The sequence below is a fragment of the Flexivirga aerilata genome, assembly GCF_013002715.1.
Taxonomy (GTDB): domain Bacteria; phylum Actinomycetota; class Actinomycetes; order Actinomycetales; family Dermatophilaceae; genus Flexivirga; species Flexivirga aerilata.
In genome coordinates, this window is sequence record NZ_JABENB010000001.1 from 1 (window position 1) to 56298 (window position 56298).

Sequence of the window (56298 nt, forward strand, 5' to 3'; positions counted from 1 at the left end):
ACCCGTTCGCCACTAATCCAAACCAGCAAGCTGGTCCTTCATCGTTCGACTTGCATGTGTTAAGCACGCCGCCAGCGTTCGTCCTGAGCCAGGATCAAACTCTCCGCAAAAAAATACAAAAAAAATTCAAACCATGGCTAAAAAATCGATCAAGAGCAAAAATGCTACAAAAACGATCAAAACCAACAAACAATTGGCATCAATCACTCGACACGCTGTTGAGTTCTCAAAAAACGACCAGACAACCGCCGCCGACACCGAGGTGGTGACAGCAAGCAGAAGCTGTGGCTTCCTTCTTGGATCCGCTCGGCTCTTGGGCGTCAAGCCGGCCGTTGGCCAGCTCTCGCGCACTTGGCTCCGAGTGGAGGTATCAGCTTAGCAGACTCTGTCGACCAGAGTCAAACCCTGATCGATCAGTCTTCGGCGGGTGGTTCGTCCGGTCCCAGTCTGAGCTGGTTTCCGGCCGCTGCCACCCCGTCGGGCTGACATGTAGAACAGTAGACCACGTCCCGGCGAACTTCCAAATCGGGGCGCCCGCCGGGGCGTTTATGCAGGTCAGCGGCCTGCGGGGCCCTACTCCGCGAAGAGGGTCAGCAGGTCGGCGCGGGTCAGCACCCCGATCGGCTTGCCCTCCTGCACCACCATCAGGGCGTCGTTCTTGGTGAGCAGGTCCCGCGCTCCCTCGATGGGCTCACCGGCGCCGATCATCGGCAACGGTGCCTCCATGTGGCGCTCGACCGGGTCGGCCAGATGAGCGGCGCCGGCATACAGGGCGTCGAGCAGCTCGCGCTCGCTCACCGATCCGGCGACCTCGCCGGCCATCACCGGCGGCTCGGCCTTCACCACCGGCATCTGGGAGACGCCGTACTCCCGCAAGATGTCGATCGCGTCGCGGATCGTCTCGCTCGGGTGGGTGTGCACCAGCGCCGGCATGTTGCCGGTCTTGGCCTTGAGCACCTGGCCGACCGTGCGGTCCAGGGCGGCGTCCCGCAGGAACCCGTAGCTGCTCATCCAGCCGTCGTCGAAGATCTTCGACATGTAACCGCGCCCGGAGTCGGGCAACAGCACCACGACCGTGGCGTCTGCGGGCAGGGTCTTGGCGTGCCGCAGCGCGGCGACCACCGCCATACCGCAGGATCCACCGACGAGCAGGCCCTCCTCGCGGGCCAGGCGGCGGGTCATCTCGAAGGACTCGGCGTCGCTCACCGCGATGACCTCGTCCGGGACCTTCGGGTCGTAGGCGCGCGGCCACATGTCCTCGCCGACACCCTCGACCAGATAGGGGCGTCCGGTGCCACCGGAGTAGACCGAGCCCTCCGGGTCGGCGCCCACGATGCGCACCCGGCCTTCGGGACGGTCGGCGGAGATCTCGCGCAGGTAGCGGCCGGTCCCGGTGATCGTGCCGCCGGTGCCGATGCCCGCCACGAACGACGTGAGCTTGCCGTCGGTGTCCGCCCAGATCTCCGGGCCGGTGGAGTGGTAATGCGAGTTGGGGCCTTCGGGGTTGGAGTACTGGTCCGGCTTCCACCCACCCGGCGTCTCGGCCGCGATGCGGTCGGACACGCTGTAGTAGGAGTCGGGGTGCTCCGGCGGGACGGAGGTCGGCGTGACGACGACCTCCGCGCCATACGCCTTGAGGACGTTGCGCTTGTCCTCACTCACCTTGTCGGGGCAGACGAAGATGCACTTGTACCCCTTGCGCTGCGCGACCAGTGCGAGGCCGACGCCGGTGTTGCCCGAGGTCGGCTCGACGATGGTGCCGCCGGGCTGCAGGGCGCCGGACTGCTCGGCCGCCTCGATCATCCGCAGCGCGATGCGGTCCTTCACCGATCCGCCGGGGTTCAGATACTCGACCTTCGCGAGCACGGTCGCGTCGATGCCCTCGGTGACGCGGTTGAGCTTGACCAGTGGGGTGCCGCCGACCAGGTCGGCGATGTGCTCCGCGAATTTCATGTGAGCATCGTCTCAGATGTTGGGCACCGCGCGGCACCCACCCGGCCTTCCCCGCGCGCGGGAACGTCACAGCCCAGTGAGACGATCGACGTCTCGAAGGGCAATGTCGTCGACGGTTGCGGGGGTGCACACGATGGGTCGGGCCAGACGAGCGCGCAAGATCGCCGCGATCGCCGCGTATGGCGGGGGCATCGGCGCGGCCGGCCTCGGCGCGGGCTGGGGCGTGCTGCTCGGCGAGGCCAAGATCGCGCGCCGCATCGTGGGGCAGCCCTTCGACGGGGCCCCCGAGGACAGCGGGGTGTATGGCGCAGGCCCCGGCGACCCGATCGAGCTGCTGATGGTCGGCGACTCCACCGCCAAGGGCATGGGCGCCGACACCGCCTACCAGACCGTCGGCGCGATCATCGCGACCGCGGCCGCCGCGCTCGCCGGCCGCCCCGTGCGCCTCACCAATGTCGCCGTCGTCGGCGCGACGTCCCCCGACCTCGGTGGACAGGTCGAGCAGGCGCTGGAGCAGGTGCCCGAGCCGGACGCCGCCGTCATCATGATCGGCGCCAACGACGTCACCGGCCGGCTCTCGCGCTCCACCTCGGTGCGCCACCTCGCCGATGCCGTCGAGTCGTTGCGCGCAGCGGGCGCCGAGGTTGTCGTCGGCACCTGCCCCGACCTCGGTGTGATCGAGCCGGTGCCGCAACCGCTCCGGCTGATCGCGCGCCGCTGGTCGCGCGACCTCGCCGCCGCTCAGACGGTGGCCGTGATCGAGCACGGCGGCCGCACGGTGTCGCTCGGCGACCTGCTCGGCCACGAGTTCTCCGACAGCCCGTCGGTGATGTTCTCCAAGGACCGCTTCCACCCCTCCCCCGCTGGCTACGCGCGGGCCGCCTCGGCGCTGCTGCCGAGCGTGCTCGACGCCCTCGGCCAGCAGTCGGCCGACACCGGTCGTCAGCCCGACCGTCGCCGCGGCGAGGCGGTCGACCCGGTGTCCGTCGCGGCGAAGCGTGCGGTCCGCGACCCCGGCACCGAGGTGTCGGCCACCGACGTGCGCGGCGCGGAGCGCGGCCGGCGCGGGCGCTGGGCGGTGCTGTTGCGCCGCCACCGCACGCCGCTGCCCGACCCCGACGAGCCGGGCGACGAACCGAGCGGCGGTCCGGGCGAGGAGCCGGTTTCCGACGGCGCCGGCCCAGCGGTCCCGCACGGCCCGGGCGGCGGGGCCGCGTCGGATTCGCAGCAACCGCAAGCGGATTCGACTGACGCCATACACAGCTCGACGGGGGCGCAGTAAGGTCGCCACCATGACCGAGACCACGGACCCGGACTGCCTGTTCTGCAAGATCGTCGCGGGCGAGATCCCGTCGCAGCAGATCGACGAGAACGACGACACGTTCGTCTTCATGGACATCAACCCGGCGACGCGCGGGCACGCGCTGGTGATCCCGAAGCGGCATACGCAGGACCTGACCACGATCGACCCGGCTGACCTCGCGGCGTGCGCACAGATGGCGCAGCAGATCGCGAAGCGCGCCAAGTCACAGCTGCACGCCGACGGCGTCAACCTGCTCAACTGCTGCGGCGAGGTTGCGTGGCAGACGGTCTTCCATTTCCACATCCACGTGATCCCGCGCTACGTCGACGACAGCGTGCGCCTGCCGTGGATCCCGGCGCCCGGCGACGCAGACGAGATCGCGGCCGCCGCGGAGGCGCTGCGCGGCTGAGCCCGGTGGGTGGGCAGGTGAGCGCTTGCTTAGTTGCTCGCCTAGACTGCGGTGACTTGCCTACCTCAATGGAGTGGAGCGCTCATGCCTGAAGCAGTCATCGTTGCGACCGCACGCACGCCGATCGGGCGGGCCTTCAAGGGTTCGCTGAAGGACATCCGACCCGACGACCTCAGCCTGCAGGTGATCCAAGCCGCGCTCGCCAAGGTGCCCGGCCTGGACCCGGCGCTCGTGGAGGACCTCTACCTCGGGTGCGCCGAGCCGTGGGCCGAGCAGGGCAGCAACATGGCGCGCATCGTCGCCGTGATGGGCGGCTGGGACCACCTGCCCGGCTCCACCGTCAACCGCTTCTGCGCCAGCTCGGTGCAGACGACCCGCATGGCGGCGCACGCGATCAAGGCCGGCGAGGGTGACGTCTTCATCTCGGCCGGTGTGGAGTGCGTCTCCCGCTACGCCGACTTCTCCGGCGCCGGCGGCAGCAAGGCCGACTGGCAGAACCCGAAGTTCGACGAGGCCAAGGCGCGCACCGAGCAGACCGCCAAGGACAACACCACCTGGACCGACCCGCGTGAGAAGGGCCTGCTGCCCGACGCGTACATCGCGATGGGCCAGACCGCGGAGAACGTCGCCACCTCGCGCGGCATCACCCGCGAGCGCCAGGACGAGTGGGGCGTGTCCAGCCAGAACCGCGCCGAGAAGGCGATCGCCGAGGGCTTCTTCGAGCGCGAGATCGCGCCGGTGACGCTGCCCGACGGCACGGTCGTCAGCACCGACGACGGCCCGCGCGCCGGCGTCACCCTGGAGAAGGTCTCGACGCTGCAGCCGGTCTTCCGGGAGAACGGCACCGTCACCGCCGGCAACTGCTGCCCGCTCAACGACGGCGCGTCCGCGGTCGTCGTGATGAGCGACACCAAGGCCAAGGAGCTCGGGCTGACCCCCCTCGCCCGCGTCGTGTCGACCGGCGTGTCCGGCCTGTCTCCGGAGATCATGGGTCTCGGTCCGGTCGAGGCGTCGAAGCAGGCGCTGAAGCGGGCCGGCATGACGATCGGCGACATGGACCTCTACGAGATCAACGAGGCCTTCGCGGCGCAGGTGCTGCCGTCCGCCGACGACCTCGGCATGGACTTCGACAAGCTCAACGTGCACGGCGGCGCGATCGCGCTCGGCCACCCCTTCGGGTCGACCGGTGGCCGCATCACCGCGACGCTCCTCAACGGTCTGCAGAGCACCGACGGCACCTTCGGCCTCGAGACCATGTGCGTGGGCGGTGGCCAGGGTATGGCGATCATCTACGAGCGGCTGTCCTGACACCTGCTGCAGTGGCGCTTCCTCCCGAGATCGACGAGGAGTTGCGCCGGATCGCGCGGCGCTGGCACGAGTTGCCGGCGCCGCGCGCTGCTGCATTGGCGCCCGATCTGCGCGCGCTCGCGCAGTCGTTGGCCGACCGGGTGCGGGCGGCGGCCGGTCGTCCGCCGGTGCCGCTGCCGGAACTCGGTGAGGCGACGCTGCTCGATCAGCTGCGGGTGACCGTGTATGACGCCACCGCCGCGGGCCAGACCGCCGACCTGCCGGACCGGCTGCGTGCGCTGCGGCACGCGATCGGGTGAGGTGCGGCTGGGTCGGCGTGCACAGCCCGCGACCGTCGCGACTTGTGCACGCCCCGGCCACATCCGCGTGCACAGCCCGCAACCGTCGCGACTTGTGCACGCCCCCAGCCCGATTCGCGTGCACAGCCCGCAACCGTCGCGACTTGTGCACGCCCCCAGCCCGATTCGCGTGCACACCCCGCAACCGTCGCGACTTGTGCACGCCCCCAGCCCGATCCGCGTGCGCAGCCCGCAACCGTCGCGACTTGTGCACGCCCCAACCCGCGACGCCCGCGGCGTACCACGACGAAGGGCGGCGCCGACGAGTGTGTGCTCGTCGGCGCCGCCCTTCGTCGTACGAGGAGTCGGAGCAGCAGCCTCAGTTGCGCTGAATGCGGGCGAAGAGGCGCAGCAGCTCGATGTAGAGCCAGACGACCGACACCAGCAGACCGTGCGCCATCAGCCAGGAGTACTTCTCGGGCAGACCGGCGTTGACGCCGCGCTGGATCGAGTCGAAGTCGACGGCGATCGAGTATGACGCCAGGCCCACCGCGAACACGCTGATGATGATGCCGAGCGGGCCGCTGCCGCCGACGCCGAACGGGTTGTCGATGACGCCGGTGAGGACCAGCAGGAAGTTGACGATCGCGAAGAGAAAGTAGCCCATGATCATCAGGCCGAAGATCTTCCGCGAGCGCTCGGTGACCCGGATGAGCCCGAACTTCCAGCCGGCGAACATCCCGGCGAAGACGCAGAGGGTCGCGAGCACGGCCTCGCCGACGACGCCCGGGTAGGCGTTGTTGAAGAAGCCGCTGACGGCCCCGATGAAGAGGCCCTCGCACACGGCATACGCGATGATCAGCGGCACCGAGATGACGCGCTTGAACGAGATCACGAAGCCGAGGACGATGCCGGCGATCATGCCGCCCATCCACAGCGCCATGCCGGCGCCCGGGTTGGCGGCGCCGACGAACCAGCCGACGGCCGCGAAGACCAGCAGGATGCCGAAGAGGGCGAGTGACTTGGTGACGACGTCGTCGACGGTCATCCGGCCCGACTGGCGGGCCGTCGCGGACGGCGCCTCGTAGGCCTTCTCCAGATCGGGCTGGCCCATTGGCGCGCCCGGGTACCCGCCCATCTGCTGACCCGGGTAGCCCTGCTGTCCTGGGTAACCCTGCTGACCGGGGTAGCCCTGTGGCTGACCGGGGTAGCCCTGCTGCCCGCCGGGATAGCCGTATTGGGCGGCGCGCTGCTGGTCGGGCGTGCCGAACTGGCCGTACTGCGGCTGGTCAGCGGCGACTCGGCCTTTGTCCAGGTCGTCGTTGAACCGGTTGAACACCGGATTGGATGCCATCGTGGTCCTCCCTCTACATCGGCGCGCCGGCCGGTGGGATCTTGGTCACCAGTCTACGGTCCGAACGCTCTCACCTGCAGCAACGCGACATTGCAGGGTCCGGGTTCCCCCGAGTGCAGACGTTTCCGCCGGCTCAGATCCCCAGTTCAGACCGCGACGTCCTCCTCGAGCTCCTCCTCGACGCGTGCGCTCAACCGGCCGCGCTCGAGGCGCGCGGCTGCCGTCGTACGACGCCGCTCGACCAGGTGCGCGAGACCGATGCAGAGCACCCCGAGCACCAGCCAGCCGAGGAGTATGGCGAGGGGCCCCGCGACGCTGACGTCCGGGAAGTAGAGGACGCGTCGCAGCGACTCCACGAAGCCGGCGCCGATCCAGAAGTGGTGCAGCCAGCCGAAGAACGCCGGCTGCAGCGTCGTCGGGAAGACGCCGCCCGACGTGGTGAAGTTGAGCGCGACGAAGATCGCGGCGTAGGTGATCGTGCTGAAGCGGCCGAGAATCGGATGCAGCCCGACGCCGATCAGGAGCACGACCGCGGTGTAGAGCAGGGACAGGCCCCAGACCGCGGGGAGGTCACCGGGGAACATGCCGTAGAAGCCGCGGGGCGATCAGCAGCCCCACCGTCGAGATGACGACTGCGGCGCCGAGGGCGATGCCGACGCGGTCGCGCAGACGGCGGCTGGCACCTGCTGCCCCGATGGCGATGGAGCTCGCGTAGGAGCCGACGGTGAGCGCGACGAGGAAGAAGAAGCCGTTCTGACCGATCGGGTCGCTGGCGGGCACGCCGGTCACGTCACGGGTGACGAGAGGCACCCCTTGTTTGGTGGCAACTGGCGAAAACATCTGTGTCGCAGCACTTTTCGCGGCGTCAGAGGCGATGGTGCTGACCAGCAGGGTCGCCTGCTTCGGGCCGGGCACGTAGGCGGCGGTGAGCTCGAGATGCCGGAGCTGGTCGGTCGCGGCGGCGGTGCTCGGCAGCACCGTGACGTCGGCCTTGTCCCCCAGCGCCTGCTGCATCGCACTCGCGACCGGCTGGGCCTGCGCGGTCGACCCGACGACCGCGAGCGGCACGTCGTGCGGCGCGGGCTTGTGGAAGCCGCCCAGATAGGCGACCGCCATGATCAGTCCCATCAGGACCGGCAGTGCGACGTGACTGATAACCGTGCCGAGCGGGGCGCGCTCTTGCGTCATACGGGTGAAACTCCTCGCGACTTGAAGTTGTCTAGTGCAACTTCAAATTAGTATAGTCACCCTATGACCTCGGATGCCAACCCGGCCGCCGCCCGGGAGCGCGAGACGCGACGGGTGCTGGAGCAGCTGCGCGCGTTCACCCGGCGCCTCAACCGCAACTGGTCCAGCTACGTGCCGGAGCTGACGTTCAGCGACTTCATGGCGCTGCGCGCGGTCGCCGATCTCGACGTGCCGACGGTGCAGGACGTCGCGCGCGAACTGCGCATCGACAAGTCGTCGGCGAGCCGGCGGGTGGCGGCACTGGAGCGCGACGGGCACGTCGAGCGGCATCAGATCCCGGGTGAACGGCGCGCCCAGGAGCTCACGCTCACCGCGGTCGGCCGGCGCACCCTGGCGGCTGCCGAGCGCACCAACCTGGCGACCCTGGGCGAACGGATGGCGGACTGGACCGACGCAGACATCGCGCGGCTCGCGCAGTTGCTGGAGCGGTTGAACGGATCAGAGCCGACGGCGTGAACGCCCGAATGCGTCGAGCTCGAGTGCCCCCGACGGGACTCGAACCCGCACTCCAGCGATTTTAAGTCGCCTGCCTCTGCCAGTTGGGCTACGAGGGCGGGAGCCAGATTAGTCGGCGAGCCCCAGGGCGATGCCGTCGAGGATGTCGTGCTCGCTGGTGAGCACGGTGGTGAGGCCGGCCTGCTCCGCGACGCGCTGCACGATCGTGCCCCAGATCAGCGCTCCCGAGCCGATCACGTCGACCCGGCCGGGGTGCATGAAGCCGAGCTCGGCGCGCTGCGCGCGCGTCATCCGCAGGAGGTCGTCGCACGAGTCGACGACCTGGTGCACGGTCAGCGCAGTGCCGTCGATGCGCTCCGGGTCGTATGCCGGCAGCCGCAGCGCGTTGGCGGTGATCGTGGTGACCGAGCCGGCCAGCCCGATCAACGACCCGGCCTCCCCCAGCGGCACGACCTGCGCAGCACTGTCGATGAGAGCGTCGATATCCGTTGTCGCTGCAGCGATTTCGGCGTCGGTCGGCGGGTCCGAGCGCAGGTGCCGCTCGGTGAAGCGCACGCAACCCATGTCGACCGAGCGCGCCGCCGTCACCTGCTCGTCGCCGAGCACGAACTCGGTCGAGCCACCACCCAGGTCCACCACGAGGTATGGCGCAGGCGTCTGCTCACCGGCCACGCTCGTCGCCCCGCGGAAGCTCAGCTGCGCCTCCTCGTCCCCGGTGATCACCTCGGGGCGGATGCCGAAGGCGGAGAACGCGTCGGCGACACCGGCCGCGAACTCTGCGGCGTTGGACGCGTCGCGGGATGCCGAGGTCGCGACGAAACGCACCCGCTCGACGCCCAACTCCACGCACTGCGAGGCATATTCGCGGGCAACGGTGAGCGTGCGCTCCATCGCCTCGGGCGCGATGCGTCCGGTCACGTCGACGCCCTGACCGAGGCGGACGATCTCCATCCGGCGCACCACGTCCCGCACGGTGCGGCCATCGGTGTCGGCGACGAGGAGCCGGATCGAGTTGGTGCCGCAGTCGACCGCGGCGACCCTCGTCATACGTCCTGCTCGGGGGTGTCGGCGGCTTCGGCAGCGTCGGCGACGCCGCAGCAGCCGCGGTCCCACCACTGCGGCAGGGCGGCGAGCGCCTCGTCGCCGAGCGGGTTGACGCCCGGGCCGACCGCCAGCGAGTGGGCGACCAGCACGTGCAGGCACTTGACGCGGTCGGGCATGCCACCGGCCGAAATGCCTTCGATCTCAGGCACACTGCCGAGCTCGGCCCGTCGGCGCAGGTAGTCCTCGTGCGCCGCGCGGTAGGCCGCCGCCAGCTCGGGGTCGGTGCCGAGCCGCTCGGTCATCTCGCGCATCATGCCCTGTGCCTCCAGGGTGCTGATCGCACTGGTCAGCCGCGGGCAGGTGGCGTAGAAGGTGGTCGGGAACGGCGTGCCGTCGGGCAGCCGGGGCAGGGTGCGCACGACCGCGGGGCACCCGCACTCGCAGCGTGCGGCGATCTCGACGACCCCGCGCGGCAGCCGGCCGAGCTGCTGCTCGACGGCCGCCAGGTCGGCGGGATCGACGTCAGGACTTGCGTTTTCGGTCACGAGACGACGGTCAGTGCTTTCCGGAGGCGACGACGGACTGCCACATCTTGCCGTACCACGTGCTGTTCTTGTCCTGCTGGGCCTTCGCGTCCGCGATGGTCTTCGGGTCATTGGTGACGTAGACGGTCACCGTCTGCCCCGGCTTGGCGAAACCGAGTCGCGAACCCGCCTGCGCCTCAACGTATTTGGGGTCGTCCCACTGCTTCTTCTGCTTCTGCAGGTTGCCCAGGTCGGCCTGCTGCGCGGCGACCTTCTTATTGAGGTCGGCGATCTGACCGCGCTGGGACAGGTAGGACCGCAGCGTCGGGGTGATGACGACCGCGAGGAAGACCAGCAGCACCCCGATCACCGTGAGCCGGCGCATCGACCGCGGCGACCGGGTGGGGCGCGTCGCGCGCGTGCGCTGCGCCCCGCCGGTCGCCGTGCGAACAGCGGTCTGCCGCCCCTTCTTCGCCGCTCCGCCGGAGGTCGGGCGCGACGTCGTGCGAGCGCGGGTGGGTCGCGTGGATCGCGAATCCCGTGTCATGTCGGCCTCCTTCGGCTGTCGGGGTGGGGACTTCGTCAGGCCTTGAAGCGCGGGAAGGCGCCGGCCCCGGCATACACCGCCGCGTCGTCGAGCTCCTCCTCGATGCGCAGCAGCTGGTTGTACTTGGCGACCCGGTCCGACCGCGCCGGCGCACCGGTCTTGATCTGGCCGCAGTTGGTGGCGACCGCCAGGTCGGCGATCGTGGTGTCCTCGGTCTCACCGGAGCGGTGGCTCATCATGCAGCGGAAGCCGTTGCTCTGCGCCAGGCTGACCGCGTCGAGCGTCTCGCTCAGCGTGCCGATCTGGTTGACCTTCACCAGCAACGCGTTGGCGGTGCCGGACTCGATGCCGCGCTGCAGCCGCGTCGGGTTGGTGACGAAGAGGTCGTCGCCGACGATCTGCACCTTGTCGCCGAGCTGGTCGGTGAGCGTCTTCCAGCCCTCCCAGTCGTCCTCGTTGAGCGGGTCCTCGATCGACACCAGCGGGTATGACGCAACCAGGTCCGCGTAGTAGTCGGTCATCTCCTGCGCCGACTTCTTGCCGCCCTCGAAGGTGTAGGAGCCCTTGTCGTGGAACTCGCTCGCCGCGACGTCGAGCGCGAGCGCGATGTCCTTGCCCGGCGTGAAGCCGGCCGCCTTGATGGCGTCGATGATCAGGTCGAGCGCGGCCCGGTTGGACTCGAGGTCGGGCGCGAAGCCGCCCTCGTCGCCGAGGCCGGTCGACAGCCCCTTGTCGTGCAGCACCTTCTTCAGCGCGTGGTAGACCTCCGCGCCCCAGCGCAGTGCCTCGCGGAAGGAGCCGGCGCCGATCGGCGCGATCATGAACTCCTGGATGTCGACGTTGGAGTCGGCGTGGGCGCCGCCGTTGAGGATGTTCATCATCGGCACCGGCAGCAGGTGGGCGTTGGGCCCGCCGACGTAGCGGAACAACGGCAGGTCGGCCGAGTCGGCGGCCGCCTTGGCGACCGCGAGGCTCACGCCGAGGATCGCGTTGGCGCCGATCTTGCCCTTGTTGTCGGTGCCGTCGGCGTTGATCATCTCCTGGTCGACCAGGCGTTGCTCGCTGGCGTCGTAGCCGAGCACGCGCGGCGCGATCTCCTCGGCCACGGCGTCGACCGCGTCCTCGACACCCTTGCCGCCGTAGCGCTTCTTGTCGCCGTCGCGGCGCTCGACTGCCTCGAACTGGCCGGTGCTCGCACCGGACGGCACCGCCGCCCGGCCGATCGTGCCGTCGTCGAGGGCGACCTCCACCTCGACGGTCGGGTTGCCGCGCGAGTCGAGGATTTCGCGGGCGAGCAGGGCGTCGATCGTGGCCACGTGGTTTCTCCTGGCGGATCAGGTGGGGCGCGTTTGCACACGCTGTGCTTGCCTGCCGAGCCTATCCGCCGAGCCGCGCCGGATCCGGCACCGACCCGCGGACTGGACAGTAACAGGAGGGTCTCAGCCGGCTGCCAGGACGGGCGTCACGGCGAGTTCGGCGAGCTCGCCGGCATCGGCGTTGCCGCCGGTGCAGATCACCCCGATCCGCCCCGGCCGGGCCGAGTGCGCCAGTGCGCCGGCGAGTGCGGTCGCGCCGGCACCCTCGGCGAGGGTGTGCGCGGCGCTGCTCATCAGCCGCATCGCCGCCATGATGTCGCCGTCGTCGACGAGCAGGAAGTCGTCCAGCCGGTCGCACATCACCGACAGCGGCAGCTCGCAGCCGCGCGAGGTCGCGACTCCCGCGACCCGCGTCGCGCACGACGCCTCGAGCACCTCGCCCGCCCGCCAGGAGTTGTATGCCGCAGGCGCCGCCGCCGACTGCACCCCGATCACGGCACAGTCCGGGGCCAGCTCGTCGCGCACGAGGCAGGCGGCCGCGGCCCCTGAACCGCTGCCGACCGGCACGTAGATCGCGTCGAGTCCGGCATGCCGGCGGAGCAGCTCCAGGTAGACGGTGGCGTGGCCGTGCACGATCGCGGGCTCGTCACCCGGGCTGACGAAGCGCATCCCCCGCGACGCAGCCAGGTCCCTGGCGTGGTCGAGCGCCGCTCCCATCGTGTCGCCGTGCCGGACGACGTCGGCACCGAGCAGCCGCGTGGCGTGCTCCTTCTCCGCCGCGGCGGAGTGCGGCATCACGATGACCGCGGGTGCGCCGAGCAGCCGCGCGGCATACGCAACACTCTGGGCGTGGTTGCCGGTGCTGGCCGTCACCAGTCCCGCCGTGCGGTCGGCGCCGGTGAGGCTCGCGGCGAATGCCACTCCCCCGCGCACCTTGAAAGCGCCTGTGGGCTGGACGTTCTCGTGCTTGACGATGACCTCGGCTCCCACCTCCTGATTGAGAGCCGGGTAGGACCAGGCCGGCGTCGGCGGAAGCTCACCCGCGATCGCGTCGGCGGCCTGCAGGACTCCGGCGAAACTCAGGCTGGTCATGCGGACAGTGTGGCGGCCGCGCCATACATCGGTCCAATAGATGATTTCTCGCTAATCATTCGAACTTGTCGATATGTTGTCGCCATGCTCGAGCTGCGTCGCCTGCAAGCCCTGGTCGCCGTCGCGCACACCGGCTCGGTGTCCGCGGCGGCCGACGAGCTGCGCTACGGCCAGCCGACGATCTCCCACCACCTGCGCCGCCTGGAGGCCGAGACGCAGACGGTCCTGCTGCAGCGCGTGGGACGCGGTGTCCGGCTGACCGCCGAGGGCGAGGCGCTCGCGCATCGGGCCGAGGAGATCCTGGCGCTGGCTCAGCGGGCCGAGGACGAGCTGCAGCAGGCAGCCGGATTGCGAGCCGGCAGAGTGCGATTGGCGGCGTTCCCGTCCGCCACGGCGACGCTGGTGCCACCGATGCTGAGACTCCTCGGCGAGCGCGCGCCGGCAGTGGCGATCGAGTTGATCGAGGCGGAACCGCCGGACGCGGCCGCGATGCTGCGCGCAGGGGATGTCGACCTGGCGCTGACCTTCACCTACGCGGACGAGGACGCCGACCTCCTCAGTGCGATGACGGTCGCCGTCGACCACCTCTACCTTGTGGAGCCCGGCACCGAGCGGGAGCGTCGGCCCGACCGCGCCCTACGCGCCCACACCGGCACGCGGTGGGTGGCCGGTTGCGAGCGGTGCCGCGCGCAGCTCGTGGACCTTTGCGCCGCAGCGGGATTCGAGCCGGAAGTGACCTTCGCGACCGACGACTACGTCGCGGTGCAGGCCCTGGTCGCACAAGGCTCGCTGGTCAGCATCCTGCCCGGGCTGGCGCTGGCCGCGCACCGGCATCCGGGCGTCAGGGTGACCCGGCTGCCGGCAACCCGGCGGGTGCAGGTCGTCTCCTACGGCGCGCCGCCGAGGCCACGCGCCGTCGATGCCGTCGCGGCAGCACTGGAGGACACGGCGCGCATGCTGCCGACGCCGGTGGGTGTCTGAGCGGTCAGGTGAGCACCGACCTATGGGTCGACCGCTCAGGTCAGGAGCGACCGGTCGACGATCGAGCCGAAGTCGACCGCCTTCGGGATGACGCCATCCGCGTGCAGCTGGTCGGCCAATTGCTGCTCGCTGGCAACGTGCGCCGGCAGGACCGGGCCGAGGCTCGAACGCAGTTGCGGGATCGCGGCTTTCGCCACCGTCAACGGGATCTTCGACTCCGTCGACCAGGCTGCGGCATAGGCCTCGAGGTGTGCCGCTCCCCACGCGTAGGCGGCTTCCAGCCGGTGCAGGAAGTCACGGGCAGCCGCGACCTTCGCGCCGTCGGTGAGCGCCGCCTTGCTCAGCAGCGTGAAATTGAGCCCGAGCTCGTCGGGCGGCCCACCGGCGATCGCCCGGGCCCCGGCTTGCTCCGCCTGCGTCACGAACGGCTCCCACACGGCCCACGCGTCGACCTGACCACCGTTGAAGGCCGCTGCACCGTCAGCCGGTTGCAGGAAGATCAACTGCACCTGCGAGGGGCCGATCCCGTTGCGCTGCAACGCACGCAGCACCATGCCGTGTGCCGAGCTGCCGCGGGGCACGGCGATGCGCTTGCCACGCAACTGCCCGACCTGGCGTATCGACGACCCCTTCGGCACCAGGATGTGGGAGTCCGTGCGGTTGCGCAGCGCACGCGTCGCGACCACCCGGAAGTTGGTCTGCGAGGCCGCCCCGAAGATCGGCGGCGTGGAGCCGACGCCACCGATGTCGACACGGCCGGCTCCGAGCGCCTCCACGATCGGCGGCCCATAGCTGAACTGGTCGAATGTGACGGCATAGGGCAGGTTTCGCAACTGCCCCGATGCCTGCAGGAGCGAGCGCAGCCCGTCGGTCTGCACGGCGACGCGCAGCGTGGCGCCGCGGGCCGACCCTCCGGACGCGACCGTGATCTTGCTGCTCCCACCGTCGCGCGCGTCGGTGAAGCCGACGAGCGCGGCCGTCGCAGCGAGCGTCCCGGCGAGCGCGCCCCGACGGGTCCAGGCGGCCCTCCGATCACGTGCGGTCTTGTCGGGAACTGTTGCCGCACTGGCCTTTTCGTCGTCGAGCAGCGCCAGCAGCCGGGAGGCGAGCTGCTGCACGCCGACATCGGCGCGGACCCGCGGGCGGGGCAGATCGACGCGGAGGTCGTGCTCGATCCGGCCGTCGGCGAGCACGACGACGCGATCGGCGAGCAGGACTGCCTCCTCCACGTCGTGGGTCACCAGCACCACCGCCGGGTCGTGCCGGCGCCACAGCTGCAGCACGAGCTCCTGCGCCTCGGCCCGCGTCATCGCGTCGAGCGCACTGAACGGTTCGTCGAGCAACAGCAGGTCCGGCTCGCGAACCAGCGCTCGGGCCAAGGCAACTCGCTGTTGCTGCCCTCCTGAGAGTGCACGCGGCCACGCCGCGAGACGATCGCCCAGACCCACCTCGGCGAGCGCCGCCGCACCGACGTCGTGCGCGTCGTCAGACCGCAGGCCCAGAGCCACGTTGTCGAGCACGCTGCGCCACGGCAGCAGTCGCGCGTCCTGGAAGACGACGGCCGGGCGCTGCGCGGTGCGGATGGTGCCGCCGGTGGCGCCCCCGGCGAGACCTGCCAACAGGCGCAGCAGCGTCGACTTGCCCGAGCCGGAACGTCCTATGACAGCGACGAATTCGCCGGGTTCGACTCGCAGGTCGAGGTCGCGGAGGACTGTCTTGACGCCATACGAATGGCGGAGGTGCTTGATGTCGATCACGGGACTCATCGGGCCGCTCCTTCCGTCGCCACGTCGCGCCAGCGCAGCGCACGTCGCTCCAGCAGGCGCACCAGTCCGTCGGTGATCAGGCCGAGCAGTGCGTAGGTGACGAGGCCCACCACGATCGTGTCGGTCTGCAGGAAGTCGCGCGCGTTGTTGATCATGAAGCCGAGTCCGGAGGTGGCGCTGATCTGTTCGGCGACGATCAGTGCGAGCCAGGCGAAGGCCAATGCCTGGCGCAGGCCGACCAATGTGCCGGGTAATGCTCCGGGCAGCAGGATGTGTTGCAGTCGCTCACGATTGGTGAGGCGCAGCGAGTCGGCGACGTCATACAGCTGCGGATCGACCGACCGCAGGCCGGCGACCAGGTTGAGGTAGAGCGGGACGGCGACGCCGAGCGCGACGAGCAGCACTTTGGAGAACTCGCCGATCCCGAACCAGATGATGAACAACGGGACGACGCCGAGCAGCGGCACGGCGCGCAGCATCTGCATCGGCGGGTCCACGATCGCGTCGGCCGGGCGTGAGAGCCCGACGGCCAGGCCCGCGACGACCGCGATCGCGGCGCCGAGCAGGAAGCCGAGGCCGGCTCTGCTGACCGAGTGCAGGAGCGCCTGCGGAAGTGTGCCGTCCTGCACGAGCAGCGCGGCGCGATGCAGGATCGCGCTCGGCGGTGCCAGCGTTTGCGGCTTCAGCCAGCCCACCGCGCTGGCGAGCTGCCAGACAGCGACAAGGGCCAGTGGGGTGAGAAGCCGCCATTCCCAAGGCAATCCGTTGAAGTCGGCGCGCACGCCGCGCCGACTGGCGGCCCGGGCAGCGGGTGCGGTCGGCTCGGCCGGGGCTGCGGTGCGAGCGAGCTGGGTGGTCGTCATACGTGGGCACCTCGCAGGTCGGTGTGGCTCTCGAGCAGTCCGCGGCCCGCAAGGATCGGGCGCACGCCCTCACCGAGGTGGTAGGCCTCCTCGAGGTGGGGGTAGCCGGAGAGGATGAAGTGGTCGAGTCCGATGCGGTGGTAGTCGTCGATCCGGTCGGCAACCTCCTCGTAGCTGCCCACCAGCGCAGTGCCGGCACCGCCGCGGACCAGGCCCACACCGGCCCAGAGGTTGGGTGAGATCTCCAACTGGTCCGTGCGACCGCCGTGGAGGGCGGTCATCCGGCGCTGCCCCTCGGACTGCGCCTGCGACTGCGCCCGTTGGGCGGCGGCGATCTGCTCCGGCGGAAGGCCGTCGAGCAGCCGGTGCGCGACCGCCCACGCCTCGTCGGCGGTAGGCCGGGCAATGACGTGCAGCCTTATGCCGAAACGCAATTCGCGTTCCGCACGGGCAGCGGCCAGGCGGGCGCGATCGAGTTTCTCGACGACCTGCTCGGGCGGCTCGCCCCAGGTGAGGTAGACGTCGGCGTAGCGCCCGGCGACCTCCAGCGCGGACGCCGAGGAGCCGCCGAAGAAGATCTCCGGACGCGAGGGCGGCGCGGGCAGGTAGGCGTCCTCGACCCAGAGATGGTCGCCGCGGAAGGTGACCCGATCGCCGGTGAAGAGCCGGCGCAACACATGGAGGAACTCGCCGGTGCGGGCGTAGCGGTCGTCCTTGCCGAGCGGGTCGCCGAAGCGTCGCTGCTCGAGGTCCTCCCCACCGGTCACGACGTTGAGCAACAGCCGGCCACCGCTGATGCGCTGATAGGTGGCGGCCATCTGCGCGGCGAGCGTGGGACTGAGCAGCCCGGGCCGGAAGGCGACGAGATACTTCAGCCGCTGCGTCTGCGCGACGAGGGCCGCAGTGGTCACCCAGGCGTCCTCGCACTCGGTCGAGGTCGGGGTCAGCGCGGCTTCAAAGCCGAGTTGTTCGGCGGAGCGGGCGATCTGACCCAAGTAGTCGACCGTCGGCTCCCGCCTGCCTTGCCGGCCCGAGCGGGTGTCGTCCGCGGATCCGCTGAGCGGGCTCACCGCGTCGCCGAAGCTGAGGTCGGTGCGGGAGTCGCCGCTGGTCGGCAGGAACCAGTGCAGGTGGACCGTCATCGCGCATGTCCTTTCGAGAGTCGTCGACGACGGCGAAACTATCACTCAATATTTTGTTATCAATAACTTCTCATCATGCGAACGAGTGACTCCGATCACTCCACCGTGGCGCGTGCGGCGTCGAGTTGCGCCCGAGTGAAGACCGACCGCACCTCGATGCCCGCCGCGTCGAGCCGTGTCGCGTCGGCCGGCCTGCGATCGATGGCGCAGATCACGAGATCGACGAACGCTCCCCGCTCGCGCAGCGCTTCCGCCCCGTCGACGACTGCTCCGCCTGTCGTGACGACGTCTTCGACCAGCACGATCCGGCGCCCCTCGACGTCGGCACCCTCTGCGAGCTTGCAGGTGCCGTATTCCTTGGCCTTCTTGCGCACGAAAACCGTTGGAATCATTGTCAGTTGACTGAGCATCGTGGCGATCGGCACGCCGCCGAGTTCGAGCCCGCCGAGCAGCTCCGACTTCGCCGGCAGCAGCGGCACCATGCGCTCGGCCACGTGCCGCAGCAGCTCGGGATCTCCCTCGAAGAGGTATTTGTCGAAGTATTCGGTGAGGACCTGGCCGGAGCGAACGGTGAACTCGCCCTGCAGGCGGCACCGTTGGTCGATGGCGGTCGCCAGTGGATCGATGGCCGTCTGCGGGTCGATGGGCGCCTGCGGGTCGTCGGGCGTCGTCGGTGCGTCGTTGCTCATGAGATGCAGCGTGGCACGGCTCCGCCCCGTCCCCACCGAGAGGACCACTTATCGCCCAGAGGCACACATATCCGGGCGATTCCGAGCCCGAACAAGTGGTCCTGTCGACGATAAGTGGGCCTCTCGGCGAAAGGGGTCAGGCGCCGGAGTCTGGCGTCGGACTCGGGCACCGGCCCTGGCACGGACTCTGAAGCCGGCGGGGCCGGCGAGTGAGCGATCGCGCGCCGAGGTCGCGGCGCTCGCCATACGACATCGTGTGCAGCGTGGCCCGGCCCGCCCCTCTCCGCCGAGAGGGCCACTTATCGCCCACAGGCACAGAAAACCTGCGGATTTCGGGCCCGAATATGTGGTCCCCTCGATGACAAGTGGGCCTCTCGGCGAAAGGGGTCAGGCGTCGGAGTCTGGCACCGACCCTGGCCCGGACTCTGCAGCCGACGGAGGTGCCGAGTGGGCGATCGCGCGCAGCTCGGCGCGCAGGAGCGCGTCGGCGGACTCGCCCGACGCACGGGCCTCGTCCACCAGCGCAAGCAGGCGCGCGCCGAGGTCGCGGCGCTCGCCATACGACATGGGTATGCCGCGCCGACTCGCCCGCGACAACACCTTGTCCGCAATGAGCAGTGTCGACAGCGACGCCGGGATGCCGGCGAGCAGGTCGGTCTCCGCGCGGTCGGGCTTCTCGGTCGCCTTGATCTGCTCCCAGGAGCGCTCGACCTCCTCCGGCGTGGCGGCGTCGCCGTCGGCGAAGACGTGGGGATGGCGGCGGATCAGCTTGTCCACCAGGCCGGCCGCGACGTCGTCGATGTCGAATGCCGGGTCCTCGTCGGCCGCGATGCGGGCGTGGAAGAGCACCTGCAGCAGCACGTCGCCGAGCTCTTCGGCGAGGTGCTGCCGGTCGCCGGTCTCGATCGCCTCGACGGTCTCGTGCGCCTCTTCGAGCAGATATTTCGCCAGCGACGCGTGCGTCTGCTCCGCATCCCAGGGGCAGCCGCCGGGCGAGCGCAGCGCGTCCATCACCGCGACCGCGTCGAGCAGACGAGCGCCGGGCAGGTCCCACGACCCGACCAGCACCTCGATCTGCGGAGGGTCGTCCTGCCGGGTCAGCTCACCGGCGAGGGCGTCGGTCAGGCCCGGATCCGCGTCGGGCGAGCTGATCCACACGACCGACGAATTCGCAGCAGCGGCAACGAGTTCGCGAGCCGCCTGCGCGGCGGAGTCATAGGCGACGGCCGTGACGTCGATGCCGGAGGTGGCGACGGCGGCGGGCACCGGATCCGTCAGGTCCGCGGCATACACCCGGTCGGCGGCTCCCAACGCCGTCCACGCGTCGCGCGACAGCAACCCGGCCGGCACGCGCGGGGAGGTGACGAGGACGGTCAGCAGCGGACCCGCCGGCTCGGTCACTCGGCGGGACGACCGTTGGGGACCGGCGCCTGCTGCGACGGCTTCGGGCTGATCCACGGCTGCGGCGCGGCGCTGGCGCCCTTGCCCGGCACCCAGGTGCCGTAGCGCGGGTTGATCGTGACCTTCGCGTCCTTGAGCAGCTCCTGCGCGGTCGCCGCGGTCAGCGCACCGCTGTTCTGCAGCTCCGAGCCGAGCGTGCTGGCCCGCATGGCGTTGAGGGCGGTCGGGGTGAAGTCGACCTTGGGGTAGGTGGCCTTCACCTGGTCGTCGGAGACCACCACGCCGTTGGCCTTGCCGAGCTTGGTCAGCTGCGGCTCCAGCGCGAGCACGCCGGCGACGTCCGACGCGGTGATGGTGCCCGAGCCGATCGCCTTGGTGATCTGCTGTGCAGCCGTCTGCAGGTCGCTGGCGCTGGCGCTCTTGCCGTCATACTCCAGCGCGGTCGAGCCACGGTGCATCACTCCGTCACTGCCGCAGCCGGTGAGGCCGATGGTGGCGAGGACGACGGCGCCGGCGATGGCGGCGCGCGCCGGGCGGCCGGTGCGAAGGCTCGGCATGGACTGACCTTTCTCAAAACGACATGCTGATCGGGTCGACGAAGACCCCGCAGCATCATGCCAGCCCGGCCTGTGCCTGCTGCCGTCGGCTCGCGCCCGGCGGCCGCCCGTCAGGACGCGGCGCCGGCCGCCGCTGCGATGTCGTCGAGCAGCACCGCCTTGATCAGCTGGGACGCCCACTGCAGCACCTCGGTATTGCGCAGCGGCTGACCGCCGACGGGCGCGGTCTTGGGCTGCGGCACCAGGATCTGGTGGATCGCCGGCTTGATCATCGTGCCCTTGTAGAGGCGTTCGAGCCGCAGCTGCTGGCTCTCGCGCAGCTCGACCGGCCCGAAGCGGATCATCCGGCCCTGCACTGCGATGTCGCCAATGCCGGCCTGGCGTGCGATGACCCGCAGCCGGGCGACCTCGAAGAGATGCTGCACCGGCTCCGGCGGGGCGCCGTAACGGTCGCGCAGTTCGGCCTCGATCTCGCCCAGCCCGGCCTCGTCCTCGACGGTCGCCAGCTTCTTGTAGGCCTCCAGGCGCAACCGCTCCCCCGGCACGTAGTCGTGTGGCAGGTGCGCGTCGACCGGCAGTTCGATCTTGACCTCGGTCGGGGCCTTCGAGCCGCCGTCGCCACGGAAGTCGGCCACCGCCTCACCGACCATGCGGACGTAGAGGTCGAACCCGACCCCGGCGATGTGCCCGGACTGCTCGCCGCCGAGCAGGTTGCCGGCGCCGCGGATCTCGAGGTCCTTCATCGCCACCTGCATGCCGGCGCCGAGGTCGGTGTGACTGGCAATGGTCTGCAGCCGGTCGTGCGCGGTGTCGGTGAGCGGCTTCTCCGGCGGAAAGAGGAAGTAGGAGTAGGCGCGTTCGCGGCCGCGCCCGACGCGGCCACGCAGCTGGTGCAGCTGGGAAAGACCCAGCTGGTCGGCGCGCTCGACGATGAGGGTGTTGGCGTTGGAGATGTCCAGGCCGGTCTCGACGATCGTGGTGCACACCAGCACGTCGAACTCCCGCTCCCAGAAGTCGGTCACCACCTGCTCCAGCCGACCCTCGGACATCTTGCCGTGCGCCGTGGCGATGCGCGCCTCCGGCACGAGCTCGCGCAGCCGCGCGGCGGCCTTCTCGATCGAGCCGACCTTGTTGTGCACGTAGAACACCTGGCCCTCGCGCATGAGTTCGCGGCGTATGGCGGCGCCGATCTGCTTCTCGTCATAGGGGCCGACGAAGGTGAGCACCGGGTGGCGTTCCTCGGGGGGCGTTGCGAGAGTGGACATCTCACGGATGCCGGTCACGGCCATCTCGAGCGTGCGCGGGATCGGTGTCGCCGACATCGCGAGCACGTCGACGGCGGTGCGCATCTGCTTGAGCTGCTCCTTGTGCTCGACGCCGAAGCGCTGCTCCTCGTCGACGACCACCAGACCGAGGTCCTTGAATTTCACCTCGTTGGACAGCAGCCGGTGCGTGCCGATCACGAGATCGACTGCGCCGGAACGCAATCCGTCGATGATCTCGCGCGCCTCCCGGTCGCTCTGGAAGCGCGACAGCGCCCGCACGGTGACCGGGAAGCCGGCGTAACGCTCGGTGAAGGTCTGCTCGTGCTGCTTGACGAGCAGCGTCGTCGGCACCAGGACCGCGACCTGCTTGCCGTCCTGGATCGCCTTGAAGGCAGCGCGGATCGCGATCTCCGTCTTGCCGTAGCCGACGTCGCCGCAGATCAGCCGGTCCATCGGCACCGACTTCTCCATGTCGGCCTTGACCTCGTCGATGCTGCTCAACTGGTCGGGCGTCTCGACGTAGGCGAAGGCGTCCTCGAGCTCGCGCTGCCACGGGGTGTCGGGACCGAACGAATGCCCCTCGGTCGCCATGCGTGCCGAGTAGAGCTGGATCAGCTCCGCAGCGATCTGCCGCACGTGCCGGCGAGCCCTGGACTTTGTTGTCTGCCAGTCGGATCCGCCCATCTTGTTGAGGCTGGGCTGCTCGCCGCCGACGTATCGGGTCACCTGGTCGAGCTGATCGGTGGGCACGTAGAGCTGGTCGGCCGGCTGACCCTTCTTGGCCGGCGCGTAGTCGATCACCAGGTATTCGCGAGTGGCGCCGTGCACGTTGCGCTGCATCATCTTGGCGAAGCGCCCGACGCCGTGCTGCTCGTGCACCACGTAGTCGCCGGGGTGCAATTGCAGCGGGTCGACGACGTTGCGGCGACGGGACGGCATGCGGCGCATGTCCTTGGTGCTGCCGCCCTGGCCCGCCGATCCGGTCAGGTCACTCTCGGAGAGCAGCACGAAATTGCTTGCCGGCAAAGCAAATCCGCGACCGTAGGCGGCGGTGGCCAACTCGACGGAGCCCGGCGTCAGCTGGTCGATCCGGTGCGAGGCGACGTCGTGGTCGCGCAGCACCTCACCGATGCGGTGGCCGAGGCCGGGCCCTTCGGTGACGATCAGCACCCGCTGACCGTCCCTGGCCCAGTCACGGATGTCGCCGACGGCCTGCTCGGTGTTGCCGCGGTATGCCGGCACCTCCGCGGTGCCGAGGTTGACCCGCTCGCCCGGCAGCTCGTCCTCGGTGAACTCGGCCAGCTCGTCGTCGGTCGCGAACGACGAGAACGACCACCACGCAAGGCCCTTGGCGAGTGCGTGATCGCGAAGCTCGGCGAGCGACCAGTAGGAGGCGGTGCCGAGCACGGACTGCAGATCGACCGGCACCGCGTTGCCGGCGGCCGCGTTGGCCCAGCTGGCGTCGAGGAACTCGGCGCTGGTCGCGACCAGGTCGTGCGCGCGGGTGCGCACCCGCTCGGGGTCGGCGAGCGCGACGTGGGTGCCGTCGGGCAGCACGTCGAGCAGGGTCTCCATGCCACCGGCGGTGCCGCCGGCCAGCAGGATCGGCGCGAGCGATTCCATGCCTTCGACGGCGATGCCCTCGGCGACCTTGAGCAGCATGTCCTGCACGCCGGGCAGCTGGCCGGCGAGCGTCTCCGCGCGGGCCCGGACGTCGTCGGTGAGCAGCAGTTCACGGCAGGGCGGCGCCCAAAGTCCGTGCTCGGCGACTTCGAGACTGCGCTGGTCCGCGACCTTGAACCAGCGGATCTCCTCGACCGTGTCGCCCCAGAACTCGACCCGCACCGGGTGCTCCTCGGTCGGCGGGAAGACGTCGAGGATGCCGCCGCGCACCGCGAACTCGCCGCGCCGCTCGACCAGGTCGGTGCGGGTGTAGGCGGCCGCGGCGAGCGCCTCGACGACGTCGGGCAGGTCGGCGTCCTGACCGGCGCGCAGCGACACCGGCGCGAGGTCGCCGAGCCCCTTGGCAATCGGTTGCATGAGCGCGCGCACGCTCGCGACGACGACGTCGATCGGACCATAGGCCTCGTCGTCGGGGTCGGGGTGGGCGAGGCGCCGCAGCACCGCGAGCCGGCGACCGACGGTGTCGCTGCGTGGGCTGAGCCGCTCGTGCGGCAGCGTCTCCCAGCTGGGGAACTCCACCACCGTGTCGTCCGGCAGGAAGGACCGCAGACACTGCGCGAGGTCGCCGGCCTCCCGCCCGGTCGCGGTGACCAGCAGCACGGTGCGGCCGGGGCGGTCGTCGACGCCGCGCGCGAGCAGTGCGGTCAGCGGGGCACGCACTCCGGGTGCCCCGGCGATGTCGACGACATTGGCCGTGCCGACGTGCGACATCAGCCGCGCGACGGCGTCGTCGCGGGCGAGCAGGTCGAGCACGGGCTGCAGGCTCACGGGCACATCCTCTGAACGGGTCTGAAAGGGTCATGGTGGCAACGCAAACGGCCCCGACTCGCGCTGCGGTCGGGGTGACGTTGTCGATTCTAGGCGGCCGGTCCGACAGGCGTGGATCCCGTAAGCAACGGTGCGGCCGGCGTCACGGTCGCTGACGAGACGGGCGGCCCGTCATGAGAGCTCGTCACCGCGCGGCGCCGCGGGCGTGCACGACGTTCTGCGCGTCGGTCAGCCCGTGCTGCAGCAGCAGCTCGGTCGCCTCGATCGTGTCGGGGACCAGGAAGTCGAGCTCCTTGCGCTCGGTGGCGTTGAAGTCCTTCAGCACGTATGCCGCAGGGTCCATCCGGCCGGGCGGGCGGCCGATGCCGACGCGCACCCGCAGGTAGTCCTTGGAGCCGACCGACTTGCTGATCGAACGCAGCCCGTTGTGACCGCCTTCTCCCCCGCCGCGCTTGAGCCGTAGGGCGGCGAAGTCGATGTCGAGCTCGTCGTGGATCACGATCAGCCGCTCCAGCGGCACCTTGAAGAAGCGCATCAGCCCGGCGACGGCGCCGCCCGACTCGTTCATGTAGCTGCTCGGGATCGCGATCACCGCGGGCTCCCCGGCGAGCCGCACCTGCGCCGCGCTCGCGCCGGCCTTGTGCGCCCGCAGGCTCGCCCCGGCGTCCTCGGCGATGCGCTGCACGACCATCGCGCCGACGTTGTGCCGGTTGCCGGCGTACTTCGGGCCGGGGTTGCCGAGTCCGACGATCAGCCAGGGCGGGGTGTCACTCACGGGCAGCGAGTATGACGCATCGGCCACTCCGGGTCAGCGCGCGCCGGTGTCGATGACCGCCTCCGGCCGCAGGTCGAGCCGCCGCAGCAGCTGCGCGTTGAGCGCGACGACCACGGTCGACAGCGACATCAGGATCGCGCCGACCGACATGGGCAGCACGAATCCCCACGGCGCGAGCACCCCGGCCGCGAGCGGCACCGCGACCAGGTTGTAGCCCGCCGCCCACCAGAGGTTCTGCTTCATCTTCCGATAGCTCGCCCTGGACAGCTCGATCACCGACACCACCGAGCGCGGGTCGTCGCTGGCGAGGATCACCCCGGCGGACGCGATCGCCACATCGGTGCCGGCACCGATCGCGATGCCGACGTCGGCCGCGGCGAGCGCGGGTGCGTCGTTGACGCCGTCGCCGACCATCGCCACCTTGCGGCCCTCAGCACGCAGCTGCTCCACGGCCGCGGCCTTGTCCTGCGGCCGGACGCCGGCGAAGAACCGCTCGATGCCGAGCTCGCCCGCGACCGACGCCGCGACCGCCTCGGCGTCGCCGGTGATCATCACCACCTGCACGCCGCGATCGGCCAAAGCCCTTACCGCTTCCCGGGATTCGGGCCTGATCTCGTCGGCGAGGCGGAGGGCGCCGGCGACTTTGCCGTCGACCAGGACGTGCAGGATGATCGCGCCGTCGTTGCGCCATACATCGGCGATCGGAAGCTCGTCGGCGGGTGTCTCGTCGAGCAGACGCGGCCCGCCGACCTCGACGACGCGGCCGTCGACCACTGCGCGCACCCCGACCGCCGGCGAGGACGAGAAGTCGCTCGCTGCGAGCACCTGCTGCCCCCGCGCGGCCTGCACAATCGCCTTCGCGAGCGGGTGCTCGGAGTCGGACTCGGCGGCGGCCGCCAGCGCGAGCACCTGGTCATCGGTGAAACCCGGTGCCGGCTCGACGGCGGTCACCGCGGGCGCACCCTTGGTGAGCGTGCCGGTCTTGTCGAAGAGCACGGTGTCGACGGTGCGCATGCTCTCCAGCGCGAGCCGGTCCTTGATCAGCACCCCGGCCCTGGCGGCGCGTTCGGTCGAGATCGCCACGACCAGCGGGATCGCGAGGCCCAGGGCATGCGGGCAGGCGATCACCAGCACCGTGATCGTGCGCACCACACCCTCGTCCGGCTGACCTACCAGCGCCCAGACGATCGCGGTGATGACGGCGGCGCCGAGCGCATACCAGAAGAGCAGGGCGGCGGCGCGGTCGGCGAGACGCTGCGCCCGCGACGACGACGCCTGCGCGTCGGCGACCAGCTGCTGGATGCCGGCGAGCGCGGTGTCGTCGCCGATCGCCGTCACCTCGACCCGCAGCCCGGAGTCGGTGGCCACCGTCCCCGCCACCACCGGGTCGCCCGCGGACCGGCGCACCGGCCGCGACTCGCCGGTCAGCATCGACTCGTCGACACTCGCCGACCCCTGCACCACCCGGCCGTCCGCGGGCACCCGCCCACCCGGCCGTATGACGACAACGTCTCCCACGCGCAGCTGCGACGGCGCGACGGTCACCACCTGATCGCCCTCGACGCGCTCGGCCTCGTCGGGCAGCAACGCCGCCAAAGTGTCCAGCGCAGAGGTGGTTTGGGCGAGCGACCGCATCTCGATCCAATGCCCGAGCAGCATGATCACGATGAGCAGGGCGAGCTCCCACCAGAAGTCGAGCTCGTGGTGCAGCACGCCGAGGCTCGCGCCCCAGGAGGCGAAGAACGCCACGGAGATCGCCAGGCCGATCAGCAGCATCATCCCGGGTTGCCGCGCGCGGATCTCGCTCACCGCACCCGTCAGGAACGGCGAGCCGCCCCACACGTACATCGCCGAGCCGAGCACCGGCGACACCCAGTCGAGGCCGGCGGGCAGCGAGTAGCCGACCAGATCGGCGAACATCGCCGAGCAGCCCACGACCGGGATCGCGACGAGCAGCATGATCCAGAAGAGCCGCCGGAACTGCGCGACGTGGTCGCCGTGACCCGCGTGGCTACTGCTTCCCGCATGACCACCGTGTCCCGCGTGACCGCTCGCCTCGTCGCCGTGGGTGGGTGCGTCGGGTCGCATCGTGCCCGCGCCGTGCCCGTGATGCATCGTCATCGCCATACCTCCGTCTGCACTATATACCCCCCAGGGGTATAAACAAGAGAGCATTCCCCACGGGAGTCCGGACAGACGAAAGCGGCCCCGACCACCACAGGTCGGGGCCGCTCGATGCGGTGCGGTGAGGATCAGCCCTCGGACGACTCCTCGTCGCCGCCCTCGGACTCGCCGCCCTCCTCGGAGGACTCGCCCTCGGCGGCCTCCTCGTCGGACTCTTCCTTCTCGATGCCAGCCTCTTCCTCGGCGGCCTCGAGCTCGGCCTCGAGCTCCTCGGCCGAGACCTGCTGGGTCACGTTGACCACGAGCAGCTCCTCGTCGGAGATCAGCGTGACACCGTCGGGCAGCTCGACGTCCTTGGCCAGGATCTGGCTGCCGGCCTCGAGGCCCTCGACCGAGACGATGAACCACTCGGGGATCGACAGCACGTCGGCCTCGACCGACAGCGTCGGGTTCTCGACCACGACGTTGGTCTCGGCAGCGGCCTCGCCCTCGACGTGGACGCCGACATCGACGGTGACCTTCTCGCCGCGCTTGACGATGACCAGGTCGACGTGCTCGATGACCGGCTTGATCGGGTCGCGCTGCACGTCCTTGGCGAGAGCCAGCTCGTGCTTGCCGTCGAAGTCGAGGGTCAGGATCGCGTTGGCGTTCTTCAGCGCCAGCATGGTCTCGTGACCGGGCAGGGTCAGGTGGACCGGGTCGGTGCCGTGGCCGTAGAGGACCGCGGGGATCTTGTGGTCGCGGCGGATGCGACGGGCCGCGCCCTTGCCGAACTCCGTGCGGAGCGCGGCGTCGAGACGAATCTCGTTCTGTGCCATGAGGTTTCCTTGCGTCGTCGGGTGGAGCTTCGAGGTGCTGCCTCGACGCGGGACGTGGCGCGGATGTCGGTGAACGACGACGTGGGCGCGGCAGGCAAGCCCGCAGTGCTGCGGACGCCGTGCGGTGCACACCTTGTCGATCACGGACGGCCGTGCGCGCGTCCCTCGCCGAGGCTGGCGGCATAGATCGTATGACGGGAGCCGCGCCCGGCCCAAATCGCGCCGCTCTCAGGGGGTGAACATCGAGGTCACCGAGCCGTCCTCGAAGACCTCCCGGATCGCCTTGCCGAGCAGTGGCGCGATCGAGAGCGGCGTCAGCTTCTCGAAACCCTTGTCCGCGGTGATCGGCAGCGTGTCGGTGACGATCACCTCGCGGGCGACCGAGTCGCGCAGCCGGGTCGCGGCCGGATCGGAGAAGATCGCGTGGGTGGCCGCGATGACGACGCTCGAGGCGCCTTCGGCCATCAGCGCGTCGGCCGCGTGCACGATCGTGCCGCCGGAGTCGATCATGTCGTCGACCAGGATGCAGGTGCGTCCCTCGACGTGCCCGATGACCCGGTTGGCCACGCTCTGGTTGGACTGGGTGACGTCGCGGGTCTTGTGGATGAACGCCAGGGGCGCGCCGTCCAGGCGCTTCGACCAGGCCTCGGCGACCTTGATGCGGCCGGCGTCGGGCGAGACGACCGTGAGGTCCTCGTGGCCGTACTTGCGCGAGACGTAGTCGGTGAGGATCGGCATCGCCTGCAGGTGGTCCACCGGGCCGTCGAAGAAGCCCTGGATCTGGTCGGTGTGCAGGTCGACCGCCATCAGCCGGTCGGCGCCGGCGGTCTTGAACATGTCGGCCATGAGGCGCGCGCTGATCGGCTCGCGACCGCGGGACTTCTTGTCCTGCCGGGCGTAGCCGTAGAACGGGGTGACCACGGTGATCCGCTTGGCACTGGCGCGCTTCAGCGCGTCGACCATGATCAGGTGCTCCATGATCCACTTGTTGATCGGCGCGGTGTGGCTCTGGATGACGAACGCGTCGCACCCGCGCACCGACTCCTCGAAGCGCACGTACATCTCGGTGTTGGCGAAGTCGCGCAGCTCGGTCGGCACCAGCTGGGTGCCGAGGTCGGCGGCGACGGCCTCTGCGAGTTCGGGGTGTGCCCGCCCGGAGAAGACCATCAGGTTCTTCTCGGTGGTGCGCTTCATACCGGTGGTCATGCGGGTGAATCCCCTTGCTCGTCAGTGGTTTCCGGAGAGTCGGAGGACACCTGCGGGTCACCCGCGAGCGCCTCCTGCGCGGCTTCGTCGGTGCTGGTGCCGGCGCGGCGGCGGGCGACCCAGCCGTCGACGTTGTGCTGCTCGGCCCGGGTGATCCCGAGGCGGCCCGGCTCGATGTTCTCGTAGATGGCGGAGCCGGCGGCGACATACACGCCGTCGGCGATGTCGACCGGTGCGACCAGCACCGAGTTGCTGCCGATGAAGCTGGCCCGCCCGACAGTGGTGCGGTGCTTGGCCACCCCGTCGTAGTTGGCGAAGATCGTGCCCGCTCCGACGTTGGCGCCCGCGCCGATCGTGGCGTCCCCGGCATACGTCAGGTGCGGCACCTTCGCGCCGTCGCCGATCTGGGTGTTCTTGGTCTCCACGAAGCCGCCGATCTTCCCCGCCCGCCCGAGCTCGGTGCCCGGCCGCAGGTAGGAGTAGGGCCCCACGTCGGCCTCGGGCCCGATGTAGGCCAGGTTGGCGTGGGAGCGCACGACCTTCGCGCCGTCGGCGACCTCGGTGTCGGTGAGAGTGGTGTCGGGGCCGATCTCGCAGCCGGCACCGATCGTGGTGGCGCCGTGCAGCTGGCAGCCCGGCCGCACCACGGTGTCCTGGCCGACGGTGACGTCGACGTCGACCCAGGTCGTGTCGGGGTCGATCACGATGGCGCCCTGCTGCCGCATCAGGTCGTCGAGCAGCCGCCGGTTGAGCTCCTTGCCGAGCCGCGCCAGCTGCGCCTTGTCGTTGACGCCCTCGGTCTGCCAGAGGTCGTCGAGCACGTGCGCCCGCACGTGCAGGCCCTTGCCGACCGCCACGGCGACGACGTCGGTCAGGTATTTCTCGCCCGCCTGCTCGTGGACGTCGACCTGGGCGAGCGCGTCGCGCAGCACGTCGGCGTCGAAAGCGAAGATGCCGGAGTTGAATTCGCCGATCTTGCGCTCTTCCTCGGTGGCCTGCTTGTGCTCGACGATCGCCTGCACCTCGCCGATGTCGTTGCGCACGATCCGCCCATATCCGGTGGCGTCGTCGAGGATCCCGGTCATCACCGTCACCGCGGCGCCGTGCTCGGCGTGGTCGGCGGTGAGCTGGAGCAGCGTCTCGGCGGTCAGCAGCGGGGTGTCGCCGGTCGTCACCACGACGGTGCCGGACAGGTCGGGCGGCAGAGCCGCGAGGCCGCACTCGGCGGCGCGCCCGGTGCCGTAGACGTCGTCCTGCTCGGCGAGCACGACGGCCTCGTCGATCTCGCGGGCGGCCGCGCCGACGGCTTCCTTCTGGGCGCGCACGACGACTGCGACGTATGACGCGCCGGTGCCGACCGCGGCACTGACGGCGTGCCCGACCAGCGTGCGGCCCGCGATGCGGTGCAGCGCCTTGTTGAGGCTCGACTTCATCCGGGTGCCGTCGCCTGCGGACAGGACGATGACGGCTGCGGGTGTTGCGGTCACGGGGATCGGAGCTCCTGGATGTCGATTCAGCGGGCACGGGGAGATCGTCCGCGCCGTGGTTGCTGTCCGCCGAGCGATGTTACCTGCCTCCGGCCGGTGCGCTGTCCGGTGCGGCCGCAAGTGACCCAAAGTGGCCCAAAGGTCACTTTCCGTCGCAGTGCGGACGCCGCGCGCCCCACATTCGACCTTTCGGGTCACGTCCTACCGGTCGTCAGCGCCCGCCCGCCGGTAGAGCTCGCCGCGCCGGTCGGCGACCCGGTCGTTGCGGTCGCCGACCCGCTTGTCGCGGGCTTGCGCCAGGTCGACGGTGGCGACGAGCAGCTGCTCGGTGTCGCCCGGTCGGGCGATCGCGAGCGAATAGCCGTCGGGGCCGCCGATCACCGAGCCGCCCACCCAAGGCACGCCACGTTCGGTGCCGACGCGGTCGGCCGCGACGACGAAGACCCGGTTGAGCGCTCCGGCGACGAGGGCGTTGGCGGTCTCGATCGGCCGCTCGCCGGGAGGGCGCGCGCTCGCCGGCCAGTTGGTCGGCACACAGAGCACGTCGACGTCCGTCGCGGCGAGTCGCACCCACTCGGGAAACTCCAGGTCGTAACACACCGCCAGTCCGAGCCGCCCGAACGCGGTCTGCACGACCGGCGGCCGCTCGTCACCGGCGCCCGACCAGTCCGGCTCGTCCCCCCACAGGTGGGCTTTGCGGTATGCCGCCAGCACCCCGCTGCCGTCGACGACCGCCGCGGCGTTGAACACCACCTCTCCGGCTGCCTCGGGGAAGCCGTAGACGACGGTGAGCCCGGTCTCGCGGCACACGCCGGCGAGCAACTGCGCCGTCGGGCCGTCCACCGGCTCGGCCAGCTCACGCGCTTCCGCCGCGGACGCGAAAACGTAACCAGAAGTGGCGAGTTCGGGCAGCACCAGCAGGTCGGCGCCGGCCGCGGCAGCCTGCCGCACGGCAGCCACCAGCCGCTCCCGGTTGCCGGCGAGGTCGCCGATCCGAGGAGCGAGCTGATACGCGGCGATGGTCGTGCTCACGAGACCGCCCCGGACGTCTCGGTCGTCCCATCGGGGTGCGCGTCCTCCCGCAGGTCGAGCGTCGGCGCGGGCCGGCGGAAGCCCCGCGTGAGGAAGACCAGGTAGGCCAGTCCGGCCGCCAGCCAGCACAACCCGACGGTGAGCGCGGTGCCGGACAGGTTGGTCCACAGCCACACGGTCAGCGCGAAACCGACGAGGGGCACCACACCATAGCGGACCAGGTCGCCCGCTGAACGCAGCCCGCGGTCGATGAGGTAGTGCTTCACCACGGAGAGGTTGACCATCGAAAACGCAGCAAGGGCACCGAAACTCACCATCGCCGCCGCGGTCGGCAACGAGATGAAGAGCGCGACGAGCGAGACCACCCCGACCAGCAGCACGGCGTTGGACGGGGTCCCCCAGCGTCGGTGCAGTCGCCCGAGCCGCCGAGGCAGGGTGCCGTCGCGGCCCATCGCGTAGAGGATGCGGGCGACGCTCGCTTGAGCGGCCAGTGCCGATGCGACGCAGCCTGCGACATACGCACTGGTGAAGAAGGTCTCGAAGACGTGCCCACCCAGCCGGATCATCACGTCGTTTGCGGCCGCGTCCTGATCGGTGAATGACGTGAAGTCGGGGAAGACCAGCGCCGCGGCGTAGGACACCACGATGAAGAGGACTCCCCCGGCAAACGTCACCAGCATGATCGCGCGCGGGATCATCGTGCGGGCATCGCGCGTCTCCTCCGAAAGCGTTGAGATTGCGTCGAATCCGAGGAATGACAGGCACAGCACCGCAGATCCGCCGAGCACCAGCGACAGTTTCGCGTCGCCGCTGAAGAAGGGTGCGGTGACCGACGGAAGATCGTGCCCGGCGAACCAGCGCATGCAGAGCCCCAGGAAGACCACGATGAAGACGGCCTGGAAGGCCACCAGCACGAAGTTCATCCGGGCGACGAGCTTGATGCCCAGCACGTTGAGGGTGGTGACCAGCGCGATCGACACGAGCACGGCGAGCCACTCCGGGACACCGGAGAGCAGTGCGTGGGTGAAGATGCCGATGACCAGGTAGTTGAGCATCGGCAGGAAGACGTAGTCGAGCAGCAGCGACCAGCCGGTGACGAAGCCGACGCTGCCGCCGAAGGACTTCTGGGTGTAGGAGTAGGCCGATCCGGCGACCGGGTGCACCTGCACCATCCGGCCATAGCTGTATGCCGTGAAAAACATTGCGGCCAAAGTAAATACGTAGGCGCCGGGCAGATGGCCACCGGTCTGGACGGTGACCACGCCATACGTGGTGAAGACGGTGAGCGGCACCATGTAGGCCAGGCCGAAGAGCACGAGCTCGGGCAGGCCGAGGACGCGTTGCAGGCGGGTGGTCGGAGTCATTGGGCGCCTCTCACGAGCGGTCGTGCACGACCCGGCCGGACGCGACGGTCAGGGTGACCGTCGCGTCGGTCGGCAGTGCTCCGGGCCGGGTGATGTCGTGGTCGAGCAGGGCGAGGTCGGCCCGGGCGCCGACCGCGATGCGGCCGGCGTCGTCGTCGTGGTTGACGTATGCCGAGCCGGCGGTGAACGCAGTGATCGCGGTCTGCGGGTCGAGCGCCTGAGCCGGCAGGAACGGCTCGCTGCCCCGCCGCGCCGGATCGGTGCGCGTGATCGCAACTTCCAACTGCGCCAAGGGATCTGCGGTGGTGACCGACCAGTCGCTGCCCATCGCGAGCCGGGCACCGGAGGCGGCGAGGTCGGCGAAGGGGTATTGCCGGCCGGCGCGTTCGGGGCCGAGGAAGGGCATGGTCAGTTCGTCCATCTGCGGCTCGTGCTGCGCCCAGTAGGCCTGCAGGTTGGCGACCACGCCGAGCTTCGCGAAGCGAGGGAGGTCGTCGGGATGGATCAGCTGCAGATGAGCCACGGTATGCCGCAGGTCGCGATCGTGGGGCGCGGCGGCCTCGAGGGCGTCGAGCACGTCCCGCACCGCCCGGTCGCCGATCGCGTGCAGGTGCATCTGGAAGCGCTCGGCGGCCAGTCGCGGCACGGCCTCCAGCAGCAGCTCGCGGTCGACGTAGCTGAGTCCGGTGCCGTGCTGGGCCGCACATCCGCAGTAGGGGTCGAGCAGCGCTCCGGTGAAGTTCTCCAGCACGCCGTCCGCCATGATCTTGACCGTGCTCGGGTGAAACCCGTTGGCAGCGCCCGTCTCCCGCTGCTCGATCAGGTCGTCCAGCTGCTCCAGGCCACGGTGCCGGTCCCACCAGAGCGCGCCGACGACCCGGGCGGTGAGCTGCCCCATCATGCCGAGCTCCCGATAGGCGGCGAGCGAGTCGGGTGTCACCCAGGCGTCCTGCCAGCCGGTAATGCCGAGCGCGTGGAGGTGGGCCTGCGCGGCGAGCACGGCCTCCCGCCAGGCATCGGCGTCCGGGCGCGGGACCACCCGGGCGTCGAAGCCGTAGGCGGCGCCCTGGTGCAGCGCACCGGTCGGTGTGCCGTCCGGACCGCGTTCATACCGGCCGTCGGCCGGGTCGGGCGTCGCGGCGGTGATGCCGCCGAGCTCGAGCGCTCGCGAATTGGCCCAGGCGCCGTGCATGTCGCGGTTCATCAGGAACACCGGCCGGTCGGGCACGACGGCGTCGAGGTCCTCCTTGCTGGGAGCGCCGCCGGGAAAGTGCTCCATCGCCCAGCCGCCGCCGACGATCCACTCGCGGCCCGGGTGTGTGGCCGCGTAGTCGGCGACGCGCCGCAGGTAGGCCTGCCGGCTGTGGTCGTCGTTGAGCCAGACCCGGCCCAGGTTGAGACCGGCGAACGGCGCGTGGACGTCCTGAAAGCCCGGCAGCAGTAGGCCACCCGCTGCATCGACGACCCGGGTGCCCGGTCCGGCGGATGCCTCGGCGTCCGGGCCGAGCGCGGTGATGCGGTCGCCGGTGACGGCCACGGCGGACGCCTCACGGGCGGCATCGCCGAAGACTCGCGCGTTGCGGATCACCAGGTCGGGGACGGCTTGCGGCATGTGACCTCCTTCACAGCTGCTCCCATGGAAGCACGTGCCGAAACGATTCGGCAATAGGGATTCGTGATGTGGGACGCCTCTGGGTGGCGGCCGGACCCGTCGGGAGTGCGTAGCGGATCGGGCGTGCGGCGGCGCACTAGAGTGACCGCCATGGCCGCGCAACGGATCACGATCCGCGATGTCGCGCGCGCTGCGGGGGTGTCGACCACGACCGTCTCGGATGCCTTGTCGGGTCGCGGCCGGATGAACGAGGAGACGCGCGAGCGGGTGCGGGCGACCGCCGAGCAGCTCGGTTATGTGGCCAGCGCGGCGGCCCGCAACCTACGCCTCGGCCGCTCGGGCACGATCGGCGTCTACCTGCCCAATCAGACCGTCGGTTACGACTACTACACCTACCTGTCGCGCGGCGCCGCCCAGGAGGCGCTCGGGCACGGTTACGCGCTGACGATGATCCCGCCGTGGGACGACGCCGCGCAGTTGCGAGCGCTCCACCTGGACGCACTGATCGTCTCCGACCCGAGCACGAACGACCCGGTGATGCCGATCCTGCGCGGCCTGCCGGTGCCGATGGTGACGTGCGAACCCGACCTCGCCGACGGGGCCGACCCGGCGGCCGTCATACGGATCGATCATGCGCGGTCGGTGCGAAACCTGTTGCGGCACTTGCGATCCCAAGGAGCGCGCCGCATCGCCGCACTCACCCCGCCGACCGACACCGGTTTCGGTGTCGAGCTGCGCGAGTCGCTGGCCGTGCCCGACGTCGAGCTGTATGACGTGGGTTTCGCCTTCGTGCCGGACGAGCTCACCGAGTCGATGCACCAGGTGCTCGCCGACCGGCCGGACGCCATCCTGTGCACCCCGGACGGCGCCGCCGCCATGGCGATGGACCTGCTCCCCGGTCAGGTGCGCGTGCCGGAGGACATGCTCTTCGCGGCATACACCGACACCCCGGGCCTCGCGCTGGCCCGTCCGTCGGTCACCGCGGTCGACCTGCAACCAGCCCTCACCGGCGCCCTCGCCGTCCGCGCCGCGCTCCGCGCGCTGGGCCAGGACCTACCGCGAGGGCCCCGCCGGGTCGCCACCGAGTTGCGGGTGCGCGAGTCGAGCACGCGACGGCGCTGATCGCCGGGAGCGCGGGCGGCGGCATACACATCGCGGTGAATAGACCGCGATCTGCACCGCGGGAGGCCGCAGTCCGCTTCGGGTTACCAGAGCCTTTCGACCGTGTCAGCCAGGGCCTCCCCCTGAGCGCGGCCGGCTTCCGCCGCAGCCTTGCGGCGTGCGGGATCATATGGGTTGGGTCCGATGGCTTCGACGCTTCGCTCGTCCGGCGCGATCAGACATACCTCGGCCTGCTCCGCCAAGGCTTCGGCGTCCGCGGCCGCACCGGGAATCTGTCCGTAGCCGGCCGGCATCGGTGCTAGGACGACGATCCGGTCGTGACCGGCGGCCAGGCGTGCGTTGGCGGTGGACACCATGCCGCCGTCCACCCAGGAGCGACCCAAGAAGTGTTCGAGCGGCCAGACACCGGGGACCGCACCGCTGGCCGAAACGGCCTCGGCCAGTGAGACGCCCGCGTGCTCGTCGAAGAGCTGCAGCTCGCCCGTGTCGGCGTCGATCGCGGTGACCTGCAAGCCGGCCGGCCACTCGCTGGTGACCAGACGTGAGGCGACGACCTGCCGACGGACGGCTGGGGGCACGGGCTCGGGGTCTGCTTTCGAGATGCGCCCCATCGCCGCACCCACCTTGCGCGGGTCGTCGCCGCCCTCGGCGAGCGCCGCCCACCACGCATTCATGGTGGCCTCGGACGCCGCGACGGCCACCTCGTGCTCATCCGGGACCAGCTGGGCGGCAAAGAGCCGCTCCATGTCGTAGCCGCTGGCGACCGCGGCCCCGACGAACGAGCCCGCCGAGGTGCCGATCACCGAAGTGGCCTTGCCCCAGTCGATCCCCCGCGCGCTGAGCCCTGCCAGGACACCGACTTCCCACGCGATCCCGGTCACTCCGCCCCCGCCGAGGACGAGAGCGCGCGACAGGGGCTGGGTCGAATTCGCCATTTCATGACTCCTCGTGTGCTGCGCCAGGACACGCCATTGCGATGTCCCGAGAAATCACCCCGGCTCCCCGGGTAGGAATCGAACCTACGTCGCTAATCCTGATTCAAAGTCAGGCGGCCCCTACCAGCAGAGCAACCGGGGAACGTCCCGCACGGGACGCCGACAAGAGTAGGGCAGGTCCGGCGTGTGGGCACATCGACCATGGCGCAGATGGCAGAGTGAGCAGCTATGGCCAGCAAGAAGCGCACCCGACTGTCCGCCGCGGATCGCCGCGAACAGCTGATCTCGGTCGCCCAGGTGATGTTCGCCGAGCACGGCGTTCAGCCGACGACCGTCGAGGACATCGCGGCCGCGGCGGGAGTCACCAAACCGCTGATCTACGAACACTTCGGCGGCAAGGAGGGGCTGTATGCCGTCGTCGTCGACCGGGCGATGCGGCAACTGCTGGAGCAACTCGTCAATCCGCTCACCAGCGGCGGCAGCCCGCGCGAACTGCTGGAGCGCACCGCGGTCGCGCTGCTGACCTACATCGAGTCCAACCCCGCGGCGTTCCGGGTGCTGCTGCGGGACTCACCGTCGTGGCACGGCAGGGGTTCGGCGGCGAGCATCATGTCCGAGGTGGCCAAGCACGTCGAGGAGGTCGTGGTCGAGACGTTCGTGCGCAACGACCTCGACACCAAGGTCGTGCCGATCTACGCCCAGATGCTGATCGGGATGATCGGCTTCACCGGCGAGTGGTGGATCGAGTCCGGCTCCGACCTCAGCCGCGACACCGTGGCGGCACACATGGTCAACCTGGCCTGGCGCGGTCTCGACGGCCTCGAGGCGGAGCCGACGCTCAAGACCCTCTAGCTCAAGACCCTTTAACCGGCCTGCTGAAGCTCCAGCCGATTGCCGACCGGGTCGTCGGTGTGAAATCGCCGCACCCCCGGTATGGCGTCGTCCCAGCGCACCTCGCCGCCGGCGGAGCGGACGGCGTCGGCCACCGCCTCGACGTCGTCGACCAGCAGGCACGGGTGCGCCTTGCGCGCGGGCCGGAAGTCGGCCTCGACCCCGCAATGCAGTTCCTGGCCACCGCCCAGCGCAAACCAGCAGCCGCCCCGAGCGGCCAGCGCCGCCGGTTTTGGCAGCTCCCGCAGGCCGAGCACGCCGGAGTAGAACGCCCGCAGCCGATCCTCCGAGCCGGCCGGGCAGGCGATCTGCACGTGGTGTAGGCCGCGGACGGCGGTCCTGCCGGTCACGCCACTTGGCCCTTGCGACCGACCGCGAAGATGCGACGGAAGGGCATCGGCGTGCCGTAGCTGCGCCGGGGGTATGCCGCCGCGAGCCGCTCGTCGACCTCGGCGAGGAAGCGGCCCCGCTCCGCGCCGTCGAGCACGTCCAGCAACGGTCGCAGCGCGGTGCCCTTCACCCACTCGAGCACCGGATTGCCCTGTGTCCCTTGCGGATCCAGCACCTGGACGTAGGTCGTCTCCCAGACGTCGACGTGACCGCAATGAGCCGCGAGCACGTCGGCATACTCCTGCGGCGAGGCGACCGGCGCATCGCGCAGCGCACCGGTCAGCTCGCCCGCACGGTCGAGCTCGGTGGCGACCTCGCGGATCACCCGATGCGACGGCGCGTCGAAGTTGCCGGGCACCTGCATCGCGAACCACCCGCCGTCCGGCAGGGCCCGGAGCCACCGGTCGATGAGCGGCAGGTGACCGGGCACCCACTGCAGCGTCGCGTTGGTCACGATGACCTCCGCCGGCGCCGCCGCGTCCGGCTCCCACGCGGCGACGTCGGCGAGTTGCCAGTGCACACGGGCGTTTTCGTCGACAGCCCGGGCACGCTCGATCATCTCCGGCGACGAGTCGAGGCCGACGATCGCCGCGTCCGGCCAGCGGTCGGCGAGACTGAGCGTCAACGGGCCGTTGCCGCAGCCGAGATCAACCACCTGCGAGGGACTTTGGGCGTCGACCCTCCGGATGAGTTCGTGGAACGGGCGGTTGCGGTGATCGGCGAACCGTTCGTATTGCGCCGGGTCCCAGGTGGCCATCGGAGCTCCTCACGTCGGTGTGAATTATCTCGACATCAAGATATCTCTTACTATCTCGATGTCAAGAAACTTGATGGCTACACTTGGATGCCATGGCCCAGCAACGCGACGAAGTCGACCAGATCGTCGACGCCTGGCGACGTGAGCGTGCCGACCTGGATGTCGAGCCGCTGCAGGTGCTTTCGCGCGTCTCCCGGCTCGCCCGCCTGCTCGACCAGGCACGCGGCCGGGCCTTCGCCGACCACGGTCTCGAGGGCTGGGAGTTCGACGTGCTGTCGGCGCTGCGGCGCGTGGGACCGCCCTACGAACTGTCGCCGGGGGCTCTCGTGCAGCAGACCCTCGTCACCAGCGGCACGATGACCAACCGCGTCGACCGCCTGGAGGGGCGCAGCTTCGTCCAGCGCAGGCCCGCGCCCAACGACCGTCGCGGGGTGCTCGTGCGGCTCACCGCGACCGGGCGCGCGGTGGTCGACGACGCGATGGTCGAGTTGCTCGACCACGAGCGCGAGCTGCTGTCGCACCTGCCCGCGCGCGACCGGTCGTCGGTCGCGTCGGCACTGCGGACGTTGCTCGCAGCGGTCGAATCACCTTCTGCCGACTGACTTTTCGGCCTACTCGACCAGCTCGGCTGCCGCCATCCACTGCTCCTCGAGCGTCTCCCGCTGCTGGTGGATCTCCCGCAGCTGCGCGTCGAGCTCGGCCGCGCGACCATGATCGGAGGCCGCCTCGATCAGTGCGTCGTGCAACTTCGTCTCCTGGTCGGCGAGCTTCGCCAGTGACCGCTCGACCCGGGCCATCTCCTTGCGGGCCTCCCGCTGCTCCGCAGCCGTGTATGACGGGGCTCCCCCACCACCGGCACCCACACCGGGGGCCGCCGCCACCTTCGCCGCACCCGAGCGCGCTGCAGCAGTGGCGGTCGCGGATCGCCGCACCTGCTCACGCAATTCGAGATATTGCTCCACCCCACCGGGCAGGTCGCGCAACCGCCCGTCGCCGAGCAGCGCCACCTGCCGGTCGCACATCCGCTCCAGCAGGTAGCGGTCGTGCGACACCACCACGAGCGTGCCGGCCCACCCGTCGAGTACGTCCTCCAGCGAGGTCAGCGTCTCGATGTCGAGGTCGTTGGTCGGCTCGTCGAGCAACAGCACATTGGGTTCGCGCATCAGCAGCCGGAGCAGCTGCAGCCGCCGGCGCTCGCCACCGGACAGGTCCGAGACGCGGGTCTGCTGCCGCGGGCCGGAGAAGCCGAGCCGCTTGGCCAGCTGCGACGCCGACACCTCCTTGCCGCCGAGCATGATGAAACTGCGCACGTCGGTGATCGCGTCGATCACCCTCATGCCCGCGACCTTCTCGAGCTCGCGCACTTCCTGGGTGAGGAACGCCAGCTCGACCGTGCGGCCCTGCTTGCGCTTGCCGGCGCTGAGCGGCTGACTGCCCTCGATCGCGCGCAGCACCGTCGACTTGCCGGCGCCGTTGACACCGACGATGCCGGCGCGTTCGCCGGGCGCGAGTCGCCAGGTCTGCCGATCGAGAATCTCCTTGTCCCCCACCGTGATCGACGCGTCGATGAGGTCGATGACGTCCTTGCCGAGCCGCGTGGTGGCAAAGCGCACCAGCTCGACCTCGTCACGCGGCTCGGGCTCACCCTTGATGAGCTCGTTGGCCGCCTCGATGCGGAAACGGGGCTTGGACGTGCGGGCCGGTGCGCCGCGTCGCAGCCAGGCCAGCTCCTTGCGCAGGAGGTTCTGCCGGCGGTCCTCGGTCGCCGCGGCGATGCGGGAGCGTTCGTTCTTGGCGAGCACGTATGCCGCGTAGCCCCCGTCATACTGCTCGACGCGACCGTCGACGACCTCCCACGTCTGCAATGCGACGGCGTCGAGGAACCACCGGTCGTGGGTGATGGTGAGAAACGCGTTGTCCGGCCGGGAGCGCCGTTGCACCAGGTGATCGGCGAGCCACTGCACACCCTCGACGTCGAGGTGGTTGGTCGGCTCGTCGAGCAGGAGCAGGTCCGGGTCGTCGATCAGCAGTCGTGCCAAGGCGATGCGGCGACGCTCGCCACCGGACTTGGTGCCGACGACCGCGTCGGGTCCGCCGATCGAGGTGAAGCCGACGCCGCCGAGTAGGCCCGAGAGCACGTCCCGGATCCGCGGGTCGCCGGCCCACTCGTGCTCGGCGCGGTCGCCGAGCACCGCCTGGTGCACGGTCGACTCCGGGTCGAGCCGGTCGTCCTGGCTGAGCAGGCCGATGGTGAGGCCGCCGACGCGGGTGACGCGACCGCTGTCGACCTCCTGCAGCCCGGCGAGCACGCGCATCAGGGTGGACTTGCCGCCGCCGTTGCGGCCGACCACACCGATGCGGTCACCCGTGCCGATGCCGAGGGACACGTCGTCGAGCACCTGATTGGTGCCGAGGGCGAGCGAGATGCTTTCGGCGGCAAGCAGATTGGGCATCAGACCATTATCCAGGCGGCGGCTGTCACCGGCGACGCACGTCGTGCACGACGTGTGCGCCGTGCACCGGGCCGGACGCACCCACGACCTCGTCGGCGATGTTGCCGGCGGTCAGCGACACCATGAGGTTGAGCGCCTCGGACCGGTCACCGCAGAGGAATGCCACCGTGGGGCCGGAGCCGGAGACGATGGCGCCGAGCGCGCCCTCGTCGAGACCGGCGGCGATGGTGTCGCGCAACCGCGGCATCAGGGAGCAGGCGGCCGGCTGCAGGTCGTTGTGCAGGTTGTCGGCGAGCGCGTCGACGTCACCGGCCCGGAGCGCGGCCATCATGCCGGAGCTCGGCTCCGGCTCGGCGACCGGCTCCCGACCGCGCAGCCGGTCGCACTCGGCGTAGACCGCCGGCGTCGACAAGCCCTCGTGGTGCAGCGCGAAGACCCACTCGAAGGTGCCCTTGGCGAGCACCGGCACCAGCTGCTCGCCGCGGCCGGAGCCGATCGCGGTGCCGCCGTGCAGTGCGAAGGGCACGTCGCTGCCGAGCTCCGCGGCGAGCTCGTGCAGCTCGCGCGGGCTGAAGCCGGTGTCCCAGAGCGCGTCGACCGCGACCAGGGCGGCGGCCGCGTCGGCCGAACCCCCCGCCATACCTCCGGCGACCGGGATCGACTTGGCGATCTCGATCGCGACGTGTTCGTCGGTGCCGACGCGCTCGGCGATCAGCCGGGCCGCGCGCATCGCAAGGTTGTCGGGGCCCGCCGGCACCGCGTCCGCATAGGGACCGGTGGTCACGATCGACGACGTGGACGCCGGGCGCACCGTCACGTCGTCGACGAGGTCGACGGCGTGGAAAACCGTTGAGAGTGAATGGAACCCGTCGTCGCGCAGCGGACCGACGCGCAGCTCGAGATTGACCTTGGCCGGCACGCGCACGGTGACCGCGGTCTCGGTGGGGGCTCCCATGTCCGCCACCCTAATCGGCCCGGTGCGCGGCGATGGCGGCGAACTCTTCGATCGTCAGACGCTCACCGCGAAGGGACGGGTCGATGCCCGCGCTGCGCAGTGCCTCCTCCGCGGCAGCCGCCGATCCGGCCCACCCGGCGAGCGCCGCCCGCAGCGTCTTGCGGCGGGAAGCGAAGGCCGCGTCGACGCAGGCGAAGACCTCCGCGCGGGAGGCGGTCGTGACGGGAGGGGTATGCCGGACGAGCTCGACGAGGCCCGAGTCGACATTGGGTGCCGGCCAGAAGACGTTGCGGCCGACCCGGTCGGCAAGCCGCACGTCGGCAAACCACGCCGCCTTCGCGCTCGGGACGCCGTAGACCTTGCTGCCCGGTGCGGCGGCGAGCCGCTCGGCGACCTCGAGCTGCACCATCACCAGCACGCGTTCGATGCTCGGGAAGCGCTCGAGGAACGACAGCACGACCGGCACCGACACGTTGTAGGGCAGGTTGGCGACCAGCGCCGTCGGCTGCGGGTCGGGCAGCGCGGTCACCGTGAGGGCGTCCTGCTGCAGCACGGTGAGCCGGGCCGCGGCCTCCGGCGAGAGCTCGGCGACGGTCAGCGGCAACTGTGCCGCGAGTCTCGGGTCGACCTCGACCGCGGTGACGTGGCCTGCGGCATACAGGAGGGGAAGGGTGAGCGAGCCGAGGCCCGGCCCGACCTCGACGACGCTGTCCCCCGGCCCGACCTGCGCCAGGCGCACGATCTTGCGGACCGTGTTGGGGTCGATGACGAAGTTCTGCCCCCACTGCTTGGTGGGGCGCAGGTCGAGCCGGGTCGCGAGCTCGCGCACCCGCGGGGCGGTCAGCAGACCGGTGTCGGCGTCGTTCGTCACGACGCCGACCCTAGTGTCACCCCACGAAGATTGGCTCCTCCGCTCCGCTCCCCCGCCAATACTTCGCGGGGGCCCCGACAGTGTCACCCCACGAAATATGGCGCCTCAGGCAGCGCTCGCGCACTGCCACGGGCTGAGCCCGCGGGAGGCGAACACCGTGTTGGCGATGGTGATCTGCTGCTCGCGGGTGGCGAGGTCGGCGCGCGAGGCGAACTTGCCGCCGCCGGCACCGAGCCAGGTGCCGAGGTCGAACTGCAGGCCGCCGTAGTAGCCGTTGCCGGTGTTGATGTGCCAGTTGCCGGTGGACTCGCACATCGCGATGCGGTCCCACATGCCGGCGCGCGAGAGGTCGAGGCCGGCGTTCGAGGCCGAGGTCGGCTTCGGCGTGGTGCGCGGAGTCTGCACCGGCGCCTTTGTGGCCGGAGCAACGCGGTTCGGGGTGACCTTCTTCGGCGTCACCGTCTTGGGCGTCGCCTTCGGGGCGGCGGCGCGCGGCGTGAGCGTCGCGCGGGCGTGGTCACGGGACACGCCACCGGCGGTCGCGCGGGTGGTCGTCTTCGCCGCCGTCTTCTTCGGCGTGGCCGAGGTGGTCGATGGCTTGGGGGCGGCCGAGCTGCTGCTCGGCGCCGCGGTCGAGGAGGTCTGCGGCTTCAGCTGCATGGCGGCCTCGGCGCCGGACGTGCTCGAGCCACCACCGCAGGCGGTGAGGGCTCCGAGCGCGACGGCGGCACCGGTCGCAGCGAGCGCACTGGTCCTGGTGATGCGGTAAGTCAAGGGATCTCCGATGTCGTGCTGTCCCTCGAGCGGCAGGGACGCACGGCAGCACCGACTCACAACACGTCAAGGTGGGATCTGCCGTGGGCGCGACCGGCTGTGCCTGGTCCGCCGGGCCGGTGACGACATCGATCACGACGTCGACGTCGATTGGGTACGGCCCCATCCGAAAGCGACCACTCTCGGGCTGGACGTTATCCACGGTGAAGCACAAGCCCTACTTTGGTCAAATTTTGGTAACGATAGATGGATCACAGGGTGTCCTGACCGCGGTTACCGCAGGTGACCGCAGCGCTGCCGCGGGGTGCGCGCTACGACCAGGGCCCGTAAATGCGCTCGCTGTTGTCCGAGAGGGCGCGGCAGAGGGTGGGCACGTCGGTGGTGAGCACTCCCGCCATCGCACGCACCGTCAACGGCACGAGGTATGGCGCGTTGGTCGCGCCCCGGTGCGGCGAGGGGGTGAGGTAGGGCGCGTCGGTCTCGACCAGCACCCGGTCGAGCGGGGTGACCGCGAGCGCGTCGCGCAGGTTGCGGGCGTTCTTGAAGGTCACGGTGCCGGCGAACGACAGGTAGTAGCCCTTCTCGACGCAGCGGCGGGCGAGCTCGGCGTCGCCCGAGAAGCAGTGCATCACCGTGGCTCCCGGCGCACCCTCCTCGTCGAGGATGCGCATGACGTCGTCGTGGGCGTCGCGGTCGTGGATCTGCAGCGCCTTGCCGGTGCGCTTGGCGAGGTCGATGTGCCAACGGAACGAATCCTGTTGTGCCGCAACGCCTTCCGGTCCGGTGCGGAAATAGTCGAGGCCGGTCTCGCCGATGACCCGCACCCGCGGATGGGCTGCGAGCTGCTCGATCTGCGCCCATGCCTGCTCGAGGTCACCGCGCTCGGCGTGCCGGGGTGCCTCGTTGGGATGGATCGCGACGCCGCCGAGCATCTGCGGGTGCCGGTCGATCTGGTCGACGGTGAAGCGCGCACCCGCCAGGTCGCAGCCGATCTGGACGACCCGGTCCACCCCGACCGCGGCCGCGTCCGCGAGCGCGGCGGCGACGTCCGGCGGCATACCCCCGTCCCGCGCGATGTCGAGATGCGTGTGATTGTCGACGACCGGCAGCGGCAGCGGGTCCGGCGCGGGCGGGCGCTCACTCGCGCGGGCGTCCTGGTGGCCCTTGCTCACGGGCGCACCCCCGCGCACGACTCCCGGCAAAAGTCGACCCTCGGCATACGCCCACGCCGACGATCCGCACGGACACGGCGCGTTGCTATGCCGAGGGTCGACTTTCGCCGGCTCACGCGCCGTGCCCGAACGGGTCGGCCGGGTCGATCGCGTCGAGCTTGGCGAAGATCGGCGTCGGCTTGGCCACCGGCGCCCCCACAGTCACCGGGCGCGACTCCCAGCGCGGGGTGCCGGAGTATTCGCCGGTGATGATCGGATATCCGCGACTGTCGTCGTCCAGGTCGCGCACCTGCTCGATGCGCGGCATCGGCATGAATTGCCCTGTCGCACCGAAGGTTTGCGCCACCGCATTGGAGCTGTGCGGCAGGAACGGCGCGAGCATCGTGTTGAGGTCGCCGACCGCCTGGGCCAGCGTGTGCAGCACGGTGCCGAGCCGCTCGCGCTGGTCGTCGCCCTTGAGCCGGAACGGCTCGGTGTCGGTGACGTACTTGTTCGCCGCCCGCACCAGCCGCATCACCTCCGCGAGCGCGGCCTTCTGGCGCTGCGCCTCGAGCAGCGCGCCGACCGTGCCGAAGCCGTCCCGCACTGCGCTGAGCAACTCCTCGTCGACCGCCTCCAGCGCGGCCGGCGCCGGGATCTGCCCGAAGTTCTTGGCGATCATCGACGCGGTGCGGTTGACCAGGTTGCCCCACCCGGCGACGAGTTCGTTGTTGTTGCGGGTGACGAACTCCTCCCAGGTGAAGTCGCTGTCCTGGGTCTCCGGCCCGGCGGCACAGATGAAGTAGCGCAGCGCGTCGGCGCCATACGTCGCGATCATGTCCTTGACGTAGATGACGTTGCCGCGCGAGGTGGAGAACTGCGCGCCGGCCAGCCCGAGGAAACCGGACGCCACCACCTCGGTAGGCAGGTTGAGCTCGCCGAACGCGCCGGGCTCCCCGCCCTTGTCGCCCCGGCCCATGTAGCCGAGCAGCTCGGCCGGCCAGATCTGGGCGTGGAAGGTGACGTTGTCCTTGCCCTGGAAGTAATAGGACAGCGCAGTCGGGTCGTTCCACCAGTCGCGCCAGCGCTCGGGCTCGCCGAGGCGGCGGGCCCATTCGATGGCCGCCGACAGGTAGCCGATGACCGCGTCGAACCACACGTAGAACCGTTTGGTGTCCCACCCGTCCACGGGGATCGGGATGCCCCAGTCGATGTCGCGCGTCATCGCGCGCGGGTGCATGTCCTTGGCCAAACCCTTGGCGAAGTTGATGACGCTCGGCCGCCACGTGCCGGCGGCGTCGACCTGGTCCAGCCACTCCTGCAGCGCGCCGGCGAGCGCGGGCAGGTCGAGGAAGAAGTGCTGGGTCTCCACGAACTCCGGCACCTCGCCGTTGATCTTGGAGCGCGGGTTGATCAGGTCGGCCGGGTCGAGCTGGTTGCCGCAGTTGTCGCACTGGTCGCCGCGCGCCTCGGGGAAGCCGCAGATCGGGCAGGTGCCCTCGAGGAAACGGTCCGGCAGCGTGCGACCGGTCGACGGGCTGATCGCCGTCGTGGTCGTCTGCTCGATCATGTAGCCGTTGGCCCGGATCTGGGTGAAGAGGTCCTGCACCACCCGGTAGTGGTTGCGGGTCGTGGTGCGGGTGAACAGGTCGTAGGACAGGCCGAGGTCGGTGAGGTCCTGCACGATCACCGCGTTGTACTTGTCGACCGTCTCCTGCACGGTGGCGCCCTCCTGCTCGGCGAGCACCAGGATCGGGGTGCCGTGCTCGTCGGTGCCGCTGACCATCAGCACGTCGTGACCGGCCATCCGCATGTAGCGGCTGAAAACGTCTGCCGGGACCCCGAATCCGGCCACGTGGCCGATGTGGCGAGGCCCGTTGGTGTAGGGCCATGCGACTGCTGAGAGCACCTTCATGGTGCTTCATCCTAGGTGTGCTCGATCGGCGCGGTCGCGCCAGTTACCGCCGCTCCCGTCATACCGTATGGCGGGAGCGCCCGTGAGGAAGCGGGCCCGGAATCGATAAGGAGGTCGCGATGTTCGCTGTGCTCACCGGCGCAGGCCTGTCTGCCGCGGCCGGGCTCAACGCCTACATCCCGTTCCTCATCGTCGCGCTGGTCGCGCGATTCACCGACGTGATCAATCTGCCCGGCGGCTGGCAGTGGATCGAGTCGTGGTGGGCGATCGGCATCTGCAGCCTGCTGCTGATCAGCGAGGTGGTGCTCGACAAGATCCCCGCGGTCGACAGCGTCAACGACCTCGTGGGCACCGTCGTGCGCCCGGCGACCGGCGGCATCATCTCGGCGGCGACCCAGTCGGCGGGCGCGCTCGACCACTCCTCCTTTCTGCGCGACCACGAGTGGACAGCCGTCGTCGGCGGCATCGTGATCGCGGGCGTGGTGCACACGGGCAAAGCCACCGCGCGCCCCGCAATCAACCTGGGCACAGTGGGTTTCGGCGCACCGATCGTGTCGACCGTCGAGGACGCGTCGTCGGTCAGCCTCTCCCTCATCGCCATCTTCATCCCGGTGCTGGTGATCTTCGCGTTGATCGTGCTGGCCTGGGGCGGCTTCGTTTTCGTGCGCCGCATGCGGTCCTTCGCGCGGCGGAGGCGGTATGTCGAGAACACCTCCTGACCCGCGCAGACCCGGCCTGCTCAGCACGCCCGGACAGAAGATCGTCGCCGTGCTGGTCTTCGCGGTGGTGCTCTATGCCGGGCTCTACTGGTGGCAGAGCCGGCGCAACGCCGGTCCGGAGCGGCCGGCGGCGGCCGCGGGCACGGTGGTGCGCGAAGCGCCGGCGGACAGCGGTCGCAGCAATCTGACCGTGCGCTACACCGTCGACGGTAAACAGCTCGAGACCACCAAAGACGTTGCCACTGCTGCGTTTACCGCGCAGGGCAAGGTGGTGTGGGTCTGCTTCGCACCCTCCGACCCGACCAACGCCGCGCTGCGGCTGCCCGAGGACCAGCTCTGCGGTCAGCGCTGAGCGCCCACCACCCGATCGACCAGCGCCGGCTCGATCCCCAACTCCCCCAGCACTTCCCGGGTGTCGGCACCGGCCGGCCGCGGTGCGGTGTGCACAGCGGCAGGGGTGCGGTGCAGGCTGATCGGGTTGGCGATGCCGCGGTAGCCGTCGTGCTCGACGACCAGTCCGCGCTCGCGGACGTGGTCGTCGGTCAGCGCCTCGCCGACGTCGTTGACGGGTGAGGCGGGCACACCGACATCCAGCAGTTGCTTGGTCAGGCCGAGCCGGTCGAAGTCGCCCACCCGCTCGACCAGCAGCGCACGCAACTCGCGAACGTGCTTGACCCGCAACGGATTGGACGCGAAGCGCGGATCGTCGGCCAGCTCCGGGATGCCGAGCACGGCGAGCAGCTTGCGGAACTGCGTGTCGTTGCCCGCACTGATGAAGAGGTCACCGTCGGCGGCCGGGAAGGCGTCGTAGGGCGCGATGCTCGGATGCGCCGAGCCCGAGCGCACCGGCAGCGTCCCGTCGGCGAGATAGGCGGCCGAGTGCGGGTGCAACAGGTTGATCGCGGTGTCCAGCAGGCTGCAGTCGACCACCTGCCCGCGACCCGAGACGTCCCGCTCGCGCAGCGCCAGCAGCACGCCACTGAAGGCGAGCATGCCGGTGGCCATGTCGACGACGGGCACCCCGACTCGCAGCGCCGGCCCGGTCGCCTCGCCGTTGACGCTCATCAGCCCGCTGTAGGCCTGGGCGACGGCGTCATACCCAGGCTTGCCACCCATCGGGCCGTCGAGCCCGAATCCGGTGACGCGGCAGTGCACGAGGCGCGGGTATGACGCCAGCAGTTCCTCGTCGGGCAGGCCCCACTTCGCGAGCGTCCCGGCGCGGAAGTTTTCGATGAGCACGTCACTGTCGGCGAGGAGACGGCGCAGCACCGCCCGCCCGTCGTCGCTGCGCAGGTCGAGCACGATGTTGCGCTTGTTGCGGTTGAGCGCGGCGTAGTAGGAGCTGGTGTGCTCATCGACGAAAGGCGGTCCCCACGTGCGGGTTTCGTCCCCCGCCGGTGGCTCGACCTTGATCACGTCGGCGCCGTGGTCGGCCAGCATCTGGGAGCAGAGCGGCCCGGCGAGGACCCGCGACAGGTCGAGCACCCGCAGCCCGGTGAGTGCCTGATCCGTCATTCGTCCCGCCTTCCGCCGATCACGCTCGATGACACCACGCCAGCTCAGTAGGACTTGGGCAGTCCCAGCACGTGCTGGGCGATGTAGTTCATCGCCATCTCCTGGCTGACCGGAGCCAGGCGCAGGATGCGTGCCTCGCGAAAATATCGCTCCACGTGATACTCCCGCGCATAGCCCATGCCGCCGTGCGCCTGGATCGCCTGATCCGCGGCGGCGAAGCCGGCGTCAGCGCACAGCCACTTGGCCATGTTGGCCTCACGCCCACAGGGCAGACCCTGGTCGTAGCGCCAGGCCGCCTGCCGTGCCATCAGCTCGGCGGCATCCAGCCGGGTCGCGGCCTCCGCGAGCGGAAAGGCCACACCCTGGTTCTGCCCGATCGGCCGGTCGAAGACGACCCGCTCCTTCGCATAACGCGTCGCGCGTTCGAGCGCGGCCCGGCCGAGCCCCAGCGCCTCGTGCGCGAGCAGGATGCGCTCGGGGTTGAGCCCGTCGAGCAGGTAGCGAAAACCCTCGCCCTCGTTGCCGATTCGCGCCGACTCCGGCACCTCGAGGTCGTCGAACACCACCTCGTAGGACGCCACGGCGTTGCGGCCCATCTTGGGGATCGGCGTGAGCTGCACGCGCGGGGACTCGAGGTCGACGAGGAAGAGGGTCATGCCCGCCGTCCGGTGCGCGTCGTCGCGGGGTGTGGTGCGGGTGATCAGCACCATCTTCTGGGAGTCACCGGCCTTGGTGATCCACACCTTGCGACCGCGGATGCGGTAGCCGTCGGCGGTGCGACGCGCGAACGTCGAGATGCTGGTCGTGTCGGTGCCTGCGTCGGGCTCGGTCACACCGAAGCACACGTGCAGCGACCCGTCCGCCGCCCGCGGCAGCACCTCCTGCCGCAACTGCTCGCTGCCGTGCTTCACGATCGTGTTGAGCCCGAAGATCGTCAGGTGCATCGTGGAGCAGCCGTTCATCCCCGCGCCGGACGCCGAGACCTCCTGCAGCAGCAGCGCGGCCTCGAGGATCCCGAGACCGCCCCCGCCATACGCCGTCGGTATGGCGATGCCTAGCCACCCGCCCTCGGCGAAGGATCGGTAGAAATCCCAAGGGAATTCGCCCTTGGCGTCGCGCTCTGCCCAGTAGTCGTCCGGGAAACTGCGTGCGAGATCGCGGGCGCCCTGCTGCAGCGCGAGCTGATCGTCGGTGAGTGCGAAGTCCATCAGCGACCAGCTTGCCCGAGCAGTGAGCGCCACGCGTCGGCGAAACGCTCAGGGGTTGGTGCCGTGCCGGCCATCCGGAGGAGGATGTAACCGGGCAGCGTGCTGTGCACCACGCGGGCCAGATCTGCGGTGTCGGCGTCCGGGTCCAGACGACCGTCGGCCTGCATTCTGCTGACGATGACTTCCCATTCCTCGATCACGGTCTGCAGCCGGCCGCTGATCAACCGGCGGGACGCCTCACTCTTGGCAGCGTCGCCCCAGCTGAGCAGGACCATCACGCTGAGGTCACCGTCAGGGCTCTGCGCCAGTCGCTCGATCTCCTCGGTGAGGGTCTGCATCAGCTCCGGGATGTCCGGCAGCTCGTCAGCCACCGCAAAGCCATGGAGCATCCCGACGATCTCGTCCAGCTGCGAATCCACAATCGCCGCAACCAGATCCGCCTTGCCTGCGAAGTATCCGTAGACCGCTCCTGCGGACAAGCCCGACTCGCGGATCACCTGCGCCATCGTCATCCCGTCCAGGCCGGAGCGTATGGCGCAGCGCGTCGCGGCCCGGACGATCTGGTCTCGGCGTTCGGCACGACGCTCTTCGGAAATGCGAGGCACGCGGCAACGATACAGAACATCCATTCTGTTTGACAGGAGACGTGAACCCGAGGACGCTGGCAGCGTAACCAGAATGAACATTCGTTTTGGAGGTAGACATGACCAGCATCCCGCCGCACCACGCGGCCAACCCGGACGCCCGTCGCGGTGTGGGCCTCGTGCTCGCGCTGGCCATCGGCCTCAGCGCCCTCCTCGCCCTCTTCGCCTGGCCGGCAGTGCACAGCGCGCCCCGCGATCTCCCGATCGTGCTCAGTGGTCCGCCAGCCGCGACCACCGGCGTGAAAACCGCTCTCGAACAACAGCATCCGGGCGCATTCGACGTCATCGTCGTCACCGATGAGGCGGCCGCCATCCAGCGGATCACCGACCACGACGCCTACGGTGCCTTCGTTGTCACCGCCCACAACGTCGAAGTGCTCACCGCGTCGGCCCGCTCGGCGACGGTCGCGCAACTCCTCGGCCAGACGGGAGCGACCATCGCCGGCGCGCACCGGCTACCGACGACGACCCGGGACGTCGTACCCGCTCCGGCGGACGACCCACGCGGCGTCGGCATCGGCGTGTCGATGCTGCCGATCGCGATGGGTGCGGTCATCTGCGCCGCGGCCTCGACCTTCCTGATCCGCACGCGGCGCGACCGCACATTGGTGGCCGCCGGTTTCGCGATCGTCGGCGGCTTCGCGATGACCGCACTGCTGCAGTTCTGGCTCGGCACGCTCGACGGCAACTACGTCGCCAATGCCTGCGTCGTCGCCTTCGGCGTCGGCGCGGTATCCATGACGATCCTCGGCCTGGAGAGCCTCATCGGGCCGGCGGGCATCGGTGTCGGTGTGCTCCTGATGATGCTCACCGGCAACGCGCTGTCGGGAGCGACGACCGCTCCGGAAATGCTGCCCACCGGCTGGGGCACCGCCGGCCAGCTGCTGCCGGTCGGCGCCGCCAACACGGCGCTGCGCTCCACCGCGTTCTTCGACGGGCACGGCGCGGTCCGGCCGCTGATCGTGGTCGGGTGCTGGCTGCTGATCGGGCTGGCGTTGCAGTTCGCGGCATACCTGCGGCGCCGTGCGACCGACGACACCGCAGCACCGGTCGACGCGGAGGCGACCGGCGGCGCACCCCACCACCTCAGCCAGCACCCCGGCCACCAACCGTCCGCCGTCTGATCGAGCGGCACACACCGGCATCGAGAGGCACACGAAACACGGGCGGATTCGTGTGCCCCTCGGTGCGGTGCTGTGCCTGTCGGTGAGCGCATCGAGCAGGCGCGGGAGGTGATCCGCTCCACGCTGGAGCAGCGGCTGGCCGACGGGCTGGCCGAGCGCGGCGCGCCCGACGTCGAGCCCGAGGTGCTGTCGCAGGTGCTGTTGGTCGCCGGCGAGCAGTTCGCCCGGCTGGTGATCACCGACCCCGACCGCTACCCGCCCGAGCGGCTGATCGCCAATCTGCGCGGTGTGCTCGCCGCGGTGCGCGCGCCGGCGAGCGTCAGCACGTCGGCGTAACCACCTGTGCGCTGGGCAGTTTCACGAGCGTGACGATGCCGCGGCGCCATACCTGCGCGCCTGCGGCGACGAGACGTTCGCGGGCGCAGACGGGCACCTGATAGGTCCAGCGCTCCTTGTCGGTGAACATCACGTAGTCGACGCGCGGCCGCTGGTCGGGGCGCAAGGAGTAGACGTCGTAGCGCGGCACGAGATAGGGACCGACGTCCATCTGGGTGGCGACCTTCGCGCCCTTCGGCAGGCGCTCCCCCGCGAGCGCGCGGATGTCCCGCACGACCGGTGCCGTGCGGAAGGTCGACGCGGGGGTGACCGCGCGCTGCTGCAGCTCGGCGACACCGAGGACGAGGCTCGCGACGGTGGCGATCGAGACCACCACACCGCTGCGAGAACGCAGTCGCGGCAGGCCTTTTCGGCATACATCGACGAAGGCGAGCAGGCCGATCGGCCACAGCACCAGGTCGTAGTGGAAGTCCAGTGCCCAGTAGTGGATGTTGGAGGACGCGGCCCGCCAGAGCAGCGTCGGTATGGCGAGCACGGTCAGCTTCGAGCGCACCCCGATGCCGAGCGCGGTCACGACGTACATCAGCACCGGCAGCAGACGCTGCGGACTGAGGCTGTGGTCCTCCGGCACCGGCAGCTTGTTGCTGGAGCCGATGCCGAAGTAGGCGAGGTAGCCGGTGCCGCTGCCGGGCGCGAACGCGCCGAGCACCAGCATCGCGACGATCACCCCCGCGACGCCGAGTCCGGCCAGGACCAGCGGTCGCCGCCACCCGTCGCCGCGGTGCATCCACCACCAGCAGGCGCCGGCCGCGAAGACCGTCAGCCCCATGTCCTCCTTGGTCAGCAGCAGCCACACCGAGGCCGCCACCGCCCAGCCGAAGCGGTGCTGCAACAGCGCAATGCACAACACTGCCAACGCAATTGCCGCATAGGCGACCTCGTGCACGTCGAACATCGCCGTGGTGAGCACCGCCCGCGACAGCAGCCCGACGACCGCCACGAGCAGCGCCACCCGCAGCCCCGCCACCCGCCGGGTGTAGGCGACGATCACACCGAGCGCGGCCGCGAGCAGCACCGCCTGGGTGATGAGCAGGGTCGGTGGCGTCGGCCAGAAATGCCAGAGCGCGCCCCAGGAGGCGAGCAGCGGGCTGAAGTGGTCGCCGAGCAGCGACAGGCCGCGGATGTGCGACTCCGGCCACTGGCCGCGCGACCACGCGTCGGCGCCCTGGGCGAAGATGCCGAGGTCGTAGTTGGCGCTGTTGCCGGCCCGCCACCGGCCGATCGCGAGCAGTGTGTAGAAAACCGCAGCGACGGCCGCGACGCCGACGCCCAGGCCGACCGCCGAGCGGCGCGACGGCGATGATGAGGAACGAATCATCGCTGACGCGCCGCGAGCGCTGCGTCATACAGCTGCTTCTTGGAAAGGCCTGTCTCCGCAGCGATTTCGGCACAGACGGTCTTGAGCCGCTCCCCCGCAGCCACCCGCTGCTGTATGGCGGGAAGCACTTCCTCCACCGTGCTGCTGACCGCCGGTGCGCCCGCGACCACGACGGTGATCTCACCGCGCGCACCCTCGACCGCCCAGTCCGCCAACTCCGCGAGACCGCCCCGGCGGACCTCCTCGTAGGTCTTGGTCAGCTCCCGGCAGACGGCCGCGGCCCGGTCGGACCCGAACGCCTCGGCCATCGCGCTGAGCGTCTCGGCCAGCCGGTGCGGCGCCTCGAAGAAGACCATGGTGCGCTTCTCGTCGGCCAGGCCACCCAGCCGCCGCGCCCGCTCGCCGGTTTTGCGCGGCAGGAAGCCCTCGAAGCAGAACCGGTCGACCGGGAGCCCGGACACCGCGAGCGCCATCAGCACCGCGGACGGTCCGGGCACGCAGGTGACCCGCAGCCCGGCCGCGACGGCGGCGGTCACCAGGCGGTAGCCCGGGTCGGACACCGACGGCATACCGGCGTCGGTGACCAGCACGACCCGGTCGCCGCTGCGCAGGCGGTCGAGAAGCTCGGGGGTGCGGGACTGCTCGTTGTGTTCGTGATAGCTGGTGATGCTGCCGCGCGGGGTGACCTCGAGGTCGTCCAGCAGCCGGCGCAGCCGGCGGGTGTCCTCGGCGGCGATCACGTCGGCGCCGGCCAGCTCGGTGGCCAGGCGCGGCGCGGCATCCTGCGGGTCGCCGATCGGCGTCGCCGCCAGCACGAGCACTCCCATCGCCACGCCCGGCAGTCTCGCACGCCGAGCGGGCGCACTGCTTACCCGCGTCGGACCGCGCGCCGCCAGATCCTTCGGCTAACCTCGCGGGGGTTCGGCAGGCACGCGAAAAGGGGACGCACGTGACGGTCACGCTGGCTCGGGAGACCGACGACAGCACCGGCGGCGACCCCCTGGCCGAGCGCCGGGCGGTGCTGCGCGACCGGCTGCTCGGGCCGCCCCGCTCCGCGAACGCCAAGCTGTGGGCCTTCCTCGGCCCGGCGATCGTGACCGTCATCGGCGGCATCCTGCGCTTCTGGAATGTCGGCCGCCCGCACCAGCTGATCTTCGACGAGACCTATTACGTCAAAGAGGGCTGGTCGCTGATCCAATACGGCTACGAGCGCAAACAGGACAAGTCGACCGGCATCTCCAACAACCCCGACGGGTTGTTCACGATGGGCAACCCCCACGTCTTCGGCACCGAGCCGGACTTCGTGGTGCACCCGCCGATCGGCAAATGGTTCATCGGCTGGGGCGAGCAACTCTTCGGCATCAACTCCTCCTTCGGCTGGCGCTTCGCGGTCGCGGTCTTCGGCACGCTCGCGATCTACCTGGTCGGCCGGGCGGCATGGCATCTCTTCCGCTCCCCGGTGCTGGCCACGCTCGCCGCGGTGCTGCTGTGCTTCGAGGGCGCCGAGTTCGTCATGTCCCGCACGTCGATCCTCGACGTGATGGTGATGTTCTGGGCGCTCGCGGCCTTCGTCGCGCTGCTCGCCGACCGCACCCGCACCCGCCGCATCCTCGCCGACAAGGTCGCCGCGATGCAGGTCGCCGGCACCTGGGAGAAGCATTCGGTCGCCGGGCCGTGGCTCGGCTGGCGGCCCTGGCGCTGGGTGGCCGGCCTCTGCATCGGCCTCGACATCGCCACCAAGTGGTCCGGCCTCTACTTCCTCGCGGCCTTCGGGCTGATGAGCGTCCTGTGGGACCTCGGCGCGCGGCGAGCGGTCGGTGTCCGGCACCACTGGTCGGCGACGTTCGTCAAGGACGGGCTGCCGGCCTGCGTGAGCGTGATCGTGGTGTCGCTCACGACATACCTGGTCAGCTGGTGGGGGTGGATCGCGAGCAGCGACGCCTACGACCGGCAGTGGGCGCGCAACAACCCGGCGACCGCGGACTCCGGCTTCGCCCCGGACAGTTCGCTGTTCGCCTGGATGCCGGACTGGCTGCGGTCGCTGTGGCAGTACAACAAGCAGATGCTGCAGTCTGCCTCGGACATCACCTCGGAGCACCCCTACCAGTCCAACCCGTGGTCGTGGATGCTGCAGACCCGGCCGACGTCGTTCTTCTACGAGAGCCCGAAGCGCGGCGTCGGCGGCTGCGACGCCGACTCGTGCAGCAAGGCGATCACCTCGCTCGGCACGGTCAGCATCTGGTGGCTCGGCACGGTCGCGCTCGCGGTGCTGCTGTTCTTCTGGCTGCTGCGCCGTGACTGGCGCGCCGGCGCGATCCTCGCCGGCGTCGCGGCCGGGTGGCTGCCCTGGTTCCTCTACCAGCAGCGCACGATCTTCACCTTCTACTCGGTGGCGTTCGCCCCCTATGTCGTGCTCGCGTGCGTCTTCGTGCTCGGCCTCTGTCTCGGCCGGCCCGGGGCGCCCCCGCAACGCGTCATGATCGGCAAGGCCGTGGTCGGCGGGTTCACCATCCTGACGGTCGCGCTGTTCGTCTTCTTCTGGCCGATCTGGACCGCGCAGGTCATCCCGTTCGACCACTGGCAGTGGCGGATGTGGCTCAACTCCTGGATCTGACCCGGCACGGCCCACCCTGACGGTCGCATTCACGTCTGACGGTCCAATTCGACCGTCAAACGTCAATCCCGCCGTCAGAGTCCGCTGCGGGGCCGCCTCAGAGCCACCTCAGAGCCCCCTTGAGCGGCGTTTGCCCGGCTGGATGCAACCTTCCACCCGCTCGGGCGTCCTAGTGAGCGAT

The 56298-nt window shown here is 70.2% G+C and carries 52 protein-coding genes, 2 tRNA genes and 1 rRNA gene; 14 read left to right on the plus strand and 41 right to left on the minus strand.

Going from position 1 to position 56298, the window contains the following annotated elements:
* Window positions 1-110: ribosomal RNA gene (locus HJ588_RS00005) — 16S ribosomal RNA — on the minus strand; the annotation flags it as partial.
* Window positions 111-573: 463 nt separating this feature from the next.
* Window positions 574-1953, minus strand: a complete 1380-nt coding sequence (locus tag HJ588_RS00010) for a cystathionine beta-synthase (protein WP_171150742.1) — start codon at window positions 1951-1953, stop codon at window positions 574-576.
* A gap of 133 nt (window positions 1954-2086) precedes the next feature.
* On the opposite strand from HJ588_RS00010, the gene HJ588_RS00015 reads away from it, so the two are divergent.
* The 4 genes from HJ588_RS00015 to HJ588_RS00030 all read left to right on the plus strand — a co-directional run bounded on the left by HJ588_RS00015 (window position 2087) and on the right by HJ588_RS00030 (window position 5272).
* The gene (locus tag HJ588_RS00015; protein WP_171150744.1) at window positions 2087-3235 is read left to right on the plus strand and encodes an SGNH/GDSL hydrolase family protein; all 1149 of its coding nucleotides are present in this window, start codon (window positions 2087-2089) and stop codon (window positions 3233-3235) included.
* A 10-nt stretch (window positions 3236-3245) separates the two neighbouring features.
* Entirely contained in the window at window positions 3246-3665 is a 420-nt protein-coding gene (locus tag HJ588_RS00020; RefSeq protein ID WP_171150746.1) for an HIT family protein, read from the plus strand.
* 84 nt (window positions 3666-3749) lie between these two features.
* The gene (locus tag HJ588_RS00025; protein ID WP_171150748.1) at window positions 3750-4973 is read left to right on the plus strand and encodes an acetyl-CoA C-acetyltransferase; all 1224 of its coding nucleotides are present in this window, start codon (window positions 3750-3752) and stop codon (window positions 4971-4973) included.
* Between the two features lie 11 nt (window positions 4974-4984).
* Window positions 4985-5272, plus strand: coding sequence for a hypothetical protein (locus HJ588_RS00030; protein WP_171150750.1), 288 nt, complete (start codon window positions 4985-4987; stop codon window positions 5270-5272).
* A gap of 358 nt (window positions 5273-5630) precedes the next feature.
* Here HJ588_RS00030 and HJ588_RS00035 read toward each other — a convergent pair whose 3' ends face one another.
* The 3 genes from HJ588_RS00035 to HJ588_RS00045 all read right to left on the minus strand — a co-directional run bounded on the left by HJ588_RS00035 (window position 5631) and on the right by HJ588_RS00045 (window position 7793).
* A complete protein-coding gene (locus tag HJ588_RS00035; protein ID WP_171150751.1) occupies window positions 5631-6605 on the minus strand; it encodes a Bax inhibitor-1/YccA family protein in 975 nt (324 codons plus the stop codon).
* Between the two features lie 146 nt (window positions 6606-6751).
* Window positions 6752-7189: an ABC-2 transporter permease gene (locus HJ588_RS00040; RefSeq protein WP_171150753.1), complete on the minus strand. Its 438-nt coding sequence runs from the start codon at window positions 7187-7189 to the stop codon at window positions 6752-6754.
* Complete coding sequence (locus tag HJ588_RS00045; RefSeq protein ID WP_171150755.1) at window positions 7176-7793, minus strand: hypothetical protein; 618 nt, start codon at window positions 7791-7793, stop codon at window positions 7176-7178. The genes HJ588_RS00040 and HJ588_RS00045 overlap by 14 nt, the downstream gene beginning before the upstream one ends.
* A 63-nt stretch (window positions 7794-7856) precedes the next feature.
* On the opposite strand from HJ588_RS00045, the gene HJ588_RS00050 reads away from it, so the two are divergent.
* Window positions 7857-8309, plus strand: coding sequence for a MarR family winged helix-turn-helix transcriptional regulator (locus tag HJ588_RS00050; protein ID WP_171150757.1), 453 nt, complete (start codon window positions 7857-7859; stop codon window positions 8307-8309).
* 24 nt (window positions 8310-8333) lie between these two features.
* Here the strand turns inward: HJ588_RS00050 and HJ588_RS00055 are convergent.
* The 6 genes from HJ588_RS00055 to HJ588_RS00080 all read right to left on the minus strand — a co-directional run bounded on the left by HJ588_RS00055 (window position 8334) and on the right by HJ588_RS00080 (window position 12832).
* Window positions 8334-8407: transfer RNA gene (locus HJ588_RS00055), tRNA-Leu, on the minus strand.
* Between the two features lie 10 nt (window positions 8408-8417).
* A complete protein-coding gene (locus HJ588_RS00060) occupies window positions 8418-9356 on the minus strand; it encodes a Ppx/GppA phosphatase family protein (protein ID WP_171150759.1) in 939 nt (312 codons plus the stop codon).
* Window positions 9353-9898 (minus strand): DUF501 domain-containing protein, encoded by a 546-nt coding sequence (locus HJ588_RS00065; RefSeq protein ID WP_343036527.1) that lies wholly within the window; start codon window positions 9896-9898, stop codon window positions 9353-9355. Before HJ588_RS00065 ends, HJ588_RS00060 begins: the two co-directional genes overlap by 4 nt.
* 10 nt (window positions 9899-9908) lie before the next feature.
* Complete coding sequence (locus HJ588_RS00070) at window positions 9909-10424, minus strand: FtsB family cell division protein (protein ID WP_171150763.1); 516 nt, start codon at window positions 10422-10424, stop codon at window positions 9909-9911.
* Window positions 10425-10459: 35 nt separating this feature from the next.
* Complete coding sequence (gene eno, locus HJ588_RS00075; RefSeq protein WP_171150766.1) at window positions 10460-11740, minus strand: phosphopyruvate hydratase; 1281 nt, start codon at window positions 11738-11740, stop codon at window positions 10460-10462.
* 123 nt (window positions 11741-11863) lie between these two features.
* Window positions 11864-12832, minus strand: a complete 969-nt coding sequence (locus tag HJ588_RS00080; RefSeq protein ID WP_171150768.1) for a threonine ammonia-lyase — start codon at window positions 12830-12832, stop codon at window positions 11864-11866.
* An 84-nt stretch (window positions 12833-12916) separates the two neighbouring features.
* Between HJ588_RS00080 and HJ588_RS00085 the strand changes: the two genes are divergently transcribed.
* Complete coding sequence (locus HJ588_RS00085) at window positions 12917-13813, plus strand: LysR family transcriptional regulator (RefSeq protein WP_171150770.1); 897 nt, start codon at window positions 12917-12919, stop codon at window positions 13811-13813.
* A 35-nt stretch (window positions 13814-13848) separates the two neighbouring features.
* Here HJ588_RS00085 and HJ588_RS00090 read toward each other — a convergent pair whose 3' ends face one another.
* The 15 genes from HJ588_RS00090 to HJ588_RS00160 all read right to left on the minus strand — a co-directional run bounded on the left by HJ588_RS00090 (window position 13849) and on the right by HJ588_RS00160 (window position 34365).
* Window positions 13849-15579 (minus strand): aliphatic sulfonate ABC transporter substrate-binding protein, encoded by a 1731-nt coding sequence (locus HJ588_RS00090; RefSeq protein WP_171150773.1) that lies wholly within the window; start codon window positions 15577-15579, stop codon window positions 13849-13851.
* Window positions 15576-16442, minus strand: coding sequence for an ABC transporter permease (locus HJ588_RS00095; RefSeq protein WP_171150774.1), 867 nt, complete (start codon window positions 16440-16442; stop codon window positions 15576-15578). Before HJ588_RS00095 ends, HJ588_RS00090 begins: the two co-directional genes overlap by 4 nt.
* A complete protein-coding gene (locus tag HJ588_RS00100) occupies window positions 16439-17584 on the minus strand; it encodes an LLM class flavin-dependent oxidoreductase (RefSeq protein WP_171150776.1) in 1146 nt (381 codons plus the stop codon). Before HJ588_RS00100 ends, HJ588_RS00095 begins: the two co-directional genes overlap by 4 nt.
* Window positions 17585-17679: 95 nt before the next feature.
* Complete coding sequence (gene pyrE, locus HJ588_RS00105) at window positions 17680-18273, minus strand: orotate phosphoribosyltransferase (RefSeq protein ID WP_171150779.1); 594 nt, start codon at window positions 18271-18273, stop codon at window positions 17680-17682.
* Between the two features lie 387 nt (window positions 18274-18660).
* Complete coding sequence (locus HJ588_RS00110; protein WP_171150781.1) at window positions 18661-19674, minus strand: MazG family protein; 1014 nt, start codon at window positions 19672-19674, stop codon at window positions 18661-18663.
* On the minus strand, window positions 19671-20231 hold the full coding sequence (locus HJ588_RS00115) for a hypothetical protein (protein WP_171150783.1): 561 nt from the start codon (window positions 20229-20231) through the stop codon (window positions 19671-19673). The genes HJ588_RS00110 and HJ588_RS00115 overlap by 4 nt, the downstream gene beginning before the upstream one ends.
* Window positions 20232-20341: 110 nt before the next feature.
* The gene (gene mfd, locus HJ588_RS00120) at window positions 20342-23890 is read right to left on the minus strand and encodes a transcription-repair coupling factor (RefSeq protein WP_171155194.1); all 3549 of its coding nucleotides are present in this window, start codon (window positions 23888-23890) and stop codon (window positions 20342-20344) included.
* A gap of 241 nt (window positions 23891-24131) precedes the next feature.
* A complete protein-coding gene (pth, locus tag HJ588_RS00125; protein ID WP_171150785.1) occupies window positions 24132-24722 on the minus strand; it encodes an aminoacyl-tRNA hydrolase in 591 nt (196 codons plus the stop codon).
* Window positions 24723-24755: 33 nt separating this feature from the next.
* A complete protein-coding gene (locus HJ588_RS00130) occupies window positions 24756-26843 on the minus strand; it encodes a copper-translocating P-type ATPase (RefSeq protein ID WP_425483521.1) in 2088 nt (695 codons plus the stop codon).
* 131 nt (window positions 26844-26974) lie between these two features.
* A complete protein-coding gene (locus tag HJ588_RS00135; protein WP_171150788.1) occupies window positions 26975-27664 on the minus strand; it encodes a 50S ribosomal protein L25/general stress protein Ctc in 690 nt (229 codons plus the stop codon).
* Between the two features lie 228 nt (window positions 27665-27892).
* Window positions 27893-28870, minus strand: a complete 978-nt coding sequence (locus tag HJ588_RS00140) for a ribose-phosphate diphosphokinase (protein ID WP_171150790.1) — start codon at window positions 28868-28870, stop codon at window positions 27893-27895.
* Window positions 28867-30357, minus strand: a complete 1491-nt coding sequence (glmU, locus tag HJ588_RS00145) for a bifunctional UDP-N-acetylglucosamine diphosphorylase/glucosamine-1-phosphate N-acetyltransferase GlmU (RefSeq protein ID WP_171150792.1) — start codon at window positions 30355-30357, stop codon at window positions 28867-28869. The genes HJ588_RS00140 and glmU overlap by 4 nt, the downstream gene beginning before the upstream one ends.
* A 201-nt stretch (window positions 30358-30558) precedes the next feature.
* Window positions 30559-31389, minus strand: coding sequence for a nitrilase-related carbon-nitrogen hydrolase (locus HJ588_RS00150; protein ID WP_171150794.1), 831 nt, complete (start codon window positions 31387-31389; stop codon window positions 30559-30561).
* A complete protein-coding gene (locus tag HJ588_RS00155; protein WP_171150796.1) occupies window positions 31386-32753 on the minus strand; it encodes an APC family permease in 1368 nt (455 codons plus the stop codon). Before HJ588_RS00155 ends, HJ588_RS00150 begins: the two co-directional genes overlap by 4 nt.
* 10 nt (window positions 32754-32763) lie before the next feature.
* Window positions 32764-34365: an amidohydrolase gene (locus tag HJ588_RS00160; RefSeq protein WP_171150798.1), complete on the minus strand. Its 1602-nt coding sequence runs from the start codon at window positions 34363-34365 to the stop codon at window positions 32764-32766.
* A gap of 150 nt (window positions 34366-34515) precedes the next feature.
* Between HJ588_RS00160 and HJ588_RS00165 the strand changes: the two genes are divergently transcribed.
* A complete protein-coding gene (locus HJ588_RS00165; RefSeq protein ID WP_171150800.1) occupies window positions 34516-35487 on the plus strand; it encodes a LacI family DNA-binding transcriptional regulator in 972 nt (323 codons plus the stop codon).
* Between the two features lie 83 nt (window positions 35488-35570).
* On the opposite strand, the gene HJ588_RS00170 is transcribed toward HJ588_RS00165, so the two are convergent.
* Together HJ588_RS00170 and HJ588_RS00175 are read right to left on the minus strand one after the other, a co-directional pair.
* Window positions 35571-36422, minus strand: coding sequence for a patatin-like phospholipase family protein (locus tag HJ588_RS00170; protein WP_171150802.1), 852 nt, complete (start codon window positions 36420-36422; stop codon window positions 35571-35573).
* A gap of 63 nt (window positions 36423-36485) precedes the next feature.
* Window positions 36486-36564 (minus strand) — tRNA-Gln (locus HJ588_RS00175).
* Between the two features lie 86 nt (window positions 36565-36650).
* On the opposite strand from HJ588_RS00175, the gene HJ588_RS00180 reads away from it, so the two are divergent.
* A complete protein-coding gene (locus tag HJ588_RS00180) occupies window positions 36651-37274 on the plus strand; it encodes a TetR/AcrR family transcriptional regulator (protein ID WP_171150805.1) in 624 nt (207 codons plus the stop codon).
* 11 nt (window positions 37275-37285) lie between these two features.
* Here HJ588_RS00180 and HJ588_RS00185 read toward each other — a convergent pair whose 3' ends face one another.
* Together HJ588_RS00185 and HJ588_RS00190 are read right to left on the minus strand one after the other, a co-directional pair.
* Window positions 37286-37663 carry a VOC family protein gene (locus HJ588_RS00185; protein ID WP_171150807.1) on the minus strand — a complete coding sequence of 126 codons (378 nt, stop codon included), beginning with the start codon at window positions 37661-37663 and terminating at the stop codon, window positions 37286-37288.
* The gene (locus HJ588_RS00190; protein WP_171150809.1) at window positions 37660-38460 is read right to left on the minus strand and encodes a methyltransferase domain-containing protein; all 801 of its coding nucleotides are present in this window, start codon (window positions 38458-38460) and stop codon (window positions 37660-37662) included. The genes HJ588_RS00185 and HJ588_RS00190 overlap by 4 nt, the downstream gene beginning before the upstream one ends.
* A 92-nt stretch (window positions 38461-38552) precedes the next feature.
* On the opposite strand from HJ588_RS00190, the gene HJ588_RS00195 reads away from it, so the two are divergent.
* Complete coding sequence (locus tag HJ588_RS00195) at window positions 38553-39062, plus strand: MarR family winged helix-turn-helix transcriptional regulator (RefSeq protein ID WP_171150812.1); 510 nt, start codon at window positions 38553-38555, stop codon at window positions 39060-39062.
* A 9-nt stretch (window positions 39063-39071) separates the two neighbouring features.
* Here HJ588_RS00195 and HJ588_RS00200 read toward each other — a convergent pair whose 3' ends face one another.
* The 6 genes from HJ588_RS00200 to metG all read right to left on the minus strand — a co-directional run bounded on the left by HJ588_RS00200 (window position 39072) and on the right by metG (window position 46579).
* The gene (locus HJ588_RS00200; protein WP_171150815.1) at window positions 39072-40913 is read right to left on the minus strand and encodes an ABC-F family ATP-binding cassette domain-containing protein; all 1842 of its coding nucleotides are present in this window, start codon (window positions 40911-40913) and stop codon (window positions 39072-39074) included.
* A gap of 25 nt (window positions 40914-40938) precedes the next feature.
* Complete coding sequence (locus HJ588_RS00205; RefSeq protein WP_171150818.1) at window positions 40939-41868, minus strand: 4-(cytidine 5'-diphospho)-2-C-methyl-D-erythritol kinase; 930 nt, start codon at window positions 41866-41868, stop codon at window positions 40939-40941.
* Window positions 41869-41878: 10 nt separating this feature from the next.
* Window positions 41879-42739, minus strand: coding sequence for a 16S rRNA (adenine(1518)-N(6)/adenine(1519)-N(6))-dimethyltransferase RsmA (rsmA, locus tag HJ588_RS00210; protein ID WP_171150819.1), 861 nt, complete (start codon window positions 42737-42739; stop codon window positions 41879-41881).
* 105 nt (window positions 42740-42844) lie between these two features.
* Entirely contained in the window at window positions 42845-43513 is a 669-nt protein-coding gene (locus HJ588_RS20095) for a transglycosylase family protein (protein WP_425483522.1), read from the minus strand.
* Window positions 43514-43824: 311 nt separating this feature from the next.
* On the minus strand, window positions 43825-44685 hold the full coding sequence (locus HJ588_RS00220) for a TatD family hydrolase (RefSeq protein WP_343036528.1): 861 nt from the start codon (window positions 44683-44685) through the stop codon (window positions 43825-43827).
* A gap of 112 nt (window positions 44686-44797) precedes the next feature.
* Entirely contained in the window at window positions 44798-46579 is a 1782-nt protein-coding gene (gene metG / locus HJ588_RS00225) for a methionine--tRNA ligase (protein WP_171150820.1), read from the minus strand.
* A gap of 119 nt (window positions 46580-46698) precedes the next feature.
* On the opposite strand from metG, the gene HJ588_RS00230 reads away from it, so the two are divergent.
* Together HJ588_RS00230 and HJ588_RS00235 are read left to right on the plus strand one after the other, a co-directional pair.
* Entirely contained in the window at window positions 46699-47298 is a 600-nt protein-coding gene (locus tag HJ588_RS00230) for a DUF4126 domain-containing protein (RefSeq protein WP_171150822.1), read from the plus strand.
* Window positions 47279-47650, plus strand: a complete 372-nt coding sequence (locus HJ588_RS00235; RefSeq protein ID WP_171150824.1) for a DUF3592 domain-containing protein — start codon at window positions 47279-47281, stop codon at window positions 47648-47650. The genes HJ588_RS00230 and HJ588_RS00235 overlap by 20 nt, the downstream gene beginning before the upstream one ends.
* Here the strand turns inward: HJ588_RS00235 and HJ588_RS00240 are convergent.
* Genes HJ588_RS00240 through HJ588_RS00250 form a run of 3 tightly spaced genes read right to left on the minus strand, consistent with a single transcriptional unit; the run spans window position 47641 to window position 50626 of the window.
* Window positions 47641-48813: a CaiB/BaiF CoA transferase family protein gene (locus tag HJ588_RS00240; protein WP_171150826.1), complete on the minus strand. Its 1173-nt coding sequence runs from the start codon at window positions 48811-48813 to the stop codon at window positions 47641-47643. The two genes, HJ588_RS00235 and HJ588_RS00240, sit on opposite strands and share 10 nt — an antisense overlap.
* A 44-nt stretch (window positions 48814-48857) precedes the next feature.
* The gene (locus tag HJ588_RS00245; protein ID WP_171150828.1) at window positions 48858-50021 is read right to left on the minus strand and encodes an acyl-CoA dehydrogenase family protein; all 1164 of its coding nucleotides are present in this window, start codon (window positions 50019-50021) and stop codon (window positions 48858-48860) included.
* Window positions 50021-50626, minus strand: coding sequence for a TetR family transcriptional regulator (locus HJ588_RS00250; RefSeq protein WP_171150830.1), 606 nt, complete (start codon window positions 50624-50626; stop codon window positions 50021-50023). The genes HJ588_RS00245 and HJ588_RS00250 overlap by 1 nt, the downstream gene beginning before the upstream one ends.
* A gap of 98 nt (window positions 50627-50724) precedes the next feature.
* Between HJ588_RS00250 and HJ588_RS00255 the strand changes: the two genes are divergently transcribed.
* Together HJ588_RS00255 and HJ588_RS00260 are read left to right on the plus strand one after the other, a co-directional pair.
* Window positions 50725-51789 (plus strand): ABC transporter permease, encoded by a 1065-nt coding sequence (locus HJ588_RS00255; RefSeq protein ID WP_212755221.1) that lies wholly within the window; start codon window positions 50725-50727, stop codon window positions 51787-51789.
* A 72-nt stretch (window positions 51790-51861) separates the two neighbouring features.
* A complete protein-coding gene (locus HJ588_RS00260; RefSeq protein WP_171150832.1) occupies window positions 51862-52125 on the plus strand; it encodes a hypothetical protein in 264 nt (87 codons plus the stop codon).
* On the opposite strand, the gene HJ588_RS00265 is transcribed toward HJ588_RS00260, so the two are convergent.
* Both HJ588_RS00265 and rsmI read right to left on the minus strand, forming a co-directional pair.
* Window positions 52109-53503, minus strand: coding sequence for a DUF2079 domain-containing protein (locus tag HJ588_RS00265; protein WP_171150834.1), 1395 nt, complete (start codon window positions 53501-53503; stop codon window positions 52109-52111). The two genes, HJ588_RS00260 and HJ588_RS00265, sit on opposite strands and share 17 nt — an antisense overlap.
* Window positions 53500-54330 (minus strand): 16S rRNA (cytidine(1402)-2'-O)-methyltransferase, encoded by an 831-nt coding sequence (gene rsmI, locus HJ588_RS00270; RefSeq protein ID WP_171155199.1) that lies wholly within the window; start codon window positions 54328-54330, stop codon window positions 53500-53502. Before rsmI ends, HJ588_RS00265 begins: the two co-directional genes overlap by 4 nt.
* 122 nt (window positions 54331-54452) lie before the next feature.
* Between rsmI and HJ588_RS00275 the strand changes: the two genes are divergently transcribed.
* Window positions 54453-56117: a phospholipid carrier-dependent glycosyltransferase gene (locus HJ588_RS00275; RefSeq protein ID WP_171150841.1), complete on the plus strand. Its 1665-nt coding sequence runs from the start codon at window positions 54453-54455 to the stop codon at window positions 56115-56117.
* Window positions 56118-56298: the final 181 nt, after the last annotated feature.

What these genes read in the sequence shown, in the direction of transcription:
- HJ588_RS00010 (WP_171150742.1), bottom strand. Translation starts at nt 1,953, where the DNA reads ATGAAATTCGCGGAGCACATCGCCGACCTGGTCGGCGGCACCCCACTG.
- HJ588_RS00015 (WP_171150744.1), top strand. Translation starts at nt 2,087, where the DNA reads ATGGGTCGGGCCAGACGAGCGCGCAAGATCGCCGCGATCGCCGCGTAT.
- HJ588_RS00020 (WP_171150746.1), top strand. Translation starts at nt 3,246, where the DNA reads ATGACCGAGACCACGGACCCGGACTGCCTGTTCTGCAAGATCGTCGCG.
- HJ588_RS00025 (WP_171150748.1), top strand. Translation starts at nt 3,750, where the DNA reads ATGCCTGAAGCAGTCATCGTTGCGACCGCACGCACGCCGATCGGGCGG.
- HJ588_RS00035 (WP_171150751.1), bottom strand. Translation starts at nt 6,605, where the DNA reads ATGGCATCCAATCCGGTGTTCAACCGGTTCAACGACGACCTGGACAAA.
- HJ588_RS00040 (WP_171150753.1), bottom strand. Translation starts at nt 7,189, where the DNA reads ATGTTCCCCGGTGACCTCCCCGCGGTCTGGGGCCTGTCCCTGCTCTAC.
- HJ588_RS00045 (WP_171150755.1), bottom strand. Translation starts at nt 7,793, where the DNA reads ATGACGCAAGAGCGCGCCCCGCTCGGCACGGTTATCAGTCACGTCGCA.
- HJ588_RS00050 (WP_171150757.1), top strand. Translation starts at nt 7,857, where the DNA reads ATGACCTCGGATGCCAACCCGGCCGCCGCCCGGGAGCGCGAGACGCGA.
- HJ588_RS00060 (WP_171150759.1), bottom strand. Translation starts at nt 9,356, where the DNA reads ATGACGAGGGTCGCCGCGGTCGACTGCGGCACCAACTCGATCCGGCTC.
- HJ588_RS00070 (WP_171150763.1), bottom strand. Translation starts at nt 10,424, where the DNA reads ATGACACGGGATTCGCGATCCACGCGACCCACCCGCGCTCGCACGACG.
- HJ588_RS00080 (WP_171150768.1), bottom strand. Translation starts at nt 12,832, where the DNA reads ATGACCAGCCTGAGTTTCGCCGGAGTCCTGCAGGCCGCCGACGCGATC.
- HJ588_RS00085 (WP_171150770.1), top strand. Translation starts at nt 12,917, where the DNA reads ATGCTCGAGCTGCGTCGCCTGCAAGCCCTGGTCGCCGTCGCGCACACC.
- HJ588_RS00090 (WP_171150773.1), bottom strand. Translation starts at nt 15,579, where the DNA reads ATGAGTCCCGTGATCGACATCAAGCACCTCCGCCATTCGTATGGCGTC.
- HJ588_RS00095 (WP_171150774.1), bottom strand. Translation starts at nt 16,442, where the DNA reads ATGACGACCACCCAGCTCGCTCGCACCGCAGCCCCGGCCGAGCCGACC.
- HJ588_RS00100 (WP_171150776.1), bottom strand. Translation starts at nt 17,584, where the DNA reads ATGACGGTCCACCTGCACTGGTTCCTGCCGACCAGCGGCGACTCCCGC.
- pyrE (WP_171150779.1), bottom strand. Translation starts at nt 18,273, where the DNA reads ATGAGCAACGACGCACCGACGACGCCCGACGACCCGCAGGCGCCCATC.
- HJ588_RS00115 (WP_171150783.1), bottom strand. Translation starts at nt 20,231, where the DNA reads ATGCCGAGCCTTCGCACCGGCCGCCCGGCGCGCGCCGCCATCGCCGGC.
- mfd (WP_171155194.1), bottom strand. Translation starts at nt 23,890, where the DNA reads ATGTCGCACGTCGGCACGGCCAATGTCGTCGACATCGCCGGGGCACCC.
- HJ588_RS00130 (WP_425483521.1), bottom strand. Translation starts at nt 26,843, where the DNA reads ATGACGATGCATCACGGGCACGGCGCGGGCACGATGCGACCCGACGCA.
- HJ588_RS00135 (WP_171150788.1), bottom strand. Translation starts at nt 27,664, where the DNA reads ATGGCACAGAACGAGATTCGTCTCGACGCCGCGCTCCGCACGGAGTTC.
- HJ588_RS00140 (WP_171150790.1), bottom strand. Translation starts at nt 28,870, where the DNA reads ATGACCACCGGTATGAAGCGCACCACCGAGAAGAACCTGATGGTCTTC.
- HJ588_RS00155 (WP_171150796.1), bottom strand. Translation starts at nt 32,753, where the DNA reads ATGACTCCGACCACCCGCCTGCAACGCGTCCTCGGCCTGCCCGAGCTC.
- HJ588_RS00160 (WP_171150798.1), bottom strand. Translation starts at nt 34,365, where the DNA reads ATGCCGCAAGCCGTCCCCGACCTGGTGATCCGCAACGCGCGAGTCTTC.
- HJ588_RS00165 (WP_171150800.1), top strand. Translation starts at nt 34,516, where the DNA reads ATGGCCGCGCAACGGATCACGATCCGCGATGTCGCGCGCGCTGCGGGG.
- HJ588_RS00170 (WP_171150802.1), bottom strand. Translation starts at nt 36,422, where the DNA reads ATGGCGAATTCGACCCAGCCCCTGTCGCGCGCTCTCGTCCTCGGCGGG.
- HJ588_RS00180 (WP_171150805.1), top strand. Translation starts at nt 36,651, where the DNA reads ATGGCCAGCAAGAAGCGCACCCGACTGTCCGCCGCGGATCGCCGCGAA.
- HJ588_RS00190 (WP_171150809.1), bottom strand. Translation starts at nt 38,460, where the DNA reads ATGGCCACCTGGGACCCGGCGCAATACGAACGGTTCGCCGATCACCGC.
- HJ588_RS00195 (WP_171150812.1), top strand. Translation starts at nt 38,553, where the DNA reads ATGGCCCAGCAACGCGACGAAGTCGACCAGATCGTCGACGCCTGGCGA.
- HJ588_RS00200 (WP_171150815.1), bottom strand. Translation starts at nt 40,913, where the DNA reads ATGCCCAATCTGCTTGCCGCCGAAAGCATCTCGCTCGCCCTCGGCACC.
- HJ588_RS00205 (WP_171150818.1), bottom strand. Translation starts at nt 41,868, where the DNA reads ATGGGAGCCCCCACCGAGACCGCGGTCACCGTGCGCGTGCCGGCCAAG.
- metG (WP_171150820.1), bottom strand. Translation starts at nt 46,579, where the DNA reads ATGAAGGTGCTCTCAGCAGTCGCATGGCCCTACACCAACGGGCCTCGC.
- HJ588_RS00230 (WP_171150822.1), top strand. Translation starts at nt 46,699, where the DNA reads ATGTTCGCTGTGCTCACCGGCGCAGGCCTGTCTGCCGCGGCCGGGCTC.
- HJ588_RS00235 (WP_171150824.1), top strand. Translation starts at nt 47,279, where the DNA reads ATGTCGAGAACACCTCCTGACCCGCGCAGACCCGGCCTGCTCAGCACG.
- HJ588_RS00240 (WP_171150826.1), bottom strand. Translation starts at nt 48,813, where the DNA reads ATGACGGATCAGGCACTCACCGGGCTGCGGGTGCTCGACCTGTCGCGG.
- HJ588_RS00245 (WP_171150828.1), bottom strand. Translation starts at nt 50,021, where the DNA reads ATGGACTTCGCACTCACCGACGATCAGCTCGCGCTGCAGCAGGGCGCC.
- HJ588_RS00255 (WP_212755221.1), top strand. Translation starts at nt 50,725, where the DNA reads ATGACCAGCATCCCGCCGCACCACGCGGCCAACCCGGACGCCCGTCGC.
- HJ588_RS00265 (WP_171150834.1), bottom strand. Translation starts at nt 53,503, where the DNA reads ATGATTCGTTCCTCATCATCGCCGTCGCGCCGCTCGGCGGTCGGCCTG.
- rsmI (WP_171155199.1), bottom strand. Translation starts at nt 54,330, where the DNA reads ATGGGAGTGCTCGTGCTGGCGGCGACGCCGATCGGCGACCCGCAGGAT.